Raw genomic sequence first — 56,963 nt, forward strand, 5'->3', positions numbered from 1 at the left:
TGCTGCTGCCCGAGCGTCTGGGTCTGCCCGCGGACCTCGAACAGGACCGTGCCGCTGCCGTTGAGCGCGAAGGACCCGAGCCCGGTGCCGGGCAGGTCGATCCCCTGCGGGTAGAGGGTGACGTTGCCGAACAGCGGCCGGCGCAGCGCCGCGGCCTGCAGGGCGCGGTCGACGGCCACGTTGAGCTGCTTGGAGTAGTCGAGGTCGTAGTCGTCGGCGTACTGCTCGTACCCGGGCTTGGTCGCCGGGTCGGCGACGAACTGGCCGGAGATCGACAGGGTCACGAACTCGTCGGGGTCGTCGGGCATGACGTAGCAGGCGCCCTGGTGGTGGAGGTCGACGTAGGTGTCCACCTCGCCGAACTCCGCCTGCAGGCCGCGGTAGACGTCGCGGACCGTCGAGGCCTCCGGCGTCAGGTACCAGCCGGTGCCCGCCGAGCTGCCCGGGAGGTCCTCCGGCTGCGGCACGTAGGAGAGGTCGGGGTGGTAGTCGCGGTTGGTGTCGAAGCCGGGCCGCTGCGTGTAGTCGTCTCCCTGCAGCGAGCGCGCGTAGTAGTTCCAGGACGGCTCGCTGCCCCGCAGCTGGGGGTGGCGGGCGGTGACCTCGGCCCACGTCTGGTCGTTGCCGCGCCGGTCCAGCTCCGCGCCGTCCGGGTTCATCTTGGGGATCGCGACGATCGTCAGCTCCTCGCGCCACTGGCGCGCCTTGCGCGAGCCGCTCGTGCCGACCCACTCCAGGAGGTCGACGAGCGCGTCGGTGCCCACCTTCTCGTTGCCGTGGATCTCCGAGGTCAGCAGGACGACGGTGTCGCCGGTGCCGACCCGGGCCGACCAGATCTCGCGGCCGCGGTTGCTGCGGCCGACCTGCTCGACGTCGACGGCGCCGTCGCTGACGCGCTCGATGCGGTCCAGCTCGACCCCGAGCTCGCGGTGGTCGGTGAACTCGTGGACGGGCAGCTCGCGCGGCGTCTCGGAGCACTGCGAGGTCGCGGCGACGAAGGCCTCGTCGCCCGCCTGGGCGCGGTCGAGAGCGGTGGACCAGGCCGGCGGCTGGTCGGCGGGGCCGCCGGGCGGGGCGGCGCTGCCGACCAGCGTCCCGGAGGCGAGCAGAGCGGTGGTGACCAGGCCGACGGCGACCGTGGATCGGGTGCGACAGCGCACAGGGGCTCCTCGAGGGGGTGACGACGTCCGCCGGGACGGGCAGCGGGGTGCGCTGGTCCTACCGTCGGGTGAGGAAAGGTGTCAACGGGGTGAAGGGGATTCTGGTCGCATCTCGTCGCGGCGAGGAGCAGCGCGGTGCCGACCGCGGTCGCGCTCGGGGCCACCTCGGGCCCGGGGTGCGCGTCCTCTCGCGCCGGGTGGTGACGCGGCTAGACTTCGGCAACCGCTTTCCGGGTTCCGGGCGGACGGCGCGCAGCGACGACGACGACGCGGAGGCACGGCATGGCAGCCAGCACGACGGCGCAGGCGCACGGACGACCGGCGCCCCCCACCCGCGTGGCGGTGGTCGGCACCGGGGGCGTGTCCGCGCTCCACGCCGAGGCCGTCACCGAGCTCGACGACCTCGAGCTCGTCGGCTGCGCCGACCCGGACCCGGGCCGCCGCGAGGCCTTCGCGGCGCGCTGGGGCGCTCCGGTGGCGGCGGCCTCGCTGGAGGAGCTGCTGGACCGCGGCGGCGTCGACGTCGTCGCCCTGTGCTCGCCGCCGTGGCTGCACGCCGAGCAGGCGATCGCCTGCCTGGAGCGCGACGTGCCGGTCGTCGTCGAGAAGCCCGTGGCGCTCTCCCTGGCCGAGCTCGACCGCGTCGTCGCCGCCGAGGCGAGCAGCGCCGGGACGTGCGGCACCGTCGCCCAGCACCGCTTCGGCGGCCGGGCCGTCGGCGTCCGCGAGCTGGTGCGCACCGGCAGCCTCGGCCGCGTGGACGTCGCCCTCTGCGAGACGCTCTGGTACCGCCCGGACGCCTACTTCGACGTGCCGTGGCGCGGAAGCTGGGAGACCGAGGGCGGCGGCCCGACGATGGGCCACGGCATCCACCAGATCGACCTCCTGCTCTCCCTCGCGGGCCCGTGGCGCTCGGTGACCGCGCGGGCGGCGCGCCGCGCGCGGCCCACGGAGACCGAGGACGTCTCGACGGCCACCGTGGAGCTGGAGGACGGCGGCCTCGCCGTCGTCGTGAGCTCGGTGCTCTCCCCGCGGGAGACGAGCCGCATCCGCCTGGACTGCGAGCGCGCCACCGTCGAGCTCGAGCACCTCTACGGCTACGACGACGACAGCTGGGTGCTGACGCCCGCCCCGGGCTGCGCCGACGAGCTCGAGCCGCTGTGGGCGGGCACCGCCGGCGGCGGGCCCTCGGGCCACGTCGCGCAGTACCGCGAGGTGCGCCGGGCGCTGCTCGAGGGCCGGCCCCTGCCCGTGCCCACCGCGGAGGCGCGCAGCACCCTCGAGCTGGTCGCGGCCCTGTACGCCTCGGCCGCGACGGGGCGCACCGTGGCGCGCGGCGAGGTGGACGCCGCGTCCCCCTTCGCCGCGAGCATGCGCGGCGCGGCCGAGCCGCCGTGGGCCACCGGCGGCACGACGACGTCCCCGGCCGACGACCCGGCGTCGTCCGCGTCCTCGGCGGCCGCGACGTCCCCCGCCGCCGCGCCGTGAGCGAGGGCGGCACCCCCCGGTCGTGAGCCAGGGCGGCCACCGGGGCCCCGAGCCGGCCCCGAGCCCTCCGGCACGGGCAGCCGGCTCACGACGGGGACGTCGGGGGCTCCTCCGGCGTGAGCAGCGGCGTCGCCGGCGCAGGGGCGAGGGCGCGCGCGTCGCCCTCGCCACCGCGCTGGTCCACCCGTCGGGGGGCCGGGGCGGCGCTCGACCAGCGGTCGCCGCCGGCGCGCTTGGCCTCGTACATGGCGCTGTCGGCGCGCTCGAGCAGCGTCGTGGCGTCGTCGCCGTGCCCGGCCAGCGCGGCCCCGGCGCTGGCGGTGATCCGGTGGTGGCGCGCGGGCGGGTCGAAGGGCCGGCCGAGCGCGTCGACGACGCGCTGCGCCACGAGGCCCAGGTCGTGCTCGCCGGAGAGGTCGGGGCACACGACGACGAACTCGTCGCCGCCGAGGCGCGCGACGGTGTCGCCGGGCCGGACGGCGGCGCTCAGGCGGCGCGCCACCTCGCCCAGCACCGCGTCGCCGACGGCGTGCCCCTCGGCGTCGTTGACGTCCTTGAAGCCGTCCAGGTCCAGGTAGAGGACCCCGACGCGGGCTTCGGCGCGGACGCCGCCGCCCACCAGGGCCGAGAGCCGCTCGCCGAGCACGACCCGGTTGGGCAGGCCCGTGAGCGCGTCGTGCCGGGCCTGGTGGCTCAGCGCCCGCTCCGCCTCGTGGCGGGCGGTGACGTCCTCGACGAGGAGGACGGCCTCCCGCCGGCCGTCGCCCCGCTGCACCACCGACGCCGCGCAGGCGCAGCGCAGCCGCCGGCCGCCGGGGCCCAGCAGGCGCAGCTCCAGGCGGCTGACCTCCACGCCGTCGGCCATCGCGTCGAGGGCGGAGGCGAGCAGCGGGAGGTCCGTCGGGTCCGTCACGGCGGACACGTCCTCGCCCTCCAGGTCGGTGCGGGCCAGCAGGCGCACGAGGGCGGGGTTCGTCCGCAGCACGCGGCGCGGTCCCGGGTCCAGCGGCAGCACGAGCATCCCCAGCGGCGAGGAGTCGAGGACCTGGCGGAAGAGCCGCTCGCTCTCGGCGAGCGCGGTGACGGCGTAGCGCTCGCGGGTGACGTCGTGCAGCGTCGCGACGGCGCCGTGGCGGCCCGTCGTGCCGGGCAGCGGCCGGGCGCTCACGACGACCGTGCGCTCGGTCCCGTCGTGGCGGCGCACGACCAGGTGCTGCCCGGTCGTGGTCTTCCCCAGCAGCGCCCGCACCAGCGGCATGTGCGCCTCCTCGACGAGGGTGCCGTCGGCGTGCAGCAGGGTGAAGGAGCCGTCCTGGGCGCGGCGCGTGGCGTCGGGGTGCAGCCCGAGCAGCTCCCGCGCCGCGGCGTTGTCGAGCAGCACGCGGCCGGCGGGGTCCACGACGACGACCCCGTCGTGGGCGTTGACGAGGACCCCGGCCAGCAGGTCCGCCTGCTCCTGCGCGCGCTCGCGCGCCGCGCGCTCGCGGGCGGTCGCCTCGTCGACGGCGTCGCGGTGCAGGGCCACGACCATGACGACGACGCTGACGACCCCGACGAGGACCTGCGCCGCCGTCACGGCGACGCCGGGGGGCAGCGGCTGCGCCGGGCCGAGCCCGGCGTCGGTGAGCAGCACGACGGCGGTCGCGTTGGCCAGGACGAGGAGGGCGGTCCAGGTGGTCGGCAGCCGCAGGGCGGCCCACACCGCCAGGGGCAGCAGCATGAGGGCCAGCGGCGTGACGTCGTGGAGCCACGTGCCGGTGGCGTAGGCGCCCAGGAGCAGGACGACGACGGCCCCGGCCTCGAGCAGCTGCCCGGGCCTCGCGGGCCCCCCCGCGGACGGCACCCCGGCCGCGGGGCTGCTGCCCGCGCGGCGACCGGGCGCCGCGGCGTCCGCGCGGCGGCGGCGCAGGCCGCCCAGCGCCGCCTCCAGGCGCAGGCCGACGACCAGGACGACGAAGGTGCTCACAGCGGCGCGCAGCAGCCACCCCCACACCACGAGGGGGAGGTCCTCGCCGTCCGCGGCCTGCACCAGGCTCGGTCCGACGAGCGCCGGCACGAGCCCGCCGACGACGGCGGCCCCCAGCGCGGCCGCGAGGTCCGCCGGCCGGCGCAGGCGCGGCCGACCGCCGCTGAGGTGCTGCAGGACGACGACGGTCACGAGGGCGGCCATCAGCGCGCAGACCCCGACGGCCGCGCCGCGGGCCACCGAGGCGTCGACCGCGACGTAGGCCACCACGGTCACGGCGACGACGAGCGCGCCGTCGCGCAGGAGCCGGGCGGGCCGTCCCCAGGACGAGGCGAGCCACAGCGCCGCGACGCCGCCCGCGGGCCACGCGATCTCCAGCAGCGACGGGTGGGCCCGCAGCGCCGCGGCGAGGGCGCCGTAGAGCAGGGCGAGCAGCGCCGTGCGCACCGCGTCGTCGCGGCGGTCGACGTCGACGACCTCCGCCGGCCCGCTCGAGCCCGCCCGTCGACCCATCCGCGCACACTCCGCTCGACCACCAGGCGGGGCCCGTCCCCGCCGGGCGCCGGGGCGCCCCGCAGGAGCATCGGCAGGTCCCCACGGGCCCTTGAGCACGGGCTCCGACGCTCCTCCGGCCGCCCGGAGCCTTCCGCCCGCGCGGACCCGCCGTGCGGCGCGCCTGCCGTGACCTCCCCTTGACCCGTTCCGGAGGACCAGGGGGTTACGGTCAGCCCCGAAGCGGGCGGTCGCCCGGTCTGGCAGCGGGCGGGGCCCGCGAAGGGGAGTCCGATGCGCATCCTGGTCCTGGGCGGAGACGGCTACCTGGGGTGGCCCACCGCCATGTACCTGTCGGCCCGCGGTCACGACGTCGGCGTTCTCGACAACGGGCTGCGGCGCCAGTACGACCACGAGCTCGGGGCCGGCAGCCTCGTGCCGATCGAGTCGATGGCCACGCGCGTGCGGGCCTGGCGCGAGGTGAGCGGGAAGAGCATCGCCTCCTACACCGCCGACCTCTGCGACGCCGACGCCCTCTACGCCGCCCTGCGCGAGTTCGCCCCCGACGCCGTCGTGCACTTCGCGGAGCAGCGCGCCGCGCCGTACTCGATGATCGACCGCAAGCACGCGGTCCACACGCAGGTCAACAACGTCGTGGGCACGCTCAACCTCATGTACGCGATCGGCGAGCTGGACCGCGACGTCCACGTCGTCAAGCTCGGGACGATGGGGGAGTACGGCCAGCCCAACATCGAGATCGAGGAGGGGTGGCTCGAGGTCACCCACAAGGGCCGCACCGACCGGATGATGTTCCCCAAGAAGCCGGGGAGCTTCTACCACCTGTCCAAGGTGCACGACTCGCACAACCTCGAGTTCGGCTGCCGCATCTGGGGCCTGCGCGTCACCGACCTCAACCAGGGCGTCGTGTACGGCCAGGAGACCGACGAGACGGCGCTCGACCCGCGCCTGGCGACGCGCCTGGACTACGACTCCGTCTTCGGCACCGTCATCAACCGCTTCGCCATCCAGGCGGTCCTCGGCCAGCCCCTGACCGTCTACGGCGGCGGGTCGCAGACGCGCGCCACCATCGACATCCGCGACACGGTCGAGTGCATCCGCCTGGCGTGCGAGAACCCCGCCGACCGCGGCGAGTTCCGCGTCTTCAACCAGGCGACGGAGTCGTTCTCGCTGCAGGAGATGGCCGAGACCGTGCGCCAGGCCTACCCCGGCGTCGCCGAGGTCGTCCACGTCGACAACCCGCGCGTGGAGATCGAGGACCACTACTACGGCTTCGTCCACACGGCGCTGGAGTCGCTGGGCCTGGAGCCGCACCGCCTCTCCGACACCCTGCTCTCGTCGATGTTCAAGGTCATCGCGGAGCACCGCGACCGGGTCGACCTCGAGGCCATGAAGCCCGTCGTGGACTGGCGCCGCGCCGCGAACCAGGCACCGGCGCTGCGCCTGTCCGGCTCGTGAGCGCGTCGTCCCCGACGCCGGTGACGGGGACGACGGGCGCGCGCGTCCTGGTCACCGGGGCGGCCGGCTTCGTCGGGCGCCACGTGGTGCGCGCCCTGCGGGAGGCCGGCGCCGAGGTCAGCGCCGTGGACCGGTCGCCGCACCCGGACGTGCCGACGGTCGTCGGGGACCTGCGCGACGCGAGCGTGCGCGAGCGCGCCGTGGTGCCCGGGCTCGACGCCGTGGTCCACCTCGCGGCGATCACCTCGGTGCTCGGCTCGGTCGAGCAGCCGGAGGAGACGACCGAGCTCAACGTCGTCGCCACCGCGGGGCTGCTCGAGCTGTGCCGCACCCGCGGCGTCGGGGCGCTCGCGCTGGCCTCGACGAACGCCGTCGTCGGCGACGTCGGCGCCGGGGTGATCACCGAGGACCTCGCCCTGCGCCCGCTCACGCCGTACGGGGCCACCAAGGCGGCCGGCGAGATGCTGCTGTCGGGGTACGCGGGCGCGTTCGGCCTGCGCGCGCCGGTCGTGCGGCTGACGAACGTCTACGGGCCCGGCATGCGCGCCAAGGACAGCTTCGTGCCGCGCCTCATGCGCGCGGCCGCGGAGGGCCGGGGCGTCGTCGTCTACGGCGACGGCGAGCAGCGCCGCGACCTCGTGCACGTGCACGACGCCGCGCGCGCGCTCGCGCAGGCGGCGCTGGGCTGGCCCTCCGGGCCCGTCATCATCGGCGGCGCCCGCTCCTGGACGGTGAACGAGATGGTCGCGGCGGCCCGGGAGGCCACCGGGGCGCCGATCCCGGTCGAGCACCAGCCCGCGCGTCCGGGCGAGATGCCTGCCGTCGTCGTCGACATCGCCCGGGCCCGGTCGCTGGGCTACGAGCCGACGACCGCGCTGGCCGACGGCATGGCCACGGTGTGGCCGGACTTCCGCCCCGACGGGAGCGGTGCGGTCGGTGGTGGCGCGGGGGTCTCCGGTGGCAGCTCCCGCTGAGGCGCTGCCGCGGGCCGCGGGCACCGGGGGCGCCCCCGGTGCCCGTCGTCCCGGCCTGCTCGCGCAGGCGCCCCTGGCGCTCGTCCTCGCGGTCGGGGTCCTCGTGCGCGCCCTCGCCCCGGGCTCGAGCACCGGGAGCCAGCCGCTCGTGGCGCACGCCCTCGGGCTCCTCGCGGCGCTCCTCGTGGCGCTCGTCGTCCAGCGCTGGGGCGGGTGGCGGTGGCTGTCCGCCGTCGCCGCGCTGCCCGCGGCGCTGGGCCCCGCGCAGGTGGCCGCGGCCGGCCGCGGGGTGCTGGAGCCGGCGCTCGTGCTCGCCGTCGCCGTCGTCCTCGCCGCCCTGCTGTGGCGCGCTCGCGCCGGCGCGCTCGCCTCGGTCGTGGCGCTGGCCGGGGCGGTGGGCGCCTCGCTGGTCCTGCAGGCGCTGCCGGGCGGTGACGAGGAGAGCTCGCGCGGCGTGCTCGCGCCCCTCGCGGGCCCGGAGGTCGCCGACGTGCGCGGGCTCCTGCGCGGGCCCTGGGCGGGTGGCGCGCTCCCCGGCACGGGACCGCTCGTGACGGCGGAGACGGTGCTCGCCGCGTTCGGGCTGCTCCTGGCGCTCGCCGCGGTGCTCGGCCTCGGCCGGGCCCGGCCCTCGCGGCTGCGGTGGCCGGCCGTCGTCCTCGTCGTCTCCCCGCTGCTCCTGGCCGTCGGCCTCCTCGGCGTGACGCCGGCGGGCGCGCTGCCGGCCCTGGCGCTCCTGCCGGCCGCGGGCGCGGTGGGGCTGACGGCGCTGCTGCGCGGGCGTCGCGGCCGCCGCTCCGGCCCGGTGCCGCCCGACGACGTCGACCGCGCCGCCGTCGCGGACCTCCACGCCCGCGCGGGCGTCCCGCAGCTGCCGCCCGTGGCGATCGTCATCGCGGCCTACGACGAGGCGCCCGGCATCGGCGCGGTGCTGGAGAACCTGCCGACCGAGGTGTGCGGGCTGCGCACCGCGGTCGTCGTCGTCGACGACGGCAGCACCGACGGCACGGCGGAGGCCGTCGCCGCCTCGGGGCGCGCGCTCGCCGTCGCGTGCCCGGCCAACCGCGGGCAGGGCGCGGCGCTGCGGCTCGGCTACCGCGTGGCCCGCGAGCACGGGGCGCAGTACGTCGTCACCACCGACGCCGACGGCCAGTACGACGTCGGGGACGTGCCCGCGGTGCTCGGACCCGTCGTCGCGGGGGAGGCCGACTTCGTGACCGGCTCGCGCCGGCTGGGCCGCCAGCACACCCGGGACCGGGTGCGTCGCACGGGCGTGCACGTCTTCGCCTGGGTCGTCAGCGCGGTGTCGGGCACCTGGGTGACCGACACGTCCTTCGGGCTGCGGGCCATGCGGGCCGACCTCACCGGCGTCGTCACGCTGCGCCAGCCGCAGTACCAGTCCTCCGAGCTGATGCTCGGCGTCCTCTCGCACGGCTACCGGGTGCGCGAGGTGCCGGGGACGATGCACGTGCGCACCGCGGGGGCCAGCAAGAAGGGCCGCAACCTCGTCTACGGCTCGCGCTACGCGCGCGTCGTGCTCGGCACGTGGTGGCGCGAGGGCCTGCTCCGGCCGGCCGACGAGGTCGCGCCGGCGCTGCGCCGGCGGTGAGCCGGCGTCGTGGGAGCGCTGCGCCGGCGCCCGGCCGTGACGTCGGGCACCCGACCCGGGCTCCGGAGGGCGGGGCGGGCCCGCCGATGCCGCACCCTGGTGCCGTGACGACGACCGCGGCGGCCAGGGGCGCCGTGCACCCCGTGCCGAGGCCCCCGGGCGCGGGGCGGTGGCGGGCCCGGCTCGTCGACCACGCCCCGTTCCTCGTCGCCCTCGGGCTCGGCGCCCTCGTGCGGCTGGTGGTCACGGCCGCGTTCCCGCCGGCGATGATGGTCAGCGACGCCCCGTCCTACCTGCGCTTCCTCGGCGACCTGCAGCCCAGCCTCGAGCGCCCCGACGGCTACGGGCTGCTGCTCCTGCTGCCGCTGTCCTGGGTCGCCGACGACGTGGCGCTGTTCGTCGGCGTCCAGCACGTGCTCGGGCTCGCCGCCGCCACCGGCCTCTACGCGCTGCTGCGGCGCTGGGACGTCGGGCGCTGGTGGGCGGCGGTCGCCGTCCTGCCGGTGCTGCTGGACGCGATGCTCCTCGTCCTCGAGCACGGGCCGCTGAGCGACGCCTTCTTCCTCGACCTGGTGGTCCTCGCCGTCGTCCTGCTGGGCTGGCGCGCCCGCCCGTCGCCGGGCCTGGCCCTCGCGGCCGGGCTCGTCATGGGCGCCTCGGTCACCGTGCGCCAGGTCGGCACCCCGCTCGTGCTCGCGGGGGCGCTGTTCTGCCTCCTGGCGGCCGCGGGTCGGTGGCGCCGGGTCCTCACCGCCGTCGCGCTCGTCGTCGGGTTCCTCGTGCCCGTCGGCGCCTACGCCACCTGGTTCTCCGGCACGCACGGCACCTACGGGCTCTCCGGCATCGGCGGGCTGTCGGCGTACATGCGCACGACGACGTTCGTCGAGTGCGACCGCCTCGAGCTGGCGCCGTACGCGGAGGTGCTCTGCCCGCCCGAGCCCGTGGGCGAGCGGCGGGACCCGACCGACTACGGCTGGTACCAGATCGGCGTGGGCGCGCAGTCCCTCGTCGTGCCCGCCGGGGTGGACCGCGCGGACGTGCTGCGCGACGTCGCCCGGCAGGCGGTCCGCGAGCAGCCGCTCGACTACGCGCGCATCGTCCTGCGCGACGTCGCGCTCGGCTTCGACCCGGTGCGCGTGGACCGCTTCGAGTACAGCACCGCGTTCAAGTGGAAGTTCTCGACCTACGTCGACCGCGAGCCGACGCCGTGGACGGAGCCGGGCTTCGCCGAGCACGGCGGCGTCCAGCAGCAGACGCACCAGCCGTGGGCGCGCGTCATGGTCGCCTACGAGGACGTCGTCTACACGTGGGGCCCGCTCGTGCTGCTGTGCCTGGTCGTGGGGGTCTTCGGTGCGGTGCACCCGCGCGCCGGCGCGGCGCGGCCGCTCGTGCTGCTGCTGGTCCTCTGCGGCTTCGGGCTCTCGGTCCTGCCGGACCTGACGACCCAGTTCGTGTGGCGCTACCAGCTGCCCGCCGTCGTCCTGCTGCCCGTCGCCGCCGTCCTCGCCGGCTCCGCGCTGCGGCGCTCGCGCGCCGCCCCGTCCGAGCGCCCGGGCGCCTGACCCGCCCCCGTGGGGGGCGGCGTGCGGCCATGTCGCGTCGGCGTCCGGCGCCAGCGCCCGACGGTCAGGGCGCGGCGGCCTCCGGTGGCACGTGCGCGACGCCGAGCACCGACTGGCCGAAGGGCGGGGTGACGACCTTCTCCAGCACGCGGGTGACGGGCACGACGACGCCGTCGTAGACCCGCACGAGCCCGGGCTTCGGCGCCCCGACGCCGCCTCGGCGCACGGCCGCCCACCAGGCGATGCCGCCGAGCAGGTTCACCGGCTTCACGACCCGGGGCGCGAGCCCGGCCCGCTCGAACGCGTCGCGCAGGGTCGCCGGCGTGTAGCGGCGCACGTGGCCGACGCGGCGGTCGAAGTCGCCGTAGAGCTGCATGTAGGCCGGCACGAACATGACGACGGTGCCGCCGGGCTCCACGAGGCGGGCGAGGCGGCGCAGCGCACCGGCGTCGTCCTCGATGTGCTCGAGCACGTTGGCGGCGAGCACCGTGGCGACGGGGGTGCCGAGGTCGGGCAGCTCGCCGTCGAGGTCGAGGCGGCGCGCCTCCACCTCGGGGCGGTCGGCGAAGCGCCGGGCCATGGCCGCGACGGCGCCCGGGTCGACGTCGGTGACGACGTGGCGCTCGAGGTCCATCCCCGTGGCGAAGGTCTCGGCGAGCTCGCCGAGCCCGGCGCCGACCTCGAGCAGCGAGCGCCCGACGTGGGGCCGCATCAGCTCGAGCTGGTAGGCCTTGTAGTTCGGCTGCCCCGCGCCGGAGCCCTCCTCCAGGCTGCGGCCCGTGGCCGAGGAGAACGCCCCGGCGCCGTCGTCGCCCGGCCGGTCCTGCGCAGGGGCTCCACCGGCGGCGTCGGTCATGGGGTCTCCTCGTGGCTGCGGTCGGCGAGCTCGGTGCTGGCGGTGCGCGCCCCGCCGGGCAGGCGGCGGAACAGCTGGTGCAGGACGGCGTAGCGGAAGAGCGCCATCACGGCGTAGACGCCGAGGAAGGCGATGTTGACGCCGGTGAAGACCACGGCGTCGGTGGCGCCCGCGCGCTCGAGCCCCACCTCGGTGAGCCGCGTCGCCCCGGCCGCGAGCGCCAGCGTCAGCAGCACGACGGCGACGTAGGGCCCGACCTCCCGGCGCAGGCTCGGCCGGCCCTGGACGCGCCACACCCACGAGCGGTTGAGCACGTAGTTGGGGACGGCACCGGCGAACCACCCGAGCAGCGTCGCCGTCGTGGTCGAGGTGCCCAGGACGCCGTAGAGCAGCGCGAAGGCCGCGGCGCTGCAGAGCGTCGCGACCCCGGAGCCGCCGACGTAGCGCAGCAGCCTCGCCGCGTGCGCCGGCACGAGCGCCCGCCGGCCGTCCCGACCGGCCGCGGCCGGCGGCGCAGACGTCCGGTTGCGGGCCATGGTCGTGAGCGTAGGCGTCAGGCGCCGACGGGGCGGGTCGCGACGGCGCCGCCCGCCCGCGCCCCGGGACGCTCGCGGCAGCACCGCGCCCCGACCGGCGCGAGACCGAGCGCGCCGACCTGCCCGGTCGGCGACGCGGGGTCACCTAGCGTGGGTGCGTGGTGCAGACGGCGCGGGCGGCGCGGCCGGGGGCCGTGCGGGCCGACGCGCCGGCGCCCGCCCGGGGCGGGCCTGAGCGCGTCGTCGAGCGGGTCCTCGACGCGAGCGTCCTGCTCCTCGCGACCTGGACGCCCGTCTACCACCTGTGCCTGCTGCTGCGCTGGGGCGTGCCCGCGGCCGTGGCGCTCGAGCTCCTGGCGCTGGTGGCCGTGGGGCTGGTGGTGCTCCGGTCGCGCCGCCGACCCCACGACGACGACGGCGCCGCAGCCGACGCCGCTGTGGTCGACGGCGCCGCGGCCGACCGAGCGGCGGTCGGGGCGCCCGGCGGGCACCGGCGGCGCCCGGGAGGGGCCCGCGCGCTCCTCGTCGTCGCGGCGACCTCCGCGCTGGCCGCGGCGGTGCTGCTCGCCGCGAGGGCCCCCTGGCCCCTGGTGGCGGCGCTGTGGCTGCTGGCCGCGGCGGCCGGGACGCTGCGCGCCGCCGTCGACCTGCGCCGCGCGGACGACGTCGCCGCGGTGCCTGGTCCCCTCCGGCCCAGCGCCCGCCGGCACCGCTCCGGCGTCGGGGTCGCGCTGGCGTGGGCGGCCGGCCTGGCCGTGCTCGCGGCGGCGACGCGGTGGCCGAACCCCGACGACCTCTACTACGTGAACCTCTCGCAGTGGACGGCCGAGCGGGGCACCTTCCCGCTGCGCGACACGATCTTCTCCGACGAGGTCTTCCCGATGACGAGCTTCCCGCCCGTCGCGTCCTACGACGCGCTGGTGGGGACGGTCGCCCGGCTGCTGGCGGTGCCCGCCGCGTCCGTCGTCTACCTCGCGGTGCCGTCGATCGCCACGGCCCTGTCGGTGCTCGCGCTGTGGCGGCTGCTGCGCGCGTGGCGGACCCCGCTGGTCGCCGTCGCGCTGAGCCTGGCGCTCGTCCTCCTGCTGTGGGACGGCGGGAGCGGGTACGCGGCGCCCGGCAACCTGTTCCTCATCAGGCTCTGGCAGGGGAAGGTCGTCCTGCTGTGCCTGGTCGTCCCCCTGCTGCTGGTGGCGCTCCTGCGGCACGCCGAGCGGGCGCTCGCGACCGGGCGCTCGTCCCGGCGCGACCTCGTGCACCTGGCGGCCGGCGGCGCCGCGGCGGTCGGCCTGTCGACGACGGGCATCTTCCTCGTGCCCGTGCTCGCCCTGGGGGGCGTCGCCCCCCTGGTGGTCGCCCGGCGGTGGCGGGCGGCGGCGGCGGGGTTCGGCGCGGCCGCCGCCTACCCGCTCGCCGCGGGGGCGGCCACCCTGCTGGTGGGCGGCCGCTCCGCGGACGACTTCGCCGAGCGCCGCCTCTTCCGCTTCGACCCCTCGTGGTTCGGCCACGAGATCTTCCGCGACGGCGTCGTCGCCCTCGTCGCCGTCGCGGCCGTGCTGCTGGGCGCGCTCCTCGTGCCCTCGCGCGCCGCCCGGGTGACGACGGGGGTGCTGGCGCTCGCGGTCGGCGTCACCTTCGTCCCCGGCGTCACGGAGCTGGCCTACGACCTCGTGGGCCTCGGCCCGACGCTGTGGCGCATCAGCTGGGTCATGACGGTCGCCGCGCTGGTCGGCGTCCTCGGGGCCCGGCTCGCCGACGGCCGGCGGTGGCGGCTGCTGCTGCCGGCCGCGCTCGCCGCGGCGCTCGTCGTCACGGGGGTGCCGATCTGGTCCTCCGCCAACGGCGTCTCGCTCGACTGGCCGCCGAAGCTCCAGCGCGGCGAGGGGTCGGTCGTCGTGGCCGAGGACGTCATCGCCCGCGCGGACCCGGGCGACACGGTGCTGCTGCCCGAGCAGGAGGCGATCACGCTGACCGTCCTGACCACCCGGGTGAAGACGGTCGCCCCGCGCGACTACTTCCTGGACCAGCTGGAGGACGTGCCCGGCTTCCGCTACGACCAGCGGCTGCTCCTCGTGCGCTTCGCGAACGGCGAGGTGGTCTTCGCCTCCGACGCCGAGGTCCTCACCGCTCTCGACGACCTGGGCGTCGACCAGGTCTGCGTCCTCTTCCCGGACGAGGACGCGCCCGCCTACCGGACCAGCCGGATGGTCCAGCGCCTGCAGCTCCTGCGCGACGCCGGCTTCGCGCCCACCCGGCGCATCGGCCGCACCGCCTGCCTCGCGCGCTGACGCGGCGCGGCGGGGCCTGCGGGCAGGACGCTCTCGGGTCGTCTCGTCTTCTCTAGCGATGTGCCGAGAGCCACGCAGAGAGCCGTCGACGGGCTCCGCGCGGGGCGCCGGCCGGAGGCGCCGGGATCACCCGGCCCAGGTGCCGCGCGGCTCGAGCCAGTGCTCTCCGGACCGCAGGCGCCCGAGCGCCAGCCGCTGCAGCGACGTGCGCTGCACGGCCTCCTCGTCACGAGGGCTCCCCGGCTCGAGCAGCTGCTCGAGCGGTCGCCGGAAGAGGAAGCGGGCCGCGGAGCGGTCGCCGGCGGTCGGCTCGCCGCCCCGGTCCGCGCCGGGCAACTCGTCCAGGCGGAACAGCGAGGCGAAGGCGACGATGCCGCTGCTCGGCGGGAGGACCCGGACCAGCCAGGGGTCGAGCAGCCAGGAGGTGCACGTGCACGTCGACGCCCCGACGAGGACGCGCGCGCGGGCCACCGACTCCCGGACCGCGCGGGCGTCCAGCGGCCCGCCCTCGGGGACGTGCAGCGCGTGCCCGTGCGCACCGGCGACCCGCTCGACCTGGAGGCGACCGACGGCCACCACGTCGGCGCGCAGCAGCCCGAGCAGCCACGGCGCGTCGACGTCCTCGCCGTAGGCGTCGACCTTGCGGCCGACGTCCGCCAGGGTGGCGCGCGAGACGTCGTCGGGGAGGCCGAGGGAGCGGTGGCGGGCCAGCGCCGCGGGCACCACGTCGCCGAGCGCGGGCAGCAGCGCCGCGGTCGTGAGCCCCGCCCCCGCCGGTGCCGCGCTCCCGGCGGCCTCGACGACGCGCAGGGCCGTCGCGACGGCGCCCGGCGCGGGCCGCGTGCGCCCCGCCGGGTGACCGGCCAGCCCCAGCAGCGCCCACGGGTCGTCGCCCGTCACGGGGCGAGCAGCCGCAGCAGCCGCTCCACCTCCTCCGCGACCGCCGCCCGTCCCCGGCGGACGTAGCGCCGGGGGTCGACGAGCGCGGGGTCGTCCGCCAGCGCGGCGCGGACGCCCGCCGTGAACAGCGCGTTGAGGTGCGTGGAGATGTTGACCTTCGTCATGCCGGCGCGGACGGCGGCCGCGAGCTCGTCGTCGTCGAGGCCGGAGGAGCCGTGCAGCACGAGCGGCACGTCCACCGCGGCCGCGAGCGCCGCGACGAGGTCGGCGTCGACCGCGGCGACGCGCTCGACCATGGCGTGCGAGGTGCCGACCGCGACGGCGAGCGCGTCGACGCCGGTCGCCGCGACGAACGACACGGCCTCGGCCGGGTCCGTGCGGGCGCCGGGCGCGTGGACGCCGTCCTTGCCGCCGACCTCGCCGAGCTCGGCCTCGACGGCGACCCCTCGCCGGTGGCAGTGCTCGACGACGGCGAGGGTCGTGGCGACGTTCTCGGCGTACGGCAGCGCGGAGCCGTCGTACATCACGCTGTCGACGCCCAGCTCGACGGCCTCGTGGACGAGCGCGACGTCCTCGGCGTGGTCGAGGTGGACCGCGGCGGGCACGCGGGCGTCGCGCGCCTGCTGCAGGACGGCGGCCAGCAGCGGGGCGGCCGAGCCGTGGTAGCGCACGCAGTTCTGGCTGACCTGCAGCACGACCGGCCGCTCGGCGGCCTCGGCGCCCGCCACGATCGCCTCGGCGTGCTCGAGGAGCACCACGTTGAACGCCCCCACGCCGCGACCGGCGGCCCGGGCGTCGCCGAGCAGGCTCGCCAGGAGGGGGACGCCGGCGTCCGAGGTGCCGGGGCCGCTCCTGCGCGCGGGCGGGGATGCGGTCGTCGTGGTGGCTGGGCTGGTCACGAGGAGGGCTCCTGCGGGTCGGTGTCGGGAGGGGTGCGCCGGGGGCGGCGGTGCCCGGGAGGAGGGGCCGCGACCGGGAGGGGAAGGGGGTGACGGGGGGCCCCGGTGGGGGGTGCGGGCAGGCGCCGCTCGAGCTCGACCAGCTCCGCGGCGTCGACGACGCCGGCCACGGGCTGGAGGACGGCGGCCGCGCCGCACACGGCGGCCCAGCGCAGGGCGTCCGCGGTCCCGGCGCCCGCGTCGAGCGCGGCGGTGAAGCCGGCCGTCGCGGCGTCGCCCGCACCGGTGGGGTTGCCCGCGACGGCGGGGACGGCCGGCTGCTCGCACCGCTCGCCGCTGCGGGCGACGGAGAGCAGGCCGTCGGCCCCCCGCGAGACGACCACCTGGCCGGCGCCGAGGTCCAGGAGCCCGGCGACGGCGGTGGCGAGGTCGGGCGCCCCGGTGGTGGCCAGCGCCTCCTCGGTGTTCGGCATCACGACGTCGGCGCCGGCCCGGCAGGCGGCGGCGAGGGCCGCCCCGCTGGTGTCGACCACGACGGCGGCTCCGGCGCTGCGCCCGGCCGCGACGAGCCCGGCCACGGTGCGCTCGTCCGCCCCCGGGGGCAGCGACCCGGAGACCACCAGCTGGTCGCCGGGGCGGCAGGCCCTCGCGACCGCGTCCACGAGCCGCTCCAGCTCCGCCGCCAGGAGGACGGGCCCGGGCTCGGCGTAGAGCGTCGGGTGCGCCGCGCCGTCGACGACGGCCACGGTGGTGCGGGTCTCGCCGGCGACCTCGACGACCTCCGCCGGCAGGCCCTCGGCGGCCAGCTGCGCGGCGACCCACGCGCCCGCGGCCCCGCCGAGGGGCTGGACGGCCAGCGCGTCGCGGCCGAGCGCGCGCAGGACGCGCGCGACGTTGAGGCCCTTGCCGCCCGGACGGCGCTGCACCTCCTGCACGCGGACGGTCTCCCCGACCACCTGGCGCGCCACCCGGTAGGTGACGTCGACGGCCGGGTTGGGCGTCACGACGACGAGTCGAGCCACGTGCCCCTCCTCAGGACGCGCCGCGGGCGGCCGTCGACCACCTCGACGAGGTCGGCCGGGGCGCCCACGGCGAGCGGGGTGCCGGTGAGCCCGAGCGCCCGCGTCGGCGCGACCGACGTCAGCGCGGCGACCTCGGGCAGGTCGGCCCCGCGGGCGAGCAGGCGCGCGACGGCGTCCCCGACCGTCGCCGTGCTGCCGGCGAGCGAGCGCTCGTCGGCCGTCCGGGCGACCCCGTCGCGCACGACGACCTCGGCGCCGGCGAGCTCGTAGCGCCCGTCGCCGAGGCCGGCGGCCGCCATCGCGTCCGAGACGAGCGCCGTGCGGCCGGGCGCGAGGCGCCGGACGAGGTCGACGACGTCGTCGTCGACGTGCTGGCCGTCGCCGATGACCTCCACGGTGACGCGCCCGTCGAGCAGGGCGGCGCCGACGGGGCCGGGCTCGCGGTGGTGCAGGGGCGGCATCCCGTTGAACAGGTGGGTGACGACGCTCGCGCCCAGGTCCAGCGCTCGCCGCACCTGCTCGGCGGAGGCGTCGGTGTGGCCGAGCGCCACGACGACGCCCGCGTCGACGAGGCGGGCCACGGCGTCCAGCGCGCCGGGCAGCTCGGGCGCCAGGGTGACCATGCGCACCGCACCACCACCGGCCTCGAGCAGCACCTCGACGTCGTCCGGCCGGGGCTCGCGCAGCAGGCCCGCGGCGTGGGCGCCGCGCCGCGCCGGCGCCAGCCACGGGCCCTCGAGGTGGAGCCCGAGCAGCTCTCCCGCGCGGACCAGCGGCGACAGCTCGCGCAGGCGCTCGGCGGTGCGGCCCAGCGGTGCGCTGGCGAGGGAGGCCACGAGGGCGGTGGTGCCCGCGGCGGCGTGGTGGCGCAGGACCGGCCCGGGGTCGCTCCCGGGGACGGCGAGGTCGACGCCCGCCGCGCCGTGGCAGTGGCCGTCGACGAACCCGGGCACGGCGGCGGGCAGGTGGGCACCGGCGGGCGGGTGCGCCCCGCCGGGGTCGGGTGCGTGGCCGCTGCCCCGCTCGACGACGACGCCGCCGCGCACGCGCAGCCACGCCGGCCCGTCGCAGCCGCTGCCGTCGACGAGGCGGTCGACGGCGACCACGTGGTCCCGCGACGGGTCAGCGGTCGGCGCGCTCGCGCGGGAGCCGCTCATCCGGGCACCGGGGCGGTCGAGGGGTGCCGGTCCTGCGCGGCGCGGGCCAGCATCGCCGCGCCGCGGGCGGCGGCGGTGTCGCCGTGGACGGCCGGGAGGAGGTGCGGCGCGCGCAGCCCGGGCGTGCGGCGGGCCAGCTCCGCGGCGAGCGGGTCGAGCAGGAGGTCCCCCGCGAGCGCGAGGCCGCCCCCCATGACGACGCGCGAGGGGGCGACGGCCACGACCAGGCCGGCGAGAGCCCCGGCGAGCGCCTCGACGGTCTCCCGCCAGACGGCTCGGGCCGCCGGGTCCCCGGCCCGCACGCGCCGCGCGACGGTCAGCGCGTCCGGCGCGCCGGCGCGGCGGGCCGTGGCGGCGGCCGAGGCGACCTCCTCCACCCGCAGGCCGGCGTGCGGCCCGTCGACCAGCAGCAGCTGCCCGACCTCGCCCGCCCACCCGCCGGCCACGAGCGGGCGCCCGTCCACGAGCACGGCCGCCGCGAGGCCGGTGCCCACCGCGACGAACACCGACACCTCGCCGGACGGCACGTCCCCCGAGGCGCCCGCGGCGGCGGCGTCCTCGGCCACCGCCCCGGCGCGGACGTCGTGGGCGAGCACGACCGGGCGCCCGAGGGCGCCCTCGAGCAGCCGGGTGGCGGGCACGTCGCGCCACCCGAGGTTCACCGACAGGACGGCGGTGCCCGCCACCTCGTCGACGACGCCGGGCAGGGCGACGCCGACGGCGTCGCGCGGGTCGGCGCCCAGGGCGTCGACGACGGCGGCCACGGTCTCGGCCGTGCGCCGGCCGTCCGGGTCCGGCGACGGCGTGGGGCGGCGGTGCTCGGCGAGGACCGCGCCGTCGGGGCCGATCCGCAGGCCCTTGGTGCTGGTGCCCCCGACGTCCACCCCCACGGCGCTCGCCGTCGGCACCGCCGGGCTCACGCGAGGATCACGGAGCGGGTCAGCGACCGGGGCTGGTCCGGGTCCAGGCCGCGGACCTTGGCGACGGCCACCGCGAACCGCTGCGCCACGACGAGCGCGGCCTGGGGGTCCAGGTCGTGCTGGACGAAGGTCGCCCCGGTCCGCCCCACCTGCTCGGCGAGGCCGTCGGGTGCGGCGCCGAGGCTCCAGACGAGGCGGCCGGGCTCGGCGATGGCGACCGGCCCGTGGCGGTAGTCCATCGACGGGTAGGACTCGGCCCAGAACTGCGCGGCCTCGCGCGTCTTGAGGGCCGCCTCGTTGGCCAGGCCGACGCACCAGCCGCGGCCGATGAAGGTGCACTGGTCGGCCGCCGTCAGGTCGGCGAGGTCCAGGGCGAGCGCGCGCTCGGCGTCGGCGACGACGGGCTCGAGGTCGTGCCCCGCCGCCGCCCGCAGGAGGCTCAGGGCGCTCGTGGCGAAGCGCGTCTGCACGACGGAGCTCTCGTCGGCGAACGGCATCGCCACGACGTCCGTCGCCCGCGCCGCCGCCGGGGAGTCGGGCACCGCCGTGACGAGCGTCGTGGGGGTGCCGTCCAGGGCGCCGAGCAGCTCGACGACCTCGGTCGTCGTGCCGGAGCGGGAGATGGCCACGACCCGGTCGTAGGTGCGTCCGAGGGGGAACTCCGAGCCGGCGAAGGCGTCCGTCACGCCGTGGCCGGCCTGCTCGCGGACGACCGCGGCGCTCATGGCGATGAACCAGCTGGTGCCGCACCCGACGACCGCGACCCGCTCACCGGGTCGGGGCAGGGCCTCGCGGGAGGCGGCCGCCAGCGCGGCGGCCTCGCGCCACACCCGGGGCTGGGACGCGATCTCGTCGTCGACGAAGGGAGGCATGCGGTGTTCCTTGTCCTCAGGGCGGTCCCCCGCGCGCTGTGCGATCGATTGTGACCGCATGGAGTCCATGATGAGCATCCTCGCTCAGCGAGTCAACGGACGGACGACCGAGCCGCGCAGTTGCGCGTCCGGTGCCGTCCCCAGGAGTGTTCGGGCATGACGCAGCAGCGGCGCCTGAACCTCGTGCTGGAGCTGGTCAGCGAGCGGGGGACCGTGTCCATCGCCGAGGTCGGCGACGCGCTGGGGGTCTCCACCGCCACCGTCCGGCGCGACCTCAACCTGCTCGCCGAGCAGCGGCTCCTCACGCGCACGCACGGGGGCGCCTCCGCGCTGGGATCGGGCTACGAGCTGCCGCTGCAGTACAAGATCGCCCGCCAGTCCGAGGCCAAGACGGCCATCGCCCGGGCGGTCGCCGAGCTGGTGGCGCCGGGTGACGCGGTGGCTCTCAACGGCGGGACGACGACGAGCGAGGTCGCGAGGGTCCTCGGGTCCAGCGAGGCGCTCGGCGGCGGTGACGCCCCGGGGGTCACCATCGTCACCAACGCGCTGAACATCGCCTTCGAGCTGTCGGTGCGCGAGCACGTCAAGATCGTCGTCACGGGCGGGGTGCCCCGCCGCCAGTCCTACGAGCTGGTGGGCCCGCTGGTCGCCTCCTCGCTGCGGGACCTCAGCGTCGACCTCGCCGTGCTGGGCGTCGACGGGCTGAGCGGTCGCTTCGGCGCGACGACGGTGCACGAGGGGGAGGCCGAGGCGAGCCGCCACATGGCCGCGGTCGCGCGCCGGGTCGTCGTGGCCGCGGACTCGACCAAGCTCGGCCGCTCCACGTTCGCGCGCATCTGCGCGCTCGAGGAGGTGGACCTCCTCGTCACCGACCGGCCCGCCGAGGAAGCTGTCGCGGCCGAGCTGGCGGCCGCCGGTGTCGAGGTCGTCGTCGCGCCGGCCTGAGCCCCGCGCACCCGCCGCGCGGCGGCGCTTCCGCGCCTCACGGCTCGACGACGGTCACCGCCAGCCCGATGCGGCGCAGCGCCTCCACTTCGGCCGGAGGCGCGCTGACGTCGGTGACGAGCTCGTCGACGTCCTGCGCCGCGCAGATGCGGGCGAGGCGGACCCGGCCCAGCTTGGTGCCGTCCGCGACGACGACGGTGCGGCGCGCCCGTCGGATCATCGCGGCGTTGACCGCCGCCTCGACCTCGTCGTGGGTGGTCAGGCCCCCCGCTGCGCTGATGCCGTCCACCCCGACGACGGCAGTCCCCAGGTTGACCGCCTGCAGCGTCTGCTCCGCCCACGGACCCACCAGCTCGGAGGACTGCGAGCGCACGACACCCCCGGTCATGACGACCTTCACCTGGGGGCGCAGCGCGAGGTCCAGCGCCACGTTGAGCGCGTTGGTGATGACCGTCAGCTGGCTGCGGTCGGCGAGGCACCTCGCGACGGCGTCCGTCGTGCTCCCGCCGGTCAGCCCCAGGGCGTGAGCCCCGAGGGGGACGCGGGTCGCGGCCTCCCGCGCGATGGCGAGCTTGGCGTCGCGCTGCTCCCCGCCGCGGTAGCGGACGGGCACCTCGCGCCCGTCGTCGAGCGCGCGGGCGCCCCCGTGGAGGCGGCGGAGGAGCTGCTGGTCCTCGAGGACGGCCAGGTCGCGGCGCACCGTGGCCGCGGAGACGCGCAGCAGGCGCGCGAGCTCGGCCGCTGACGTGGTCCCGGGAGCGCCGGCCCGCACGTGCTCGAGCAGCCGGGCGAGTCGGTGCGCGCGGTCCCGCCCCGGGGACGCAGCGGGTGCGGCGTCCGGAAGGGCGCTGCTCCCGGGAGGACCTGCCCGGTGGCCCCCGTGCTCGTCCGTCACGGGCGCGACCGTAGGTGGTGAGCGCTCACCCGCGCAGGTCTCCTGCGCGTTCGCGCAGCCGCGGTGCGCACCTGCCCCTCGCCCGGTGACAGAGCGTCGTCCAGGGATCACGCTCCCGGCACCGACCCACCCGCGGCCGGGCCGCCGAGCCCCGCCGCCCACGAGGAGGAGCAGCCATGGCGGAGCAGCACCGAGCCGGCACCCCGGGACGGACGACGGCGCCGGCCGCAGGAGCGGCGCACCGGCGCCCGGGCCGACGCGCGAGAGGGCTGGCGCTGCTGGCCCTCCCGGGCCTCGTCGGCCTGGCGGGAGCCCCGACGGCCTCGGCGGACCCGACCGGCGCCGAGGGGCGCGTGCGCGCCGTGCAGTACGCGGAGTCCGACGACGTCCTCGCCAACCCCGAGCGCGGGTGGTACCGGCACACCGAGACCCACTACCGCGAGGACGGGTCCGGGTACACGCCGCTGGACGCCGACGTGCTCCGCGGCTACCGCGCCGAGGGCACCACGCAGGTCCTGCGGGTCTTCTACCTCGAGAGGTTCGCGGAGACCCCGCAGCTGGACCAGGCCTGGCTGGACCTCGTCCAGGCCGACCTGGACACCGCCCGGGAGGCGGGCGTCAGCGTCATCACGCGGTTCGCCTACCGGCAGGGCGGGGCCTGGCCCTACTCCCCGCCGTACGGCGACGCGCCGCTCGACGTCGTGCTGGCCCACATCGAGCAGCTCTCGCCGCTCCTGCACCGCAACGCGGACGTCGTCCCCGTCCTGCAGCAGGGCTTCGTCGGGCTGTGGGGGGAGGGGTACTACACCGACCACTTCGTCGCGGACCCGGCCGAGCCCGGAGTCGTCACGGAGGAGGACTGGGAGCGCCGGGGGCAGGTGCTCCGGGCGCTCCTCGACGCGGTCCCGCAGGAGCGCTCGGTGCAGGTCCGCACCATGCTGACGAAGCAGGTGGTCTTCGACGTCCCCAGCGGGGAGGCCGGGGCCCTGGCCCCGGAGGAGGCGTTCGGCGGCAGCGACCTCGCGCGCGTCGGCCACCACAACGACTGCTTCCTCGCGAGCCCCGACGACTTCGGGACCTTCCTGTCCGACCCCCTCTCCCTGGACCAGGAGTACCTCGCGCGCGAGACCCGCTTCGTGCCCATGGGCGGGGAGACCTGCACCGTCAACCCGCCGCGCTCGGAGTACCCGTCCGCCTCGGCCGAGATGGCGCGCTACCACTTCTCCTACCTCAACGCCGACTACAACCGGGACGTCCTCGGCAGCTGGGGCGAGGACGGGCTCGCCGAGGTGACCGACCGCCTCGGCTACCGGTTCGTCCCCGAGGAGAGCCGGGTCCGCAGGACGAGCAGCGGCGGGCGGCCCACCCAGGAGCTCGCGGTGGACGTGCGCAACGACGGCTGGGCCGCGCCCTACAACGAGCGCCCGGTGCACGTCGTCCTCGAGGGGGCGCGCGGCGCCTTCGCGCTCGACACCGGGGTGGACGCCCGCACCTGGGCGGCGGGCACCACGAGCACGGTGTCCGTCCCGCTGTGCGGCGTGCCCACGGGTCGCTACGCGCTGCACCTGCACCTGCCGTCCGGGGACGCGGGCACGGCCGGGAACCCGGACTTCTCCGTCCGGCTCGCGGCGGAGGGCACGTGGGAGCCCGCGACCGGCTGGAACGACCTGCAGCAGGAGGTCGTGGTGACGGGCGGCGGCGCGGGCTGCGACGTCGAGGTCTCGCCGCTGGCGCCCGCGCCCCGGGGCTGACCGGCGGGGCTGTCCGGCGGGCCGGAGCCGGCGGGGTCGGAGCCGTCGGGGCGGGCCCCGACGGCTCCGGTCGCGTCCGGGGACGTGCCTGCCGGCGCCGTCGACCGCTCGGCGACCGGCCCGCCCGGCGGCCCCGTCCTGCAGCGGTGGGCGGGATGTGCGCCGAGACCCTGGTCAGTCGTCGGACGGCCGGTTACTGTTCACTCGTGCTCGATTGACGCGCCAACGCGTCAGTCTCGATCACAGCCCCGACGCGCGGCGTCGGTGTGCGGCCCCGGCGGGAGGGATGGCGATGGTGCTCGGCCCAGATCAGGACGTAGCGGTCGCGGTGGTGGGCACGGGTGCCCGCAGCGTGATCGCCCAGCACGTCTCCGCCGTCCGGCAGGGCGCGCGCGTCGTCGCCGCCGTGGACACCGACGAGGCCGGGCGCGAGCGGGCCCGGGCGCTCTTCGGCCAGGTCCCCGTCCACCGCGACCACCGGGCGCTGCTGGACGCGGGGGGCGTCCACGCGGCCGTGGTCACCACCCCGGACGACACCCACGCGGACATCGCCGTCGACCTGCTGCGCGGCGGCGTGGCGGTGTACCTGGAGAAGCCGCTCGCGACGCGCCTCGAGGACGCCGACCGGGTGCTGCAGGTGGCCGCCGAGACGGGGACCCCGCTCTACGTGGGGCACAACTTCCGCCACGCCGGGGTCGTGCGCGCCATGAAGGAGGTCCTCGACCGGGGGGAGATCGGCGAGGTCAAGACCATCTGGGTCCGCCACTTCGTGGGCAACGGCGGTGACTACTACTTCAAGGACTGGCACGCCGACCGCCGGCGCACCGGGACGCTCCTGCTGCAGAAGGCCAGCCACGACATCGACGTGGTCCACCACCTCGCGTCCTCGTACACGCGCCGCGTCGTCGGCATGGGCGACCTCATGGTCTACGGCGACGTCCAGGACAGGAGGTCGCGGGCCGGCGAGACGATGCCGGACTGGTTCTCCTACGACAACTGGCCGCCGGCCGCGCAGACCGGGCTCAACCCCGTCGTCGACGTCGAGGACGTCTCGATGATGATGATGGGCCTCGACAACGGCGTCCTCGCCAGCTACCAGCAGTGCCACTTCACGCCCGACTACTGGCGGAACTACACGGTGATCGGCACCGAGGGCCGGCTGGAGAACGTCGGCGACACCGGCGGCGGCGTCGTCAAGGTCTGGGACCGGCGCCGCGAGTGGTCCGCCGCGGGCGACCGCGAGTACCCCGTCGCGGGCGTCACCAGCGGCCACGAGGACGCCGACGTCCTGACGATGACGGAGTTCCTCGACCACGTCGTCGACGGGGCCCCCCTCACCGTCTCCCCGGTCGCCGCGCGCGCGGCCGTGGCCGCCGGCGCGCTCGCCGCCGCGTCCCTGCGCGACGGCTCCCGCCCCCTCGACGTCCCGCCCCTGGACCAGCACGTGCTCGACCACTTCGCACGGACCTCGCGCCCCGCCCCCGAGAGGACGACCCGATGACCACCACCGGCTCCCCCGCCCGCCCCGCCCGTCGCCTGCGCGGCGCCCTCGCCACCTCCCTGGGTCTGCTGCTCGTGGCGACCGCCTGCGGCGGCTCCGAGCCCGGCGGTGGCGGCGGGGCGGCGGCCGAGTACACGCCGCCGGGTGACGACCTCGAGGCCTCGCTGACCTACAGCGTCTGGGACCAGACGCAGGTGGACAGCATCGAGGCGAACATCGCGGCGTTCCAGGAGCAGCACCCGGGCGTCGAGGTGAGCGTGGACGTCACGCCCTTCGGCGAGTACTGGACCAAGCTGCAGACGCAGGCCTCCAGCGGGACCCTCCCCGACCTGTTCTGGATGAACGGCCCCAACGTCCAGCTCTACGCGTCCAACGACCTCCTCGCGCCCCTGGACGGGGCCGTGGAGGCGGGCGACGTCGACCCGGCGAACTACCCCGAGTCGCTGATCGACCTCTACACCTACGACGACGCGCTGTACGGGGTCCCCAAGGACTTCGACACCATCGCCATCTGGGCGAACCGGGCGATCTTCGAGCAGGCCGGTGTGGAGGTCCCCGAGGGCGACTGGACGTGGGAGGAGTTCCAGGCCACCGCGGCCGAGATCTCCCAGGCGCTCGAGGCCGAGGGGATCTACGGGGCGGCCGGCGGCATGGACGGCCAGACCACCTACTACGACACCATCTACCAGGCCGGTGGGTCGGTCATCGAGGACGGGGAGTCCGCGTACGACACCCCCGAGGCCCAGGCGGGCATCGACTTCTGGCGCGAGCTCATCGAGAGCGGCGGGTCGCCGACCATGGCCCAGCTCACCGACACCACCGCCGACCAGTGGTTCACGTCGGGCCGGCTCGGCATGTACTGGGGCGGCAGCTGGTTCCGCGCGGCCCTGACCGACACCCCGGTGGCCGAGGACGTCGTCGTCCTGCCCCTGCCGACCGGGGAGGAGCAGGCGACCGTCATCCACGGCGTGGCCAACGTCGTCGCGGCGAGCTCGGACCAGCAGCAGGCGGCGCAGGCCCTGCAGGTCTTCCTGGCGGGCGAGGAGGCCCAGCGCCAGCTGGGCGAGGCCGGCTCCGTCATCCCCGCCTACACGGGCACGCAGGACACCTTCACCGAGTCGATGCCCGACGCCGACCTGCAGGTCTTCCTCGACGCGCTCGACTACGCCCAGCCGCTGCCCGTGAGCGAGAGCACCGCGGAGTGGAACGCGCTCGAGGTCGAGCTGCTGCCCCAGGCGTTCTCCGGGGCCGAGCCGGTCGAGGAGGTCACCACCGAGCTGGCTCAGCAGATGGACGCCGTCCTCGCGGAGGGGTGATCCCGTGGCCAGCCCGACGAGCGCGCCCGGGCGGTGGCGCGCTGCCGGGGCCCCTGCGGACGAGGGGGGCCGACGACGCCCGCTGCGGCGGGACGGCGCCTGGCCCCTGCTCTTCGCCGGGCCCCTGGTCACCGGGATCGCCGTCTTCTACCTGTGGCCGGTGGTGCAGACAGCCTGGTTCTCGCTCACGACCTCCGAGGTGTTCGGCGGGTCGACCTTCTCGGGCCTCGACAACTACCGGGAGCTCTTCGCGGACCCGCTGCTGTACCGGAGCCTCGCCAACACGCTCGTCTACACGGGCGTCGTGCTCCTCGGCATCCCCATCGCGCTCTACCTCGCGAGCCTCCTGAACCTGCCCGGTCTGCGCTTCGCGTCGTTCTACCGGGTCCTGTACTTCCTGCCCTACGTGGCCATGCCGACGGCGGTGGCCATGGTCTGGCGGGTCATCTACAACGGCGACTTCGGCCTCGTGAACCACGTGCTCGGCCTCGTGGGGATCGAGGGCCCGTACTGGATCAGCACGCCCGGGGCCGCCATCCTCGCGGTCTCCGTGGTCGGCCTGTGGTCCTCGCTGGGGTTCTCGATGATCGTCGTCGCGGCCGGGCTGAAGAACATCCCGCCGGAGTACTACGAGGCCGCCGAGCTCGACGGGGCCTCGCGGTTCCGGCAGTTCCGCTCGATCACCGTGCCGCTCCTCGCGCCGACCATCTTCTTCCTGCTCGTGGTGACGGTGATCGCCAGCTTCCAGCTGTTCGACCTGCTCTACGCCATCCTCGGGAACGCGAACCCGGCGCTCTCGCAGAGCATGTCGCTCGTGTACTTCTTCTACCAGGAGGGTTTCGTCAGCAACGACAAGGGTTACGCGGCGGCGATCGCCATGGTCATCTTCGCCATCATCGGGCTGACGACGGCCCTGCAGTTCAGGCTCCAGAGGAGGTGGGCGCAGGGTGGCTGAGCCGACGACGAGGCAGACCCGCCCGGGCGTGCTGCCGGTGGGCGAGCCGCTGACCGCCGTGCGGACGCGCGCCGCGGTGCGGGGGGAGCGCGCGACCCCGGGGGTCCCCGCCGCCCGCAGGCGTCGACGGGGCGGGCGCCACGGGTCGCACGTGCTGGCCCACGTGGTCCTGGCGACGGGCGGCTTCGTGATGGCCTTCCCGTTCCTGTGGCAGCTGGTGATGTCGCTGTCGACGAACGCCGAGGTCCAGAGCGTCACGCCGACGTTCTGGCCGGCGGAGCTGCGCTGGGAGAACTACGCGGCGGTCTTCGACCGGCTGCCCTTCCTCGACCAGCTGCGGACGTCGGTGTCCATCACCGCCATCCGCACGATCGCGCAGATCCTGTTCTGCACGCTGGCCGGGTACGCCTTCGCCCGGATGCGCTTCCGGGGCCGGTCGCTCCTGCTGGGGCTCGTGCTCTCGATCCTCATGGTCCCCTCGCAGGCCTACCTGCTCTCGCAGTACCAGATCGTCCAGGGACTGGGCCTGCTCAACACCGTCGGGGGCCTGGTCCTGCCGGGCCTGTTCAGCGCCTTCGGCACCTTCCTCATGCGGACGGCGTTCGCCGCGATGCCCGAGGAGCTCGAGGAGGCGGCCCGGCTGGACGGGGCCGACCAGTGGCAGGTCTTCTGGAAGATCATGCTGCCCCTGGCGCGGCCGACGATCAGCGTCCTCGCCATCACGTCGGTGCTGTGGAGCTGGAACGAGCTGCTCTGGCCGCTGGTCGTCTCCTCCTACAGCGAGAGGATGCCGCTGTCGGCCGGCCTCGCGACGCTGATCAGCGACCGGACCACCGACTACCCGGTCGTCATGGCCGCCAGCCTGCTGGCCATGGCACCCGTGCTCCTGCTCTTCGTCGTGCTGCAGCGGCGGGTCATCGACGGTCTGGCCAGCTCCGGCCTGAAGTAGCGGCACCCGCTCCGCGGGGGCGGGTGCCGCCCGGCGCCGTCGGCCTCAGCGCTGCCAGGTGTAGAGCCGGTCGCCCGCGGACACCCGGCCGGCGGTGAGGTCGGTGAGCGACTCGTCGGGGGCGTCCATGGCGATCACCGGGACGAGGGGCGACCGGCCGCCGCGCTCGACGGCGCCGGGGTCCCAGCGGACGACCGGTTCGCCGGCCTCGACGACGTCGCCCTTGTCGACGAGCAGCTCGAAGCCCTCGCCCCGCAGCTGGACGGTGTCGACGCCGAGGTGCACGAGGACGCCGGCGCCGTCGTCGCCCGCGACCACGAAGGCGTGCGCGTAGATGACGACGACGCGGCCGCCGATGGGCGCGACGGCGTCGACCGGCCCCTCGCGGTCGGGGTCGAGGGCGAGCCCGCCCCCGGGCAGCCCCTGCGCGAAGACGCGGTCGGGGACGTCGGCGAGCGGGCGCACCGCCCCGGGCACGGGAGCGAGGACCTCGCGCGTCGTCGCGGGCCTGCGGGTGGCGGGGCCGCGCCCGCCGCGGCTGCGGCCCGGCTCCGGGCTCGGCACCTGCTCGGCTGCCTCTGCCTCCATGGGGCTCCCTCTCTGCTGCCGGCGTCCAGCGCCCGGTGGAGCGCGGCGCTGCTGGACGCCGACCGTACGCGCGCGGGGGGCCCGCGCAGGTCGAGCGGTCGCGCGCGCCGGTGGTCCGGGGCGGGCGGCGGTGCCAGGCTCCGGCGCATGGACATCTGCGACTACATCCTCCACGACCACGACGAGCAGCGGCGCCTGTTCGCGATCCTCGACGAGGTGCCCCGCGAGGACGCCGACGCGCTGGGCGCGATCTGGGGCCGGCTCGCCAACCTGCTCGAGGTGCACGCCCAGGCGGAGGAGGAGCTCTTCTACCCGCGCCTGCTGCAGGTCGGGAAGGGCGAGGGCGACAAGGACAGCGCCGAGGACGAGACGCTCGACGCCGTCGAGGACCACGACGACATCCGCGAGGGCGTGCGCGCCGCCGAGGCGCACGAGGTGGGCACCCAGGACTGGTGGGACGCCGTCTACGCCGCCCGCAAGGCCAACGACGACCACATGGGCGAGGAGGAGCGCGAGGCCCTGCCGGACTTCCGCCACCACGCCTCGGCCCAGGAGCGCCACGACATGGCCGTGCGGTTCGCCGTCTACGAGGCCAAGCACGCCGACGGGCGCGGCGTGGACGCCAGCGAGCGCGGTGCCCAGGCGTACGTCGACGCCCACAGCTGACGCCCCCGCGGGCCGAGCGCGCCCACCTGCAGAAGTCCCGGGTGCTGGGCGTCACCGCAGGGCAGGGGCCTGCCGGGGCGTCGCGGCAGGACTTCTGCAGGTCGCGCGGCGCGCGGCGCCAGGACGACGAGGTGTCAGGCCGGCGCGTCGCCGTCCCGTCGTCGCCGCAGCGCGGACACCGCGAGGAGCAGGGCGAGGGCCGCGGTGAGGCCGACGAACCAGGTGAGCCCGTCCTCGAGCGCGGCGGACACCGCGAGGACGACCAGCAGGCCCACCTGCGCGAGCCGCAGGCGGGCGGACCGGCTCGCCCGCCAGCGCTCGCGCTCCCCGGAGGCGTCGACGAGCGCGAGGGCGTGCAGGCGCGGGTCGCCGAGCTCGACGGCGGGGTGCGCGGCGCCGCTGGCGAGCACGTGCCCCCGCGCCTCCGCCGCCATCTCGCGGGCGCGGGAGCGGGGGACGGCGTGGCGCCCGCGCAGCACGCCCTCCAGCCGGCGGTACCAGGCCTCCGGGGTGGACGGCGACGAGCCCTCGCCGACCGGGCGCACGTCGGTCGGCAGCCGCAGGCCGACGGCGACGAGCGCCACCCCGGCCAGCCCGAGGGCGAGGGCGGGCACCCGCCCGACGACGTCGGCCGGTCCGCCCGTCAGCACGGCGGCCGCGGCGACGAGGACGGCGACCGTCGCGGCCCCGGCGGCCCAGGACGAGCGCAGCCGTCCCCCGCGCCGCAGCCGCACGACCACGCCGGCGAGGACCGCCACCAGGGCGACGAGGGGGACGCCGACGAGGTGGCGGACGGCCACGGGCAGCCACCAGCCCGTCGCGACGGCGGCCGTCACGGCGGCGGCGAGGCCGACGGCGCCGCCGGTCACCAGCCCGACCGCCAGCGCGCTGCGGCCGTCCTCCTCGCCGGCGCGCCGCTCGGCGGGCTCGCCGTCGGCGAGCTCCCGGGCGTAGGCGTCCGCCGGGCCGAGGAGGTCGACGGCGCGCTGCCGGGAGTCCTCGACGGCCGCGGCCGCGACGGCGAGCGCCTCGTCGACGGCCGTCCCGGGCAGGCCGTGGTCGAGGAGGGCGACCAGGCGCACGCGGTCGGCCCACGCCTCGTCCTCGACGGTCCACGCGCGCGGCTCGGGGACGGGCTTCCGCGGGTCGGACGGCCCGGGGGGCGGCTGCCGGGGCGCGCGGCGTGCGGGGGTGCTGCTCATCGGGCGGTCCTCCCTGCCGGGACGGGCGGCTGTGCGGTCGTGCGCGGCGCGTGGTCGCCGTCCAGGCGGAGGAGCGCGTCGGTGCGCTCGCGCCACTGCGCGAGGAGCCGGGTGAGGCGCTCTCGCCCCGCCGGGGTGGCGCGGTAGACCTTGCGGCCCGGGCCGCCCTCGCCCTCGGCCCAGGTGGCGGCGACGCTGCCCTCCTCCTCGAGGCGTCCCAGCACGGGGTAGACGGCGCCCGGGCGCACCTCCGTGATCCCCAGCTCGCGCAGGCGGACCGCGACGGCGTACCCGTGCGCGTCGGCCTCGGCCACCACGGCGAGCACCCACGTGCCGAGCGCGCCACGGGTCGACTCCGCGGCCAGCCGGTCGACGTCCGTCACAGGGTCGACCCTACCGACGACTAGTCCGTCTGCGCGACTAGTCGTCCAGATGGACTCGCGTGCTGGAGCGGGCGCCCGTCCGTCGCGCCGGTCGTGCGTCACGTCGGGGTCGACCGATCGTCGCCCCCTGACTATTCACAGTGCGTATACATCGTGCGTAGGGTGGGGACATGAGCATCGAGACCGCCCTCCTCGGCCTGCTGGGGCCGGCTCCCGAGCACGACGACCCGCAGGGTCGCGGCGCCGGACCGCAGTGGTCGCACCTCGTCCGGCACCTCGAGGAGGAGGCGCCGGCGGAGCTCGCCCGGTGGGCGGCGGCCCTGGACGTGCCCGGCGGCGTGGGCCGCACCGCCGCCGGCCGCCCCTGACCCCGCACGGTGCCGGCGTCGGGCCTCCGGCCCGGCCTGGGGGGCTCAGGGGGTCTTGACCGGGTTGTCCGGTCCGGTTCATAGTCCATTGGTCTACCGGTGCGCAGCGACGCGCTCGCCGGGCGACGCGACCGGTCCGCCCGCCGAGCCCCTCAGGAGCGCCCGTGACCCGCCAGCTCGCCACCTCCTCGCCCAGCCCTGCGCCGGACGCGCGCGCCGGCACCGCGCGCCGTCGGCGGCGGCGGTCCCTCGCCGCGCTCGCGGGGGCGGCCACCGTCCTGGCGCTGGCCCCCGTGGCGCCGGCCGCGGCGGAGCCCGCGACCAGCCGCGAGGACGTCTACGTCAAGCGGACGATGCACCGGATGACGCTGGAGCAGAAGGTCGGCCAGATGATGACCGGCTACGTCTACGGCACCGACGCCTCGACGCCGGACCCGCGCAACACGGCCCTCTACGGCGTCGCGACGCCCGCCGGGGTGGTCGAGGAGTTCGCGCTGGGCGGCGTCGTCCACTTCGCGTGGACCGACAGCTTCAGCCGGGGCCCCGAGCAGCTGGCGCGGCTGGACAACGGCCTGCAGGACGCCGCCCTGTCCAGCGGGCGCCGGGTGCCGCTGCTCGTCGCCGCCGACCAGGAGCAGGGGATCGTCACCCGCCTGGGCCCGCCGGCCACCGCCTTCCCCGGCTCGATGGCCCTCGGCGCCGGTCGCAGCGCGCAGGACGCGCGCACGGCGGCGGCCATCACGGGTGAGGAGCTGCGCGCCGTGGGCATCACGCAGGACTTCGCGCCGGTGGCCGACGTCAACGTCAACCCCCTCAACCCGGTCATCGGCGTCCGCTCGTTCGGCTCCGACGCCGCCCTCGTCAGCGAGATGGTCGCGGCGCAGGTGCGCGGCTACCAGGAGGACGGCGGGATCGCCGCCGCCGCGAAGCACTTCCCCGGCCACGGCGACACGGCGGTCGACAGCCACGTGGGCCTGCCCGTCATCGACCACACCAGGCAGGAGTGGGAGGAGATCGACGCGCCGCCGTTCCGCGCGGCGGTCGAGGCCGGCGTGGACGTGGTCATGACGGCGCACATCGTCGTGCCGTCGCTGGACCCGTCCGGCGACCCGGCCACCCTCTCGGAGCCGATCATGACCGGCCTCCTGCGCGAGGAGATGGGCTACGACGGCGTCATCACCACCGACTCCCTCGAGATGGAGGGCGTGCGCACGAAGTACGGCGACGGCGAGGTGGCCGTCCGCGCGCTCGAGGCCGGCGCCGACGTCCTGCTGATGCCGGCGCAGCCGCGCCTGGCGGTCGACTCCGTCCTCGGCGCCGTCGCGTCGGGCCGGCTGACCGAGGAGCGGCTCGACGAGAGCGTCGATCGGATCCTGCGCCTGAAGTGGCGCCGCGGCGTCGTCGCCGAGCCGAAGGTCGACCCGGGCGCCGTCGCCGGCGTCCTCGGGGCGCCGGAGCACCGGGCGGCCGCGCAGGAGATCACCGACCGCACCACCACGGTGCTGCGGGACGACGACGACCTCCTGCCGCTGGCGCCGGCGGAGGAGCCGCGCGACGTGCTCGTGACCGGCTGGGGCGTCGCGACGACCGCCGCGCTCGGCGACGCGATGGCCGCCCGCGGCGACGCCGTCACCGTCCGCCAGACCGGGGTCGGGACCGACGCCGCCGTCGTCGCCGGGGCGGTCGCGGCCGCGGAGGGCTCGGACCTCGTCGTCGTGACGACGAACGGGGCCTGGGGCGCCGCGGCCACGGGCCAGCAGCGCCTGGTGGCCGACCTCGTCGCGACGGGCGTCCCCGTGGTGCACGTCGCGGTCCGCGACCCCTACGACATCGCCGCGCTGCCCGGGGTCAGCACGTCGCTCGCGACGTACTCCTCCACCCCCGTGTCGATGGAGTCGGTCGCCCGCGTCGTCCACGGCGAGGTCTCCCCGGTCGGGAAGCTGCCGGTCGACGTGCCCGTCGCCGGCGACCCCGGCAGCACGCTGCTGCCCTTCGGCTTCGGGCTCACGTGGTGACCGGGGGCGCGAGCCGCCGCGGCTTCCTCGGCGCCCTGGGCGCCGGTGCGGTCGCGGCGCCGGCGGCGGCCCTGGGGGGCGCGCTCCCCGCGGCGGCCGGGACCCGCGACCGCCCGGTGCGGACCGGCACCGACCGGCGCCGTCCCCGCGTGACGACGGGCGCGGACCGCCTGGCCGCCGACGGCTTCGCGGCCCTCGCCGGGCAGCGGGTCGGCGTCATCACCAACCCGACGGGCGTCCTGGCGGACCTGCGGCACGAGGTCGACGTCATGGCCGCCAGCGGCGCCGTCGACCTGCGCGCGGTCTTCGGCCCCGAGCACGGGTTCCGCGGCGCGGCGCAGGCCGGGGAGTCCGAGGACACCTACGTCGACGAGCGCACCGGCGTCACGATCTACGACGCCTACGGGGCGGGGGCCGAGGACTTCGCCCGCCTCTACGCCGAGGCCGACGTCGAGACGGTCGTCTTCGACATCCAGGACGTCGGCGCCCGCTTCTACACCTACGTCTGGACGATGTACGACGCCATGGTCGGGGCGGCGCTGTCGGGGCGGCGGTTCGTCGTCCTCGACCGGCCGAACCCGACCGGCGGGCGGGCGCGCGGCCCGATGATGACGGACCCCTTCCGCACCTTCGTGGGCAACCAGCGCATCGTCCAGCAGCACGGCATGACGGTCGGCGAGCTGGCGGCCTTCCTCGACGGCGAGCTCATCACCGAGCAGACGGGCGGCCCGCGCCTCGGCGACGCCCTCGAGGTCGTGCCGATGCGCGGCTGGCGCGGCGACCTGCCGTTCGAGGACACCGGGCTGCCCTGGGTGCCCCCGAGCCCCAACGTGCCGACGCCCGACGTCGCGCTCGTCTACGCGGGCACCTGCTGGTTCGAGGGCACGTCGATGTCCGAGGGCCGCGGCACGACCACGCCCTTCCAGACCGTGGGCTCCCCGCGCGCCGACTGGCGGTGGGCGGAGGCGGTCGCCGGGTACGACCTCCCGGGTCTCGGCGTCCGGGAGGCGTACTTCACGCCCAGCTTCTCCAAGCACGCGGGAGCGGTCTGCGCCGGCCTGCAGCTGCACGTCACCGACCCGACCCGCGTCGACGCCCTCACGGCGGCGACGGCGATGCTCGTGGAGGCCCGCCGCCTCGTCGAGGGCTTCGCGTGGCGCCGCGACGCCTGGGACGCCGCGCGCCCGTACTGGGTCGACAAGCTCTCGGGCTCGACGCGCCTGCGCGAGATGGTGGACGCCGGGGCATCGGTCGCCGACATCACCGCCGCCTGGGCGCCGGAGCTCGCCGCCTTCGAGGAGCAGCGGCGGCCCTACCTGCGCTACGGCGGGGGACGGGCGTGAGGCGGGCGGGGCTCGTCGCGGCGGGCGCCGCGGCGGCGCTCGTGCTCGGCGGCGGGGCCGCCACGGGTGCTCCGGCTGCGCCGTCGGCGCCGACCGCGCTCGCCGACGCCCCGTCGGGGCGCTTCGACGTCCCGCTGCCGGGGTTCTCGCCGCCGACGGCGCTGCGCGACGGCACGCCCGCGGAGGTCGGGCTCGACCCGGCGCCGCTGCGGGCTGCGCTCGACGCCGTGGCGGCCCGCTCGGCGGAGGGGCCCGCCGACCAGCGGCTCTACCCGGGGTCGGTCGCCCTCGTCGGGCACCGCGGCGTCGTCGTGGCGCGCGAGGCGAGCGGCCTCGCCGTCCAGTACGCGGGCGAGCCGGGGGCGACCGCGGCGGTCGAGCTGCCGGCCGACCAGCAGGTGCCGATGACGACGGACACGGTCTTCGACATGGCGTCGGTGTCCAAGCTCTTCACGTCCGTCGCGGTGATGCAGCAGGTCGAGGCCGGCCGCGTCGACCTCGACGCCCCGGTGGTCCGCTACCTCCCCGAGTTCGCCGCCGGCGGGGCGGCCAAGTCCGACGTCACGGTGCGCCACCTGCTCACGCACACCGCGGGCTTCGCGCCGTTCGTCCCGCTGTGGAGCCTGTACCCGGACCGGGAGTCCCGCGTCCTCGGGGCGCTGCAGCAGCCGCTGCAGACCGAGCCGGGCACGGCGTACGTCTACAGCGACCTGTCGATGATCGCGCTGGGCGCGCTCGTCGAGCGCGTGACCGGGGAGCGGCTCGACGTCGTCGTGCGCGAGGGCCTCACCGCGCCGCTCGGCATGGAGGCCACGGGCTACGCGACGCCGGACGCCCCGGTCGAGGGAGCGGCGGCCACCGAGCTGCAGGTGGTGCCGCCGCGCGGCGTCGTCCGCGGCGAGGTGCACGACGAGAACGCCTGGTCCCTCGACGGCGTCGCCGGCCACGCCGGGGTCTTCTCGACGGTGGACGACATGGCGGTCCTCGCGCAGACCCTGCTCGCGGGCGGCGTCCACGTCGGCGACGACGGCCCCGTGCGCGTCCTGTCCGAGCGCTCCGTGCGCGCGCTCGTCACGGACGAGAACACCGAGTTCCCCGGCGACGCCCACGGCCTCGGCTTCGAGCTCGACCAGCGCTGGTACATGGACGGCCTCTCCGGGCCGCGCACCGCCGGCCACACGGGCTACACCGGGACGTCCTTCGTCCTGGACCACGCCAGCGGCTCCTTCGCCCTGCTGCTCACCAACCGGGTGCACCCGACCCGCACCGGCGGCTCGGTGAACCCGCCGCGCCGCGCGCTCGCGCGGGGGCTGGCGCAGGCGCTGCGCGTGCCGCCGCGGGTGGGCCCGGACGCCTGGTCGACCCAGCCGGTCGACGGTGCGACCCAGGTGCTGCGCGCCGCGGTCGACGTCCCGGCGCGGGGCGGCGAGCTGTCCTTCGCCGCGCTCGTCGACGTCGAGGGCAGCGACCCGCTCGTCGTGGAGTCGTCCGCGGACGGCGGCGCCACGTGGCGTCCCGTGCCGCTGCGGGCGCGCGACACCGCACGCGGCGTCGTGGTGCCGGCGCGCGACGGCGTCCTCGCCGCCTCCGGCCACCGGACGTGGTGGGACGTCACCGGCCGCCTGCCGGGAGGTCAGGAGCTGCTCGTGCGCTGGCGGTACGAGACCGACGCGCTCTACCTCGGGCGCGGCGTCGTCGTCGACGACGTCCGGGTCGAGGCGCGCGGCGACGTCCTGCTCGACGCCGAGGCAGACCCCGAGGCGCTCGTCGCGGACGGGTGGGTGCGCACGTCGTGAGGCCGTCGACGGCTGTCTGCCCGTCTCTAGCCCGAGGGCCAGAGAGGGGCAGACGCCGCTCGACGCCCCGGGGCCGTGCGTCGCCGACCGCCGCGGCGGCGGGGTGAGCGGTGGTCGGCGGCGGTCCGCCCGGGGGCACCCCTGGTGGCAGCAGCGGCGGGCGACCGCGGGGCGGACGACGGCGCTCGCGGTCTTCGCCGTCCTGCTCGCCGCGGTGACCGTGGCCGCCGCGCTCTGGCCGACCCGCGAGGACGGGCTCCTGCGCCTCGGCCCGGCGATCTTCTGGGTGCCCTTCGCGGCCTCGTGCGTGGCGGGCGCGGTGGCGCACCGGCGGGAGGCCCAGCGGGTCGACCGCTGAGGGCGCAGCGCGGAGACGGGCGTCCTCGGTGCCCCGCGGGAGGACCGGGCACGGCGCCACCTGGGCGGCGCGTGCTCAGCGACCTGCAGAACTGGAGCCTGCGGAGCGTCGTCGCAGGTGGGGGCCTGCGGCGCCGGCGACCGAGGACTCCTGCAGGTCGCCGGGTGCGCGTCCGGTCGGGGACCTCCCGTGCCGGCGGGCGGCCCGTCGTCCGCGGAGGTGAGCTCAGGCGTCGGGCGAGGGCCCGCCGGCTCCTGCCCCCGCCGTCTCGAGCGCGACGCGCACGCGTCCACCGGCGGCCGCGAGCAGCTCCCGCGCCCGCTCGGCGTCGACGCGGGCGAGGAGGGCGACGACGGCCGTCCCCGCGTGGCCGCCGGCGTCGGCGACGGCCCGTGCCACGGCGTCGCGGTCGGCGCCGGTGGCCTCGGCGACCATCCGCTGGACGCGCTGGGCGAGCTTCGCGTTGGTGACGCGGACGTCGACCATGAGGTTCCCGAACGTCTTCCCGCGCCGGACCATGACGGCGGTCGAGAGCTGGTTGAGCACGAGCTTCTGCGCCGTCCCGGCCTTGAGGCGGGTGGAGCCGGCGACGACCTCGGGGCCGGTGTCGACCTCGACGGCGACGTCCACGCGCGCGCTGAGCGCGGCCCCGGGGTTGCTGCTGACGCCGACCGTGCCGGCGCCCGCGGCCCGTGCGGCGTCGACCGCGCCGAGCACGTAGGGGGTGCGGCCGGACGCCGTGATGCCGACGACGACGTCGTCCGGGCCCACGCCCCGCGCTCGGACGTCGGCGGCGCCGGCCTCGGCGTCGTCCTCGGCGCCCTCCCGGGCGCCGGCCATCGCGGCGGGCCCCCCGGCCATGACGGCCACGACCAGGTCCGGGTCGGTGCCGAAGGTCGGCGGCAGCTCGGAGGCGTCCACGACGGCGAGGCGCCCCGGCGTCCCCGCGCCGACGTAGACCATCCGCCCGCCGCGCTCCAGGCGCTCCACGACGAGGTCGACCGCGGCCGCGATCGCCTCCCCGGCCGCGGCGACGGCGGCGGGCACCTCGGCGTCGGCGGCGGCGAGCACGGCCACGACGTCGCGGGTGCTGCGCGCGTCGAGGTCGGCCAGGTCCGGGCGCGTGCGCTCGGTGGCCAGGAGGCTCAGCGCGTCGGCGTCGGCGGGCGGGCCGCCGGTGGAACGGGAGGGCGTGGTCATGGGAGCTCCAGGGGCTGTGGTCGGCGGCCCTCAGGCCAGGTCTCGGGCCCGCGCGGCGGGCTGCGGAGCCGGGGCGGGCTGGGAGCCGAGCGGGGCGACGATGCGGTACCGGTCGCCGCGGTAGACGGAGCGGACCAGCTCCAGGGCCCGGCCGTCGGCGCTGCGCGTCGTGCGCTCGATGAGGAACGCCGGGGAGTGCAGGGGCACGTGCAGCAGCGCGGATTCCTCGGCGCTCGTGGCGGTCGCCTCGAGGACCTGCTCGCCCGTGGCCACCTCGACGCCGAAGCGGTGGGCCAGCACGGCGTAGAAGGACGTGTCGACGAGGTCCTCGCCCCGCAGGCCGGGGGCGAGGTCCGCGGGGACGTGCAGGTCCTCGATCGCCATGGGCTCGCCGTCGGCCAGGCGCAGGCGGCGCACCCGCAGGGTCGGGGTCGCCGGGTCCACCTCGAGGCGCCGGCCCACCACGGGCCCGGCGGGCTGGGTGCGCGCGGAGAGCAGCCGGGCGCCGGGGCGCATCCCGCGGGCCGTCATGTCGGCGCTGAAGGACGTCACGCGCAGGGGCTGCGCGAGCTTGGGGGCGGCCGCGAAGGTGCCCGCGCCGCGCCGTCGGACGAGGCGCCCGGCGGCCGCGAGGTCGTCGACCACGCGCCGCAGCGTCACGCGGGAGGTCCCGATCCGGGCGGCGAGCTCTCGCTCGGGGGGCAGCGGCTCCCCGGGGCTCAGGCCCCCCAGGAGGTCCTCGACGGCGGCGGCGACGTCGCTCGCGCGCACGGGCGGCTCCTCGGCGCAGGACGCGCGGGGGCACGTCGGGGGTGGTCCCGCGACGGGCGCCGGGGCGCGGCCGAGGGGGTCCGGGTCTGGAGAGCAGACCATTGGTAGGCCACGGCGGGGAGGGCGTCAAGGCTCCGCCGCCGGCGGGAGGCAGGCCGCGGTCGGTGCCGGTCAGGGTCGGTGCGGGTCAGGGCGCGAGCAGCGCGTCGAGGTGGTGGTCGAGCAGCCGGCGGGCGCGGGAGGGCGGCATCCGCCCCGGCTCGGCGACGCGCGCGGTCGCGAGCCCGTCGAGCAGGGCGAGCAGCGCGGCGGCGCGGTCCAGCACGGCGCCGGGCCCCAGGTCCGGGCGCGCCGCGCCCAGCAGCCGCGCGAGCGCCTCCTCCACGCGCTGCCACGACGCCCGGTAGGCCGTCGCCGTCGGCTCGTGCACCGCGGCGCGCGCCACCTGCACCAGCCACACGACGCCGGCGCCCCGCTCCGCGGGCTCCAATGGCACGAGGCCGGCGGCGACGGCGCGCAGCGCCCCGGCCGGTGAGGACGCCGCCTGGGCGCTGCGCAGCAGCTGCGCGCCCACCTGGTCGTCCACGCGCGCCATGGCGGCCGCCAGCAGGGCGTCCTTGGTGGGGAAGTGGTGCTGCACGGCGCCGATCGAGACGCCGGCGCTCGCGGCGACGCGGCGGATGCTGATGCCCTCGAAGCCGTGCTCGACCAGGAGCCCGACGACGACGTCGAGCAGCTCCTCCGACGGCCCGGGCACGGCCGCATCGTCGCACCGCGGGCCGTGCCCGTCGGCGCGCCGCCGTCGCGCGGCCCCGGACCATACGATCGTATGGTTGGCTTTGCCCCATGACGGTCGCGCCCCCGACGGCACCCGCCCCGCCCCGCGTCGCGGCGCTCGACGTCGCCCGCGGCGTCGCGATCCTCGGCACGCTGGCGACGAACATCTGGATCTTCACCGACCCTCAGGGCTTCGTGGGCTACCTCGACGGCGGGGCGCGGGCCGCCGTGACGTCGCCGGCGTGGCGGGCGGTCGAGCAGGTGGCCCAGCAGCTCGCGCAGGGCAAGTTCCTCGGCCTGCTCACCCTCATGTTCGGCATCGGGCTCGAGCTGCAGCGGCGCTCGGCGGCGCGCACGGGCCGTGCGTGGCCGGGGCGCTACTGGGTGCGGGCCCTCCTGCTGCTGCTCGACGGGCTGCTCCACTACCTGCTCGTCGCGGAGTTCGACGTCCTCATGGGCTACGCCGTCACGGCCGTGGTCGTGGCGGCCGTCCTGGCGCGCAGCGAGCGGGTGCAGCGGCGGTGGATGGTCGGCGCGGCCCTCGCCCACGCGGCGGTGCTGGTGCTGCTGGCCACCGCGCTGGGCACGGCGTCGCCGGCTCCCGGCGGGGTCCGCCTCGACCCCGACCCCTACGCGAGCGGCTCCTTCGGCGACCTCGTGCTCTTCCGCCTCGAGAACCTCGGGCTGTTCCGCGCCGAGGTCGTGCTCGTCCAGGCGCTGTCGGTCGCGGCCTTCCTCCTGGGCGCGCACCTCGTGCGCGCGGGGGTGCTCGACGAGGAGGGCGGCGCGCTCCGGCGCCGGCTGCTGCTCCTCGGCGCGGTCGCGCTCCCGGTCGACCTGCTGCTCGGGATCACGGGCGGGACGGCCGGGCTGGTCCTCGCCCGCTACGGGACGGCGCCGCTCGTCGCCCTCGGCCTGCTGGCGCTGGTGGTCGAGGTCGTCCGCCGGCGTCAGGAGCCCGGCGCGGTCGGACGCCGCCTCGCCGAGGTGGGGCGCTCGGCGCTCAGCTGCTACGTCCTGCAGAACCTGCTGGCGTCGGTGCTCTGCTACGGGTGGGGGTTCGGGCTGGCGGCCCGGCTCGGCCCCGACCAGCGCGTCCCCGGGACGCTGCTGGCCTACCTCGCCGTCGCCGCGCTCGTGGTGCTGGCCGCGCACGGGTGGGCGCGGCGCGGCGGCCGGGGCCCGGTCGAGGCGCTGTGGCACCGCAGCGCTCGCGCGCTCGGTGCGCGCTGAGGGCACGGCGCGCCCGGGCCGACGGCCGGCACGGGTCCGGGCGGGCGCCGTCCCCCGCCCGGGAGCGGCCACCCGGAACGCGCTCGTGCGCTCGGCCCCACCGCGTCCGTCGTTGTGACTTACTGATCGAGGAAGACCGGACCAGGCACGGATCGACGACGACCCGACCCGCTCGCACCCGGGCACGAGAGCTGGAGCGACCCCCCATGCACGACGACCGAGACCTCCTGCGCCGACGCGTCGAGCGGACGCTCGCCCACCGGCTGCGCCCCGCCGTGCACCGGGTCGTGGGCTCGCTGCAGGTGGAGGCGTGGCACGTGGAGGGGGGCCGGGGCGAGCCGGTCCCGCCGTCGGCGGCCCTGCCCGGGGACGGCCGCCGGGACGACGCCCGCTACGAGCCGATGGCCGTCGGCGACGCCTGGGGCCCGGCGTGGGGCACGAGCTGGCTCCACGTCACCGGCGAGGTGCCCGCCGAGGCGGCCGGGCGCCGCGTCGAGCTCGTGATCGACCTCGGCTGGGCCGACCACTCGCCGGGCTTCCAGGCGGAGGGCCTCGTGTACCGGCCCGACGGCAGCCCCGTGAAGGGGCTGAACCCCCGCAACGGCTGGGTCCCGGTCGCCGAGGCCGCGGCGGGCGGCGAGCGGGTCGACCTCTTCGTCGAGGCCGCCGCCAACCCCCTCGTCCTCGACGTCGACCCCTTCCGGCCGACGACGCTGGGCGACCGGCTCACCGCGCCCGCCGAGCCGCTGTACCGCCTCGCCCGCGCCGACGTCGCCGTCCTGGAGACCGAGGTGTGGGAGCTCGTCGCCGACCTCGAGGTCCTGGGCGGCCTGCTGGAGGAGCTCTCCGACGACGACCCGCGCGCGTGGCAGCTGGCCCGGGCGCTCGAGCGGAGCCTGGACGTCCTCGACCTCCAGGACGTCCCCGGGTCCGCGGCGGCGGCCCGCGGCCAGCTGGCCGACGTCCTCGCCGCACCCGCCACCGCCAGCGCGCACCGGCTCTCCGCGGTCGGGCACGCCCACATCGACTCCGCGTGGCTGTGGCCGCTGCGGGAGACGATCCGCAAGGTGGCGCGGACGACGTCGAACGTCGTCGACCTCATGGACTCGCCCCAGGGCCAGGACCTCGTCTACGCCATGAGCTCGGCGCAGCAGTACGCCTGGATCGAGGAGCACCGCCCCGAGGTCTTCGCGCGGGTGGCCGAGAAGGTGCGCGAGGGCCGCTTCGTGCCCGTGGGCGGCATGTGGGTCGAGTCCGACACGAACATGCCCGGCTCCGAGGCGATGGCCCGCCAGCTCGTGCACGGCAAGCGGTACTTCCTCGACCGCTTCGGCGTGGACACCCAGGAGCTGTGGCTGCCGGACTCCTTCGGCTACTCCGCCGCCCTGCCGCAGCTGGTGCGCCTGTCGGGCTCGCGCTGGTTCCTCACGCAGAAGATCAGCTGGAACACCACCAACGTCTTCCCGCACCACACGTTCTGGTGGGAGGGGATCGACGGCACCCGCGTCTTCACCCACTTCCCGCCCGTGGACACCTACAACTCCGAGATCTCGGCGGCCGAGCTGGCGCACGCGCAGCGCAACCACCGCGACAAGGCCGGCTCCAACCGCTCGCTCGTGCCGTTCGGCTGGGGCGACGGCGGCGGTGGCCCCACCCGCGAGATGCTCCAGCGCGCCCGCCGCACGGCCGACCTCGAGGGCTCGCCGCGCGTGGTCGTCGAGGCGCCCTCGGCCTTCTTCTCCGCGGCGGAGGAGGAGTACGCGAGCGGCCCGGTGTGGGTGGGCGAGCTGTACCTGGAGATGCACCGCGGCACCTACACCTCCCAGGCCGGCACCAAGCAGGGCAACCGACGCAGCGAGCACCTGCTGCGCGAGGCGGAGCTGTGGTCGGCCGCCGCGGCCGTCGCGGGGGACCTCGCCTACCCCTACGAGGACCTCGACCGGCTCTGGAAGACGGTGCTGCTGCACCAGTTCCACGACATCCTCCCCGGCTCCTCGATCGCGTGGGTGCACCGCGAGGCCCGCGAGACCTACGCCGCCGTGGCCGAGGAGCTCGAGGGCCTGATCGCCGCGGCGCTGCAGGCGCTCACGGGCGGCCCCGCGGCCGGGTCGGGGAGCGTCGTCCTCAACGCCGCGCCGCACGCGCGCGGCGGCGCGCCCGCGCTCGGCGGCGGGCCCCTGGGCGAGCCGGCCGAGCCGGCGCCCGTCGTCGTCGAGACCGGCGGCGGGGAGCACGTCCTGGACAACGGGCGCGTGCGCGTCGTCGTCGACGAGCGCGGGCTGCTGAGCTCGGTGCGCGACCTCGAGGCCGACCGCGAGGTGCTCGCGCCCGGCCAGGCCGGCGCGCTGCTCCAGCTGCACCCGGACACCCCGAACGCCTGGGACGCCTGGGACCTCGACGCCTTCTACCGGAACCGGGTCAGCGACCTCACGGGCACCGACTCCGTCGAGCTCCTCCCCGCGGACCACGGCGCCGCCACCGTGCGCGTGACCCGCTCCTTCGGGGCCTCCCGCGTGGTGCAGGACCTCTCCCTCGCGCCCGGCGCCGCCCGCGTCGACGTGCGCTGCGAGGTGGACTGGCAGGAGCGCGAGAAGGTGCTCAAGCTCGCCTTCCCCCTCGACGTGCACACCGACCGCGCCGCCTTCGAGACGCAGTTCGGGCACCTGCAGCGCCCGACGCACGTGAACACGACGTGGGACGCCGCCCGCTTCGAGGTGTGCGCCCACCGCTTCGTCCACGTCGCCGAGCCGGGCTACGGCGTCGCCGTCGTCAACGACTCCACGTACGGGCACGACGTCGCCCGCCACCCCCGCGAGGGCGGCGGGACGACGTCGACGGTGCGGCTGTCGCTGCTGCGCGCGCCGCGCTTCCCCGACCCGGACACCGACCAGGGCACCCACGTGCTGCGCGCCTCCCTCGTCGTCGGCGGCGTGGCCGACGCGGTGCGGGAGGGCTACGCGCTCAACCTGCCCGAGCGGCGCGTCCCCGGCAGCCGCGTCGTCGAGCCGGTCGTGCGGGTCGAGGACGAGAGCGCGCCCGGCGCGGTCGTCGTCGAGGCGGTCAAGCTGGCCGAGGACCGCTCGGGCGACGTCGTGGTCCGGGTCTACGAGGCCCTCGGCGGCCGCGCCCGCGCCCGGCTCGTGCCCGGCTTCGCCGCGGCGGGCGCCGAGGAGGTCGACCTGCTCGAGCGGCCGGCGCCGGAGGACGTGCGCGGCGCCCTGGCGGGCGGAGCGCTCGACGAGCGGGGAGGGGCGTCGCTGTCGCTGCGGCCCTTCCAGGTCGTGACCCTCCGGCTGCGCCGGGCGACCCCGTGAGGGTCGCGGGCTGAGACCCGGGCCCGGGAGCCCCCGGGCCCGACCGACCCCGACGAGGCGGCGACGGAGCCGCGGAGCGGAGGTGCCGAGGTGGAGCGGAGCTGGAGCACGAGGAGGGCGCGCGGGGCGCGCGCGAGGACCCGGGGGAGGACCCGCAGCAGAGCGGCTGCGGTGGCCGGACCGGCGGTGGTCGTGCTGGCGCTCGCGACCGGCTGCGGCCAGCAGGGCGCCGCCGAGCGGGCCGACGTCCTGCGCGTCGCCTACCAGCAGTTCGGCGGGACCTCGCCCGTCGACGACTGGTTCGCCGACGTCGCGGCGGAGTTCGAGGAGGCCAACCCCGGCGTCGACGTGCAGCTGATGCCCGTCGTGGCGGGGGGCAACGACTACTTCACCAAGCTCAACCTCATGCGGGGCTCCCAGCGGACGGCGCCCGACGTCATGCTCCAGGACTCCTTCCAGATCAACTCCGACATCGAGGCCGGCTACCTCCTGCCGCTGGACGACCGGCTCGCGCAGTGGGAGGACTGGCCGCAGTTCGCGGGCTCCGAGGGCGCCACCACCGGCCGCGACGGGTCCGTCTACGGGGTCTCCATGGGCACCGACACCCGGGCGCTCTACTACAACCGGGACCTCCTCGCCGAGGCCGGCGTCGAGGTGCCCTGGGAGCCGCAGACCTGGGAGGACGTCCTCGACGGCGCCCGGGCGGTCCGGGACGCCGGCCTGACCTCCCCGGACGGCTCGCCGGTGATCCCCTTCAACATCTACGGCGGGTCCTCGGTCGGCGAGGTGACGTCCATGCAGAGCGTGCAGATGCTGCTCGCGGGCACCGGCGACGAGCTCTACGACGACGAGAGCGAGCGCTGGGTGGTGGCCAGCGAGGGCTTCGAGGACTCCCTCGCGTTCCTCGACACCGTCTACAGCGAGGACCTCGGGCCGTCGCTGGCCATGGCGCTGGACCCGCAGCTGCAGTACGCCGTCGCGGGCCAGCTCATCCCCCAGCAGCGGGTCGCCATCGCCCTCGACGGGTCGTGGCAGGTGGAGAACTGGCGCGAGGGCGGCACGTCGGCGTGGGACGGGTGGACCGAGACCCTCGGCGTCGCGCCCATGCCCACGCAGGACGGGCAGGAGCCCGGCGCCGTGAGCCTGTCCGGGGGCTTCGCCCTCGCCGTCGACGCGGGGGCGCCGGAGCCCGACCTGGCCTTCGAGTTCATCACCACGGCCGCGGACTACGAGAGCTCCCTCGCGTACTACCTGGCGGCGCAGCAGATCTCGGTGCGCTCCGACGTCAGCGAGGACCCGCGGTACGCCGAGCAGAACCCGACGATCTCCTCGTTCTCCGACCTCGTCGAGGTCACGCGCTTCCGGCCCGCCTACCAGGAGTACCCGCGCATCTCGAGCGAGATCAGCACCACCGCCGAGTCCGTCATCACCGGTGACCGCACGCCGGAGCAGGCGATGGCCGACTACGGCGAGGCGGTGACGCAGATCGTCGGCGAGGACGACGTCGTGCGCGTCGACGGCGACGAGGAGGAGGGCTCGTGAGCGTCGTGGAGACCCGCCGGGGCAGCGCCCCCGCCCCCGCGCCCGGGGGAGGGCCGGCCGCGCGCCCGCCGCGGCGCCAGCCCGCCGGCCGCTGGCTCCTGCCGCTCGCGCCGGCGGTCGTGCTCCTGGCCGTGTTCTTCGCCGGGCCCGTCGTGTGGAGCGTGCTCCTGTCCTTCACCGACGCCTCGCTGACGGGCTCCGCGGCGGCGCAGACGTCGTTCGTGGGGCTCGACAACTTCGCCCAGCTCCTGGGCGACCCGGCGGTGTGGAACGCCGTCGTGCTCACCGTCGTCTTCGTCGTCGGCTCGGCCGTGATCGGCCAGAACGGGCTCGGCCTGGCGCTCGCGCTCATGCTGCGCGGGCGCGGGAGCGTCACCCGCTCCCTCGTGACGCTCCCGGTCATGGCCGCCTACGTCGTGCCCGAGATCGTCGCCGCCTTCGTCTGGTACGCCTTCCTCAACCCCGAGGGCACGCTCAACACGGCGCTGACGAGCGTGGGGCTGCCCGGTCAGAGCTGGCTGTTCACGGTGCCGATCCTCGCCGTCGTGCTCGCCAACATCTGGCGCGGGACGGCGTTCTCGATGCTCATCTACCTGGCGGCGCTGAGCCAGGTGCCCTCCGACGTCGACGAGCAGGCGCAGATCGACGGCGCGTCCGGCTGGAAGCGGCTGCGCTTCGTCACCATCCCGATGATCCGCCGCGCCATCGGGACCAACCTCGTGCTCGTGACGCTGCAGACGCTGCAGGTCTTCACGCTCATCTTCGTCATGACGGCCGGCGGGCCCGGCGACGCGAGCGAGACGCTCCCGCTGCTCATGTACGAGCAGGCCTTCCAGTACGCCGCCCTCGGCTACGGCACCGCCATCGCGCTCGTGCTGCTCGCCATCGGCGCCGTCTTCTCGCTCGGGTACATCCGCGCCATCGGCAAGGAGGAGATCTGATGGCCGCCGCCACCAGCACCGCCCCGGGCACGGGGGCGACCGTGCCCCCAGCCCGGCCCCCGCGGCCCACCGTGGCCTCTCCGCGGCGCCGGGCCTCCGACGTCCTCGTCACGGCCGTGCTCGCCGTCGTCGCGGTGCTCTTCGCCGTGCCGCTGCTCTGGCTCGTCATCGCCTCCCTCGACCCGGCGGCCTCGCTCCAGCTCTCCCTGCCCGAGGAGCCGGGCCTGGACAACTTCGCGGCCGTGCTGACCGTCGACACGACGCTGCGCCCGCTGCTCAACTCCCTGGTCCTGTGCCTGTCGGCGTCGCTGATCACGGTCCTGGTGGCGACGCTGGCGGCCTACCCGCTCTCGCGCTACCAGCTGCGCTACGGCCGCCCGTTCCTCTACACGATCCTCTTCGCGACCGGGCTGCCGCTGACCGCCGTCATGGTCCCCGTCTACAGCCTGTTCGCGCGGATGGACCTGGTGGACACCCGGTACGGCACGGTGCTGTTCCTGGCGGCGACGTCCCTGCCCATCGCCATCTGGCTGACCAAGTCCTTCATGGACGGGGTCCCCATCCAGCTGGAGGAGGCGGCCTGGACGGACGGCGCCTCGGCGATGCAGTCGCTGCGCAGCATCGTGGCGCCGCTCATGCTGCCCGGGATGCTCGTGGTGGGGATCTTCACGTTCATCACGGCCTGGGGGAACTTCTTCGTCCCGTTCGTGCTGCTGCTCTCGGAGGAGAAGCTGCCCGCGGCCGTGACGATCTACCAGTTCTTCGGGCAGTACGGCGCAGCCGCCTACGGCCAGCTGGCGGCGTACTCGCTGCTCTACACGCTGCCCGTGGTCGTGCTGTACGCGGTCGTCTCGCGCTGGCTCGGGGGTGCGTTCACCCTCGGCGGGGGCGTGAAGGGGTAGCGCGGGCGGACGCAGGCCGTCGCCCGCGGGGAGGGCGCTACCCCGAGCCGGTGGACCCACGACGCGGTCAGGCGCGTCGCGGGTCCACCGGCTCGCAGCGGTCACCCTCGGTCGGCGCGCCTGCTCCGCCGCTCCCGAGGTGCGGGTCTCAGACGTCGGCGCCGCGGCTGCTGCGGATCTTGCCCACGACGGCGAGCAGCACCACGACGGCGAGCAGTGCGTACACGACGACGGTGGCCGGGCTGGCGGCCAGCGCGCCGAGGTCGCCCTGGCTGATGGCGAGGGTGTTGCGGAGGTTGACCTCCGCGATGGGGCCGAGGATGACGGCGATGAGCACGGGAGCCAGCGGCACGTCGTGCCGGCGCATGAGGAAGCCCAGCAGGCCGAGCAGGAGCAGCAGCCAGAGGTCGACGATCGAGCCGGCCGAGACGTAGATGCCCAGGCCGGCGAACACGCTGATCCCCGCGTACAGGTACGGCCGCGGGATGACCAGGAGCTTGGCCCACAGCGGCGCGAAGGGCAGGTTGAGCACCAGCAGCACGAAGAGGCCGACGAACAGGCTCGCGATGAGCGCCCAGGCGACCTCGCCGGACCGCTCGAAGATCAGCGGCCCGGGCTGGATCCCGAACTGCTGGAAGGCGCCGAGCAGCACCGCCGCGGTCGCCGACGTCGGCAGGGCCAGGACGATCAGGGCGCCCATCGCGGTGCCGGCGGTGGCGTTGCCCGCCGCCTCCGGACCGGCGACGCCGCGGATGGCGCCGCGCCCGAACATCGGGTTCCTGCGGCGGGCGTCGAGGCGGCGCTCGGTGCCGTAGGACAGGAACGTCGGCACCTCGGAGCCGCCGACGGGGATGACGCCGAAGGGCACGCCGAAGCCCGCGCCGCGCAGCCAGGCCGGGAGCGCCTCGCGGAACTCGGCCCGCGACAGGAAGGGCCGGCCCCGGACGGCGACGAGCTTGTCCCCGCCGACGTGCCGGCGCCGCGAGGCGACGAAGAGCACCTCCCCGAGTGCCAGCAGGCCGACGGTGATGACGACGATGCCGACGCCGTCGAACAGCTGGGGGACGCCGAGGGTGTAGCGGACCGTCCCGGTCTGGGAGTCGATGCCGACGACGCCGATGGTGAAGCCGATGACGAGCGCGGCCAGGCCCTTGAGGGCGGAGTCCGCGACGACGAACGCGATGGCCACGAAGGCGAAGGCCGTGAGGGCGAAGAACTCGGCGGGCCCGAAGGCGGAGGCGAGGCTCGCGAACAGCGGCGCGCCCAGCGCGACGACGGTCGTGGCGATGAGGCCACCGGTGAAGGCGCCGATGGCCGAGGTGGCCAGGGCCTGGGACGCGCGCCCGTCGAGCGCCATCTTGTGGCCCTCGATGGTCGTCGCGATGGCCGAGGAGTTGCCGGGGGTGTTGAGGAGGATGCCGGTGATCGAGTCGCCGAAGAGGCCGCCGTAGTACACCCCGGCGAGCATGATCAGGGCGCCCGTCGGGTCCAGGGCGAAGGTCACCGGCAGCAGCAGCGCCACCGCCATGGCGGAACCGAGCCCGGGCAGGACCCCGACCGCCGTGCCCAGCAGGGCCCCGAGGAAGACGTACACGAGGTTCATCGGCGTCAGGGCGGTGGAGAACCCGCCCGCCAGGTCGCTCAGGGCTTCCACGTCAGAACGCTCCCAGGACGCCGGCCGGCAGGTTCAGGCCCAGGCCGGCGCCGAAGGCCAGCTGGACGATCGAGGCGATGGCGAGCGCCACCCCCAGGTCGAAGAGACGACGACGGCTGCCCAGGGCCTGGGCCACCCCCCAGAAGAGCCAGGTGCCGGCGAGGATCCAGCCGAGCGGCTGGAGGACCACGATGAAGGTCGCGAAGGCCGCGGCGACCAGCAGCGCGGAGCGCCAGTCGGTGCGGGCGCCCTCGTCGGTGCGGTCCTCCGTCGTGCCGGGGACCTGCAGCGGCGCGCCCGTCGTCCCCCCGGTGGGGGCGGCCCCGGCGCCGGCGGGGTGGGTGCCGCGCCGCGCCGCCGCCCTCCGCTGCCGGACGGCGTCCACCACGAGGCCGACCGTGGTGAACCAGGCCAGCACCACGATGAGCGTGGGCACGAAGGCGGGCCCGGGGCCCTCCTCCGCCTCGACGGCGTCGAGGGTCAGGAGCCCGTACGTCAGGAAGAGCGCGAACCCGGCGACGACGGCCGCCACGGCGAAGGAGCCAGGGGACGGCCCGGGCGCGGCGAGCGCCTGCGGCGGCTCGTCGGCCAGGTGACCGTCGTCCAGCCGCTCGTCGGTCGGCGGCTCGTCGGCCGAGGCGGGGTGGCTGCCGCCGCCCGGTGCGGGCCGGCTCACAGGCCGGCCTCCTCGAGGATCGCCTGGATGCGGGCGACCTCCTCGTCGATGAAGTCGGCGAAGTCCTCCCCGACGAGCGTGACGTCGACCCACTGGTTGCGCTCGACCGTCTCCGCCCACTCCGGGGTGGCCACGGTCTCGGCGACGATCGCCTCGAGCTCGGCCCGCTCCTCCTCGGTCAGTCCGGGCGGGGCGAGGAGGCCGCGCCAGTTGCCCTGGTGGACGTCGTAGCCGAGCTCGTAGAGCGTCTCGACCCCGAGCTCGGGCTGGGGCTCGGGCGCCGAGAGGGCGAGGGCCCGCAGCGCGCCGGCCTCGATCTGGTCGGCGAACTCGTTGTAGCCGCTGATGCCGACGTCACTGGCCCCCGAGAGCAGCGCCTGGATGGCCTCGCCGCCGCCGGAGTAGGCGATGTAGTTGACGTCCGTGGCCGGGACGCCGACCTCCTGGGCCAGCTGCGCCGCCAGGAGCTGGTCGGTGCCGCCGAGCGAGCCGCCGCCGACGGCCACGGCGCCCGGGTCGGCCTGCCACGCGGCGGCGAGGTCGTCGACCGACTGCAGCGGCGAGTCCGCCGGCACCACGATCACCTCGTAGTCGTCCGTCAGCCGAGCCAGCGACGTGACGTCGTCGAAGCCGACGGGGCTGTCGTTGATCTCGACGCCGCCCACCATGACCGTCCCCGTGATCATGATGACGTCGCCCTGGCCCTCCATCTGAGCCAGCTGCGCGAGCCCGATGGTGCCGGCCGCCCCGGGCACGTTGACCACCTGGGGGTTGGTGACGACGTCGGTGTCGCGCATGGTCGCCTGCAGCTGGCGCGCCAGCCCGTCCCACCCGCCGCCGGTCGAGGCGGGGGCGATGATCGTCAGCCCGGTCCGCGCCCCGGAGAGCGTCCCCGAGCTCCGGGCGTCCCAGGCCGCCGCCCCGACGAGCGGCACCAGCAGCACCACTCCCACGATCCCCGCCGCGCGTCGTCGCACGTCGTCACTCCCGTCCCCGGCGGTCCTGGCGACCGGCCTCGTCGGCTGCGGCCCGGCGCACGTCGCCGGGTCGCTCTCGCCGCGGACGCTACTCGCGCGCGGCTGCTCGCCGGCGCACGCGGCGCCCGGCCGCGCGCGTGACGTCTGCGACAGCGGCGGCGCGGGATCGGGGCCCCGCCGGCGTGGTAGCAAGAGGCACCGGCGGAGGTCCTGCCGGTGCGGGACGGGTGGTGGTGGACGTGGCGGTCCTGGTGGGCTGGTCGGGCACGGTCGAGGGTGCGGCGGCGCTGGAGCGCGGTGCGGCCGAGGCGCTGCTGCGCGGCCTGCCGCTGGCGGTCGTGGACCTCAGCACGCGCGACGACGGCGGCGAGGCGGCCCGGCGCGCGGTCGCGGCGCTCGAGCCGGCGCCCGCGTCGGCGCAGGTGCTGCGGCGCCCGGAGCACCAGGACCCGGTCGACGCCCTCCTCGACGCCGTGCCGGGCGCCGGGGCGGAGCTGCTCGTCGTGGGGACGCGCCGTCGCTCGCCCGTCGGCAAGTTCCTCATGGGCAGCACCGCCCAGCGGATCATCCTGGGCTCCGACGTCCCCGTCCTGGTCGTCAAGGCCGGCCGGGAGGGCTGAGGCCCCCCGCGGCGCGCCCTCCGCGGGGCTCGTCCTCGCGCGCGGCCCCGGCGTCCAGGACGGGCACCGAGCTGCCCGGGTCGGGCGCTCCCCCCGGCGCGCCGGCGTCCGGCACGGGGGCGTCCGGCACGTGGGCGTCCGGCACGGGGGCCGCAGGACCGCGGCTGACCCCGCGGGAGGCCGCCAGGCCCACCAGCGCGGCGGCGGCGACGGCGAGCACCGCCACCGGGTTCGTCCAGGCGGCCGCGACGGCGCCGACCGCGACCGGGCCGAGCGTCGCGCCGGCCCCGCGGGCCAGCGACTCGGCCGCGGTGGCGCTGCCGCGCAGGTCGGGGAACCACCCGATGCCCAGCGCGGTGGACAGCGGCATCATCGCCCCGAGGAAGCAGCCCACCAGGAGCAGGCCGGCGGCCTGGGCCGCCTCGCCCGCCCAGGCCGTGGCGCCGGCGTGGAGCAGGACCGCCAGCGGCAGGCCGAGGTACAGGCGCTGGTAGAGCGACTCCCGGGTGCGGCGGCGCAGCAGCTGCCGGGCGAGCGAGGAGCCGGTGAAGACGCCGACCGGGATGAGCACCGACAGCAGGACCCGCTCGGCCGCCGAGATCGTCGCCGAGCGCTCCTCGAGCAGCAGGCTCACCCCGAAGTGGGAGCCCTGGATCACCAGGCCCAGCACCAGCGAGCCCAGCATCAGCGCCAGCACGCGTCGCTGGCGCACCAGCCCGCCCACCTCCCGGGCCATCCGGCGGGTGTCCGGCGGGGCCGCGCCGGCGGGGCGGGCTCCCGCCGTCCGCAGCAGCGGCGAGCGCAGCGACACGGCCAGCATCGCGACGCCGTAGACGGCGAGGACGGCGAAGACCCAGCGCGGGCGCCCCGCCGAGGCCGCCAGCGCCCCCAGGGCCAGGGCGCAGGCGGCGCCGACGCTCATGAAGGTCTGCAGCAGCGAGAGCGTCCGGTCGCGCCGGACGTCGTCGTGGCGCGCGGCGTCGCTGACGACCACGTACGCGCAGAGCATCGCCGCCGAGCTCGTGAACCCGGTCACGAGGCGCCCGCCCAGCAGCAGCGCGTAGGTCGGGTCCAGGCACAGGGCCAGCGAGGCCAGGGCGTTGACGAGCAGCGCGAGCGGCAGGACCCGCCGCACGGGGTGCAGGTCGAGCAGGGGGCCGAGGACGAGGCTGCCGACCGCCGCGGCGAGGGCGTGCGCGCCGACGGTCAGGCCGACCTGCGGGCCGGTGAGGCCGATCTGGGCGCCGAGGACCACGGACACCGGGATGTAGGAGAGCCCGCTGAGCGGGCCGTAGAGGACCAGGACGCCGGCTCCGAGGGCCCCGGCGCTCCTCCGGCGCCGCGGCGGCGCCGCTGCACCCCCCATGCGCGCCCCCTCGTGCGTCGACGTCCGCTCGCCGGCCGGTGCGTCCCGCGGGCGTCGGTGCTGCGCGGGCAGCATGCCCCCTCGGCCGGGGCGGCGGCGCGGCGACCCCCGGCGCGTGGTCTCCGCCGACGAGGCCCCGGTGCCGGGGCGGCTCAGCCGTCGGAGCGACGCGCGCCGACGCCGACGGCGGCCGCGAGGAGCCAGGCGGCCCCCACGACGACCGAGAGCGCGAGCGGCACGTGCACCGCCAGCGACGCGTGGTCGCCGCTCCAGGCCTGGAGGAAGGTCAGGCCGAGGAGCACCACGGCGAGGGCGGCGACCCCCCGGCTCCCGCCCGAGCGCAGGTCCACCAGGGCCGCGACCGCGGCCAGGCCCGACACCACGTGCAGGACGACGGCGCCGGCGCCGTGCGCCCCCACCGCGGCGCCCGCGCCGAGGAGCTGCCCCGGCCCGAGGAGCTGCCCGGCCGTGACGAACTGCGCCACGACCGCGAGGAGCGTGAGCGCCGCGGCGACCTGGAGCCCTCGCCGGGCGGGGGACGGGTGAGCGGCCCGGGGGCTCGCGCTCGTGGTGCCGGCCATGGGTGCCTCCTGGGGTCGCCGTCGCCGTGCATCCTCCCTTCGTCCCCGGTCGGCGCGCGGACGGGTCGGCGACCGCGCCGGCCGGCAGGGGGGTGCAGGGCGGCAGGGGGGTGCAGGGCGGCGCCTTGCCGGGAGCGGGCCCGGCGCCCAGGATCGCCGTGCCGCGCGGTGCCCACTCCGCGCGCGGAGGAGGAGCAGTGAGCGCCCCGTTCGCCCACCCCGACCACGAGCCCGTCGCCCGCGCCGCCGCGGGCTTCGCGCGCGCCCACGCCGACTCCGTCGCGCTGCGCCGCGACCCGCTGCACCTGCTGGCGCGCACGCGGCACGCGGGCCGGCGCGTCGGCCTGGTCTCCGGCGGCGGCGCCGGGCACGAGCCCCTGCACGTCGGCTTCCTCGGCCCGGGCGCGCTGGACGGCGCGGCGCCGGGGATGGTCTTCACCTCCCCGCACAACCGGCAGGTGCTCGAGGCCGGGCGCGCGGCCGCGGGGCCGGACGGGCTCGTCCTGGTCGTCAAGAACTACACCGGCGACGTCATCAACTTCCGCATCGCCGCAGAGCGCCTGCGCCTGGACGGCGTCGAGGTCGGCGAGGTGCTCGTCGACGACGACGTCGCCACGGACTCGGCGGACAACGCCGCCGGACGGCGCGGCACGGCGGCGACGGTCGTCGTCGAGAAGCTGCTGGGCGCCGCCGCGGACGCCGGCCGCGGCGTCGCGGAGCTCGTCGAGCTCGGCACCCGCGTCACCGCGGCGAGCCGCAGCCTGGCCGTGGCCTCGCGCGCGCAGACCGACCCGGCCACGGGCGAGCCCGCGTTCGCCCTGGGCCCGGACGAGCTGGAGCTGGGCGTCGGCATCCACGGCGAGCGGGCCGAGCGCACGGTGGCCCGCCCTCCGCTGCCCGAGCTCGTCGAGGACCTCGTCGGCCAGGTGCTCGCCGCCCTGCCGGCCGCCGGCGACGGGGGCGAGGGCGTCCTGGTCCTCGTCAACGGCCTCGGCGCGACGACCCAGCTCGAGCTCTACGCCGTCCTCGAGGAGGTCGCCGAGGCCCTGGGGCGCCGCGGGGTCGCGGTCGCCGACGCGCTCGCGGGCACCTACGTGGCGGCGCTGGACATGCACGGCTTCTCGGTGACGCTCACGGCCCTCGAGCCCGGGTGGCTCGACCTCTGGCGGGCCCCGGCGCGCACGCCGGCCCTCCCCGCGACGGGAGGGGGCCCCGCGGGCGCGGGGAGCGAGGTCGTCGCCGCCCCCTGGGCCGTGCGCGGCGCGGAGGGGGGCGGCCTCGAGGAGGGCGGCGCAGGGGAGGGCGGCGCAGGGGAGGGCGGCCCCGAGGGGGACAGCCAGGGCGACGAGGGCTCCGGGGACGACGTCCCCGCGCCCGCCGCCGACGGCTCCCAGCCGCCGGGCGCCTCGGCGCCCGAGCGGGCGCTGCGCCGCTGGGCGGGCGACGTCGAGGTCGCGCACGGCGACCTGACGCGGCTGGACCGGCTCGCGGGGGACGGCGACTTCGGCGACAACATCCGCGGCGGCCTGCGCCGCGTCGTCGCCCGCCTCGACGAGGAGCCGGCCGACGCCCGCACGGGCGCCGAGGCGCTGGCCCTGGCGGGGGAGGTCTTCCTGGACGAGGTCGGCGGGACGAGCGGTCCGCTCGTCGGCCTGCTCCTCGCGCAGCTGGCCGCTGCGGTGGAGCGCGCCGGCGGTCACGACGACGACGGGGAGGCCTGGGGCTCGGGCCTGCGCGGGGGCCTCGCGGCCGTCCAGCGCGTCGGCGGCGCCCAGCCCGGCGACCGCACGCTCGTGGACGCGCTCGAGCCGGCGGCCCGGGCGCTGGAGGGCGGCGGGTCCCTGGCGGACGGCGCCGCGGCCGCGGCCGAGGGGGCCCGCAGCACGACGGACGTGCGGGCCCGGCGAGGGCGGGCCGCCTACCTCGGCGACCGCGTCGTCGGCGTCCCCGACCCCGGTGCCGTCGCGCTCGCGATGCTGCTGCGCGCGGCGGCCGGCACCGTCGCCGGCGCCGGCGCGCAGGACGAGGGTGCGGGCGACCTCGTCGACGCGATGCTGGCCACGGACCCCGCGGGCGGCTGACCCGCGGGCCGTCGACCTCGCGTCCGTCGACCTCGCGTCCGGGGCCGGCGACCCCGGGCCCCGGACGCACGAGCGGCCGCGTCCTGGGGAGGACGCGGCCGCTCGTGGGGGCCCCGCGCGGTGCGGGGCGGGTGGGTCAGGAGCCGGTGGGGATCTCGACGTCGGTCGGGACCTGGTCGCGGAGCTGCTCCACGCGCTGCTCCAGGCGCTCGACGGCCTGGTCGTCGTTCAGGAACGTCGAGACGCCGATGACGCCGAGCAGGCCGAGCAGCAGCACCAGCACCGACATGACGAGCCCGGCGATGGCCAGGCCCTTGCCGGTGACGCCGCGGCGCTTGGTCATCGTGAGGCCGGCGACGCCCAGGAGGATGCCGATGACCGCGAGGACCAGGGCGAGGGGCGCCAGGACCAGCGTCAGGAAGCTCAGCAGCGCCGAGAGCCCGAAGACGAGCGCGAACGTGGCCGCGGCGCTGGTCTTGGCGGGCTTGGGCTCGCGGACGTCGTCACGCTCGGTGAGGCGCGCGTCGTGGCGACGCGCGTCCTTCTCGTCGTGGCGACGAGCGCCGCGGTCGTCGGGGCGGGGCTCGTGGACGGGCTGGGCCATGGAGGCTCCTCAGGAGAAGGTGGTGGGGCTGCCGCTCAGCGCGGGGGGGACTCCCGGTCGCGGGAGTCACCGCACGGCCGCTGCTTGGCGCGCGCTTACACCGGAAACTACGGGCTGACCTGCGACGGCGCACCTCAGAGCGGGCCCGCCCCGGCCGGTCCGTCGCCCGCCGGTCGCCGTCGGCGACGGGGCTCCAGGGACAGACCCGGACGAGCTGTCCGCGGGGCCGACCCTCCGGGAGTCGGGCCGCAGGTGCTCACTGGAGGGTGTCCAGTGTGCTCGGGGCCGTTGACGCCCGCGGCGGGCGACTCGTACTTTCCGTCGTGCGCTCACCGAGCGTCATGACCGCGACGTTGCGTCATCTCCGGCGTCGTGATCGGTCCTGGCCGAGCCCGGACGTCCCCGGCTCACGCACCCCCGAAGAGGCCCCGTGACCCAGCACGCCACCTGCGCCCCCCGGTCCGTCCTGCGCACCCCGCTCGTCGCCGTCGCCGCGGCCGCCCTGGGCCTCGCCGC

Annotated in this window: 49 protein-coding genes (2 of these 49 cut by a window edge); 26 read left to right on the forward strand and 23 right to left on the reverse strand. The window is 76.8% G+C overall.

Annotated features, from left to right (window positions below):
* Positions 1 to 1,091, reverse strand: the 5' portion of a protein-coding gene (locus tag Q0848_RS09355) for a M14 family zinc carboxypeptidase (RefSeq protein WP_366146517.1). It extends 187 nt beyond the left edge of the window; only the first 1,091 of its 1,278 coding nucleotides appear in the window; its start codon is at positions 1,089 to 1,091; its stop codon lies off the left edge, out of view.
* A gap of 351 nt (positions 1,092 to 1,442) precedes the next feature.
* Between Q0848_RS09355 and Q0848_RS09360 the strand changes: the two genes are divergently transcribed.
* Positions 1,443 to 2,648: a Gfo/Idh/MocA family protein gene (locus tag Q0848_RS09360; RefSeq protein ID WP_299036860.1), complete on the forward strand. Its 1,206-nt coding sequence runs from the start codon at positions 1,443 to 1,445 to the stop codon at positions 2,646 to 2,648.
* A gap of 85 nt (positions 2,649 to 2,733) precedes the next feature.
* On the opposite strand, the gene Q0848_RS09365 is transcribed toward Q0848_RS09360, so the two are convergent.
* Positions 2,734 to 5,127, reverse strand: a complete 2,394-nt coding sequence (locus Q0848_RS09365; protein WP_299036862.1) for a sensor domain-containing diguanylate cyclase — start codon at positions 5,125 to 5,127, stop codon at positions 2,734 to 2,736.
* A 273-nt stretch (positions 5,128 to 5,400) separates the two neighbouring features.
* Between Q0848_RS09365 and Q0848_RS09370 the strand changes: the two genes are divergently transcribed.
* From Q0848_RS09370 to Q0848_RS09385, 4 genes are all read left to right on the forward strand, one after another.
* Entirely contained in the window at positions 5,401 to 6,582 is a 1,182-nt protein-coding gene (locus Q0848_RS09370; RefSeq protein ID WP_299036864.1) for an NAD-dependent epimerase/dehydratase family protein, read from the forward strand.
* Entirely contained in the window at positions 6,579 to 7,556 is a 978-nt protein-coding gene (locus Q0848_RS09375) for an NAD(P)-dependent oxidoreductase (RefSeq protein WP_299036866.1), read from the forward strand. Before Q0848_RS09370 ends, Q0848_RS09375 begins: the two co-directional genes overlap by 4 nt.
* Positions 7,540 to 9,165: a glycosyltransferase family 2 protein gene (locus tag Q0848_RS09380; protein ID WP_299036868.1), complete on the forward strand. Its 1,626-nt coding sequence runs from the start codon at positions 7,540 to 7,542 to the stop codon at positions 9,163 to 9,165. Before Q0848_RS09375 ends, Q0848_RS09380 begins: the two co-directional genes overlap by 17 nt.
* A 104-nt stretch (positions 9,166 to 9,269) precedes the next feature.
* Positions 9,270 to 10,727, forward strand: a complete 1,458-nt coding sequence (locus Q0848_RS09385) for a hypothetical protein (RefSeq protein WP_299036870.1) — start codon at positions 9,270 to 9,272, stop codon at positions 10,725 to 10,727.
* Between the two features lie 64 nt (positions 10,728 to 10,791).
* Here the strand turns inward: Q0848_RS09385 and Q0848_RS09390 are convergent, their stop codons facing one another.
* Together Q0848_RS09390 and Q0848_RS09395 are read right to left on the reverse strand one after the other, a co-directional pair.
* Positions 10,792 to 11,583, reverse strand: a complete 792-nt coding sequence (locus Q0848_RS09390; RefSeq protein WP_299036872.1) for a bifunctional 2-polyprenyl-6-hydroxyphenol methylase/3-demethylubiquinol 3-O-methyltransferase UbiG — start codon at positions 11,581 to 11,583, stop codon at positions 10,792 to 10,794.
* The gene (locus Q0848_RS09395) at positions 11,580 to 12,119 is read right to left on the reverse strand and encodes a GtrA family protein (RefSeq protein WP_299036874.1); all 540 of its coding nucleotides are present in this window, start codon (positions 12,117 to 12,119) and stop codon (positions 11,580 to 11,582) included. The genes Q0848_RS09390 and Q0848_RS09395 overlap by 4 nt, the downstream gene beginning before the upstream one ends.
* Before the next feature lie 158 nt (positions 12,120 to 12,277).
* Between Q0848_RS09395 and Q0848_RS09400 the strand changes: the two genes are divergently transcribed.
* Complete coding sequence (locus Q0848_RS09400; protein ID WP_299036876.1) at positions 12,278 to 14,407, forward strand: DUF6077 domain-containing protein; 2,130 nt, start codon at positions 12,278 to 12,280, stop codon at positions 14,405 to 14,407.
* A 126-nt stretch (positions 14,408 to 14,533) separates the two neighbouring features.
* Here Q0848_RS09400 and Q0848_RS09405 read toward each other — a convergent pair whose 3' ends face one another.
* The 6 genes from Q0848_RS09405 to Q0848_RS09430 all read right to left on the reverse strand — a co-directional run bounded on the left by Q0848_RS09405 (position 14,534) and on the right by Q0848_RS09430 (position 20,177).
* A complete protein-coding gene (locus tag Q0848_RS09405; protein WP_299036877.1) occupies positions 14,534 to 15,307 on the reverse strand; it encodes an acyltransferase domain-containing protein in 774 nt (257 codons plus the stop codon).
* A complete protein-coding gene (locus Q0848_RS09410; RefSeq protein WP_366146518.1) occupies positions 15,304 to 16,122 on the reverse strand; it encodes a class II fructose-bisphosphate aldolase in 819 nt (272 codons plus the stop codon). Before Q0848_RS09410 ends, Q0848_RS09405 begins: the two co-directional genes overlap by 4 nt.
* A gap of 80 nt (positions 16,123 to 16,202) precedes the next feature.
* Positions 16,203 to 17,228 carry a 1-phosphofructokinase family hexose kinase gene (locus tag Q0848_RS09415; RefSeq protein WP_299036881.1) on the reverse strand — a complete coding sequence of 342 codons (1,026 nt, stop codon included), beginning with the start codon at positions 17,226 to 17,228 and terminating at the stop codon, positions 16,203 to 16,205.
* A complete protein-coding gene (locus Q0848_RS09420; protein ID WP_299036882.1) occupies positions 17,207 to 18,385 on the reverse strand; it encodes an N-acetylglucosamine-6-phosphate deacetylase in 1,179 nt (392 codons plus the stop codon). Before Q0848_RS09420 ends, Q0848_RS09415 begins: the two co-directional genes overlap by 22 nt.
* The gene (locus tag Q0848_RS09425) at positions 18,382 to 19,305 is read right to left on the reverse strand and encodes an ROK family protein (RefSeq protein WP_299036884.1); all 924 of its coding nucleotides are present in this window, start codon (positions 19,303 to 19,305) and stop codon (positions 18,382 to 18,384) included. The genes Q0848_RS09420 and Q0848_RS09425 overlap by 4 nt, the downstream gene beginning before the upstream one ends.
* Entirely contained in the window at positions 19,302 to 20,177 is an 876-nt protein-coding gene (locus tag Q0848_RS09430) for an SIS domain-containing protein (protein WP_299036886.1), read from the reverse strand. The genes Q0848_RS09425 and Q0848_RS09430 overlap by 4 nt, the downstream gene beginning before the upstream one ends.
* 156 nt (positions 20,178 to 20,333) lie before the next feature.
* On the opposite strand from Q0848_RS09430, the gene Q0848_RS09435 reads away from it, so the two are divergent.
* Complete coding sequence (locus Q0848_RS09435; protein WP_299036888.1) at positions 20,334 to 21,122, forward strand: DeoR/GlpR family DNA-binding transcription regulator; 789 nt, start codon at positions 20,334 to 20,336, stop codon at positions 21,120 to 21,122.
* A gap of 37 nt (positions 21,123 to 21,159) precedes the next feature.
* On the opposite strand, the gene Q0848_RS09440 is transcribed toward Q0848_RS09435, so the two are convergent.
* On the reverse strand, positions 21,160 to 22,017 hold the full coding sequence (locus tag Q0848_RS09440; RefSeq protein WP_299036890.1) for a DeoR/GlpR family DNA-binding transcription regulator: 858 nt from the start codon (positions 22,015 to 22,017) through the stop codon (positions 21,160 to 21,162).
* A gap of 176 nt (positions 22,018 to 22,193) precedes the next feature.
* Here Q0848_RS09440 and Q0848_RS09445 point away from each other — a divergent pair, with 176 nt between their 5' ends.
* From Q0848_RS09445 to Q0848_RS09465, 5 genes are all read left to right on the forward strand, one after another.
* A complete protein-coding gene (locus Q0848_RS09445; protein WP_299036892.1) occupies positions 22,194 to 23,768 on the forward strand; it encodes a DUF4832 domain-containing protein in 1,575 nt (524 codons plus the stop codon).
* A 292-nt stretch (positions 23,769 to 24,060) separates the two neighbouring features.
* The gene (locus tag Q0848_RS09450; RefSeq protein WP_299036894.1) at positions 24,061 to 25,269 is read left to right on the forward strand and encodes a Gfo/Idh/MocA family protein; all 1,209 of its coding nucleotides are present in this window, start codon (positions 24,061 to 24,063) and stop codon (positions 25,267 to 25,269) included.
* Positions 25,266 to 26,585, forward strand: coding sequence for a sugar ABC transporter substrate-binding protein (locus Q0848_RS09455; protein ID WP_299036896.1), 1,320 nt, complete (start codon positions 25,266 to 25,268; stop codon positions 26,583 to 26,585). The genes Q0848_RS09450 and Q0848_RS09455 overlap by 4 nt, the downstream gene beginning before the upstream one ends.
* A 4-nt stretch (positions 26,586 to 26,589) precedes the next feature.
* Complete coding sequence (locus Q0848_RS09460) at positions 26,590 to 27,540, forward strand: carbohydrate ABC transporter permease (protein WP_299036898.1); 951 nt, start codon at positions 26,590 to 26,592, stop codon at positions 27,538 to 27,540.
* A 151-nt stretch (positions 27,541 to 27,691) separates the two neighbouring features.
* Entirely contained in the window at positions 27,692 to 28,489 is a 798-nt protein-coding gene (locus Q0848_RS09465; protein ID WP_366146519.1) for a carbohydrate ABC transporter permease, read from the forward strand.
* A gap of 45 nt (positions 28,490 to 28,534) precedes the next feature.
* Here the strand turns inward: Q0848_RS09465 and Q0848_RS09470 are convergent, their stop codons facing one another.
* Positions 28,535 to 29,077, reverse strand: coding sequence for a PTS glucose transporter subunit IIA (locus Q0848_RS09470; RefSeq protein WP_299036903.1), 543 nt, complete (start codon positions 29,075 to 29,077; stop codon positions 28,535 to 28,537).
* A gap of 147 nt (positions 29,078 to 29,224) precedes the next feature.
* Between Q0848_RS09470 and Q0848_RS09475 the strand changes: the two genes are divergently transcribed.
* Positions 29,225 to 29,743 (forward strand): hemerythrin domain-containing protein, encoded by a 519-nt coding sequence (locus tag Q0848_RS09475; RefSeq protein WP_299036905.1) that lies wholly within the window; start codon positions 29,225 to 29,227, stop codon positions 29,741 to 29,743.
* 134 nt (positions 29,744 to 29,877) lie between these two features.
* Here the strand turns inward: Q0848_RS09475 and Q0848_RS09480 are convergent, their stop codons facing one another.
* Both Q0848_RS09480 and Q0848_RS09485 read right to left on the reverse strand, forming a co-directional pair.
* Entirely contained in the window at positions 29,878 to 30,945 is a 1,068-nt protein-coding gene (locus Q0848_RS09480; RefSeq protein ID WP_299036906.1) for a hypothetical protein, read from the reverse strand.
* Positions 30,942 to 31,328, reverse strand: a complete 387-nt coding sequence (locus Q0848_RS09485) for a PadR family transcriptional regulator (RefSeq protein ID WP_299036908.1) — start codon at positions 31,326 to 31,328, stop codon at positions 30,942 to 30,944. The genes Q0848_RS09480 and Q0848_RS09485 overlap by 4 nt, the downstream gene beginning before the upstream one ends.
* Before the next feature lie 170 nt (positions 31,329 to 31,498).
* Here Q0848_RS09485 and Q0848_RS09490 point away from each other — a divergent pair, with 170 nt between their 5' ends.
* From Q0848_RS09490 to Q0848_RS09510, 5 genes are all read left to right on the forward strand, one after another.
* Positions 31,499 to 31,696 (forward strand): hypothetical protein, encoded by a 198-nt coding sequence (locus Q0848_RS09490; protein WP_299036909.1) that lies wholly within the window; start codon positions 31,499 to 31,501, stop codon positions 31,694 to 31,696.
* A 164-nt stretch (positions 31,697 to 31,860) separates the two neighbouring features.
* The gene (locus Q0848_RS09495) at positions 31,861 to 33,711 is read left to right on the forward strand and encodes a glycoside hydrolase family 3 protein (protein WP_299036911.1); all 1,851 of its coding nucleotides are present in this window, start codon (positions 31,861 to 31,863) and stop codon (positions 33,709 to 33,711) included.
* On the forward strand, positions 33,705 to 35,054 hold the full coding sequence (locus Q0848_RS09500; RefSeq protein ID WP_299036912.1) for a DUF1343 domain-containing protein: 1,350 nt from the start codon (positions 33,705 to 33,707) through the stop codon (positions 35,052 to 35,054). The genes Q0848_RS09495 and Q0848_RS09500 overlap by 7 nt, the downstream gene beginning before the upstream one ends.
* Entirely contained in the window at positions 35,051 to 36,850 is a 1,800-nt protein-coding gene (locus Q0848_RS09505) for a serine hydrolase domain-containing protein (protein WP_299036914.1), read from the forward strand. Before Q0848_RS09500 ends, Q0848_RS09505 begins: the two co-directional genes overlap by 4 nt.
* A gap of 103 nt (positions 36,851 to 36,953) precedes the next feature.
* Positions 36,954 to 37,208: a hypothetical protein gene (locus Q0848_RS09510; protein WP_299036916.1), complete on the forward strand. Its 255-nt coding sequence runs from the start codon at positions 36,954 to 36,956 to the stop codon at positions 37,206 to 37,208.
* A gap of 225 nt (positions 37,209 to 37,433) precedes the next feature.
* Here the strand turns inward: Q0848_RS09510 and murQ are convergent, their stop codons facing one another.
* From murQ to Q0848_RS09525, 3 genes are all read right to left on the reverse strand, one after another.
* Positions 37,434 to 38,408 carry an N-acetylmuramic acid 6-phosphate etherase gene (gene murQ, locus Q0848_RS09515; protein ID WP_299036918.1) on the reverse strand — a complete coding sequence of 325 codons (975 nt, stop codon included), beginning with the start codon at positions 38,406 to 38,408 and terminating at the stop codon, positions 37,434 to 37,436.
* A gap of 30 nt (positions 38,409 to 38,438) precedes the next feature.
* A complete protein-coding gene (locus Q0848_RS09520; protein WP_299036919.1) occupies positions 38,439 to 39,179 on the reverse strand; it encodes a GntR family transcriptional regulator in 741 nt (246 codons plus the stop codon).
* Positions 39,180 to 39,366: 187 nt separating this feature from the next.
* Positions 39,367 to 39,936 carry a TetR/AcrR family transcriptional regulator gene (locus tag Q0848_RS09525; RefSeq protein ID WP_299036922.1) on the reverse strand — a complete coding sequence of 190 codons (570 nt, stop codon included), beginning with the start codon at positions 39,934 to 39,936 and terminating at the stop codon, positions 39,367 to 39,369.
* Positions 39,937 to 40,025: 89 nt separating this feature from the next.
* On the opposite strand from Q0848_RS09525, the gene Q0848_RS09530 reads away from it, so the two are divergent.
* The 5 genes from Q0848_RS09530 (at position 40,026) to Q0848_RS09550 (ending at position 47,888) form a co-directional block, all read left to right on the forward strand.
* Positions 40,026 to 41,189 carry a DUF418 domain-containing protein gene (locus Q0848_RS09530; protein WP_299036924.1) on the forward strand — a complete coding sequence of 388 codons (1,164 nt, stop codon included), beginning with the start codon at positions 40,026 to 40,028 and terminating at the stop codon, positions 41,187 to 41,189.
* Between the two features lie 206 nt (positions 41,190 to 41,395).
* The gene (locus Q0848_RS09535; RefSeq protein WP_299036926.1) at positions 41,396 to 44,503 is read left to right on the forward strand and encodes a glycoside hydrolase family 38 C-terminal domain-containing protein; all 3,108 of its coding nucleotides are present in this window, start codon (positions 41,396 to 41,398) and stop codon (positions 44,501 to 44,503) included.
* Positions 44,504 to 44,674: 171 nt separating this feature from the next.
* Complete coding sequence (locus Q0848_RS09540) at positions 44,675 to 46,045, forward strand: extracellular solute-binding protein (protein ID WP_299036928.1); 1,371 nt, start codon at positions 44,675 to 44,677, stop codon at positions 46,043 to 46,045.
* A complete protein-coding gene (locus Q0848_RS09545; RefSeq protein WP_299036930.1) occupies positions 46,042 to 46,986 on the forward strand; it encodes a carbohydrate ABC transporter permease in 945 nt (314 codons plus the stop codon). The genes Q0848_RS09540 and Q0848_RS09545 overlap by 4 nt, the downstream gene beginning before the upstream one ends.
* Positions 46,986 to 47,888, forward strand: coding sequence for a carbohydrate ABC transporter permease (locus Q0848_RS09550; RefSeq protein ID WP_299036932.1), 903 nt, complete (start codon positions 46,986 to 46,988; stop codon positions 47,886 to 47,888). The genes Q0848_RS09545 and Q0848_RS09550 overlap by 1 nt, the downstream gene beginning before the upstream one ends.
* A 148-nt stretch (positions 47,889 to 48,036) precedes the next feature.
* Here the strand turns inward: Q0848_RS09550 and Q0848_RS09555 are convergent, their stop codons facing one another.
* The 3 genes from Q0848_RS09555 to Q0848_RS09565 are packed head-to-tail and all read right to left on the reverse strand — an operon-like array spanning position 48,037 to position 51,195.
* Positions 48,037 to 49,542, reverse strand: coding sequence for a tripartite tricarboxylate transporter permease (locus tag Q0848_RS09555; RefSeq protein WP_299036934.1), 1,506 nt, complete (start codon positions 49,540 to 49,542; stop codon positions 48,037 to 48,039).
* Between the two features lies 1 nt (position 49,543).
* Complete coding sequence (locus Q0848_RS09560) at positions 49,544 to 50,218, reverse strand: tripartite tricarboxylate transporter TctB family protein (protein ID WP_299036935.1); 675 nt, start codon at positions 50,216 to 50,218, stop codon at positions 49,544 to 49,546.
* On the reverse strand, positions 50,215 to 51,195 hold the full coding sequence (locus Q0848_RS09565) for a tripartite tricarboxylate transporter substrate binding protein (RefSeq protein WP_299036937.1): 981 nt from the start codon (positions 51,193 to 51,195) through the stop codon (positions 50,215 to 50,217). Before Q0848_RS09565 ends, Q0848_RS09560 begins: the two co-directional genes overlap by 4 nt.
* 230 nt (positions 51,196 to 51,425) lie before the next feature.
* Here Q0848_RS09565 and Q0848_RS09570 point away from each other — a divergent pair, with 230 nt between their 5' ends.
* Positions 51,426 to 51,815, forward strand: a complete 390-nt coding sequence (locus Q0848_RS09570; RefSeq protein ID WP_299036939.1) for a universal stress protein — start codon at positions 51,426 to 51,428, stop codon at positions 51,813 to 51,815.
* Here the strand turns inward: Q0848_RS09570 and Q0848_RS09575 are convergent.
* A complete protein-coding gene (locus Q0848_RS09575) occupies positions 51,793 to 53,181 on the reverse strand; it encodes an MFS transporter (protein WP_299036941.1) in 1,389 nt (462 codons plus the stop codon). The two genes, Q0848_RS09570 and Q0848_RS09575, sit on opposite strands and share 23 nt — an antisense overlap.
* Before the next feature lie 152 nt (positions 53,182 to 53,333).
* A complete protein-coding gene (locus tag Q0848_RS09580; RefSeq protein ID WP_299036943.1) occupies positions 53,334 to 53,762 on the reverse strand; it encodes a hypothetical protein in 429 nt (142 codons plus the stop codon).
* A gap of 197 nt (positions 53,763 to 53,959) precedes the next feature.
* Between Q0848_RS09580 and Q0848_RS09585 the strand changes: the two genes are divergently transcribed.
* A complete protein-coding gene (locus Q0848_RS09585; protein WP_299036945.1) occupies positions 53,960 to 55,843 on the forward strand; it encodes a dihydroxyacetone kinase subunit DhaK in 1,884 nt (627 codons plus the stop codon).
* Positions 55,844 to 55,979: 136 nt separating this feature from the next.
* On the opposite strand, the gene Q0848_RS09590 is transcribed toward Q0848_RS09585, so the two are convergent.
* Positions 55,980 to 56,447 (reverse strand): hypothetical protein, encoded by a 468-nt coding sequence (locus Q0848_RS09590; protein ID WP_299036947.1) that lies wholly within the window; start codon positions 56,445 to 56,447, stop codon positions 55,980 to 55,982.
* 430 nt (positions 56,448 to 56,877) lie between these two features.
* On the opposite strand from Q0848_RS09590, the gene Q0848_RS09595 reads away from it, so the two are divergent.
* Positions 56,878 to 56,963, forward strand: partial view of a S8 family peptidase gene (locus Q0848_RS09595; protein ID WP_299036948.1) — the 5' portion only. 1,111 nt of this gene lie beyond the right edge of the window; 86 of the gene's 1,197 nt are visible here — the first part of the coding sequence; it begins with the start codon at positions 56,878 to 56,880; its stop codon lies off the right edge, out of view.

The sequence above is a fragment of the uncultured Pseudokineococcus sp. genome (genome assembly GCF_947495735.1).
Taxonomy (GTDB): Bacteria; Actinomycetota; Actinomycetes; order Actinomycetales; family Quadrisphaeraceae; genus Pseudokineococcus.

Coding starts and splice junctions, on each gene's coding strand:
- Q0848_RS09360 (WP_299036860.1), top strand. CDS start 1,443: ATGGCAGCCAGCACGACGGCGCAGGCGCACGGACGACCGGCGCCCCCC.
- Q0848_RS09365 (WP_299036862.1), bottom strand. CDS start 5,127: ATGGGTCGACGGGCGGGCTCGAGCGGGCCGGCGGAGGTCGTCGACGTC.
- Q0848_RS09370 (WP_299036864.1), top strand. CDS start 5,401: ATGCGCATCCTGGTCCTGGGCGGAGACGGCTACCTGGGGTGGCCCACC.
- Q0848_RS09390 (WP_299036872.1), bottom strand. CDS start 11,583: ATGACCGACGCCGCCGGTGGAGCCCCTGCGCAGGACCGGCCGGGCGAC.
- Q0848_RS09395 (WP_299036874.1), bottom strand. CDS start 12,119: ATGGCCCGCAACCGGACGTCTGCGCCGCCGGCCGCGGCCGGTCGGGAC.
- Q0848_RS09420 (WP_299036882.1), bottom strand. CDS start 18,385: ATGAGCGGCTCCCGCGCGAGCGCGCCGACCGCTGACCCGTCGCGGGAC.
- Q0848_RS09430 (WP_299036886.1), bottom strand. CDS start 20,177: ATGCCTCCCTTCGTCGACGACGAGATCGCGTCCCAGCCCCGGGTGTGG.
- Q0848_RS09435 (WP_299036888.1), top strand. CDS start 20,334: ATGACGCAGCAGCGGCGCCTGAACCTCGTGCTGGAGCTGGTCAGCGAG.
- Q0848_RS09445 (WP_299036892.1), top strand. CDS start 22,194: ATGGCGGAGCAGCACCGAGCCGGCACCCCGGGACGGACGACGGCGCCG.
- Q0848_RS09450 (WP_299036894.1), top strand. CDS start 24,061: ATGGTGCTCGGCCCAGATCAGGACGTAGCGGTCGCGGTGGTGGGCACG.
- Q0848_RS09455 (WP_299036896.1), top strand. CDS start 25,266: ATGACCACCACCGGCTCCCCCGCCCGCCCCGCCCGTCGCCTGCGCGGC.
- Q0848_RS09470 (WP_299036903.1), bottom strand. CDS start 29,077: ATGGAGGCAGAGGCAGCCGAGCAGGTGCCGAGCCCGGAGCCGGGCCGC.
- Q0848_RS09475 (WP_299036905.1), top strand. CDS start 29,225: ATGGACATCTGCGACTACATCCTCCACGACCACGACGAGCAGCGGCGC.
- Q0848_RS09480 (WP_299036906.1), bottom strand. CDS start 30,945: ATGAGCAGCACCCCCGCACGCCGCGCGCCCCGGCAGCCGCCCCCCGGG.
- Q0848_RS09490 (WP_299036909.1), top strand. CDS start 31,499: ATGAGCATCGAGACCGCCCTCCTCGGCCTGCTGGGGCCGGCTCCCGAG.
- murQ (WP_299036918.1), bottom strand. CDS start 38,408: ATGACCACGCCCTCCCGTTCCACCGGCGGCCCGCCCGCCGACGCCGAC.
- Q0848_RS09530 (WP_299036924.1), top strand. CDS start 40,026: ATGACGGTCGCGCCCCCGACGGCACCCGCCCCGCCCCGCGTCGCGGCG.
- Q0848_RS09535 (WP_299036926.1), top strand. CDS start 41,396: ATGCACGACGACCGAGACCTCCTGCGCCGACGCGTCGAGCGGACGCTC.
- Q0848_RS09550 (WP_299036932.1), top strand. CDS start 46,986: ATGGCCGCCGCCACCAGCACCGCCCCGGGCACGGGGGCGACCGTGCCC.
- Q0848_RS09575 (WP_299036941.1), bottom strand. CDS start 53,181: ATGGGGGGTGCAGCGGCGCCGCCGCGGCGCCGGAGGAGCGCCGGGGCC.
- Q0848_RS09580 (WP_299036943.1), bottom strand. CDS start 53,762: ATGGCCGGCACCACGAGCGCGAGCCCCCGGGCCGCTCACCCGTCCCCC.
- Q0848_RS09590 (WP_299036947.1), bottom strand. CDS start 56,447: ATGGCCCAGCCCGTCCACGAGCCCCGCCCCGACGACCGCGGCGCTCGT.